General features: G+C 40.0%; 42 protein-coding genes and 1 other RNA gene (1 of these 43 running past the window's edge). 35 read left to right on the top strand and 8 right to left on the bottom strand.

All coding sequences use genetic code 11. From position 1 onward, the window contains the following. The 6 genes from FTT99_RS12075 to FTT99_RS12050 form a co-directional block, all read left to right on the top strand. Nucleotides 1–262, top strand: the 3' portion of a protein-coding gene (locus tag FTT99_RS12075) for a phosphomannomutase/phosphoglucomutase (RefSeq protein ID WP_180129866.1). 1,163 nt of this gene lie to the left of the window's left edge; only the last 262 of its 1,425 coding nucleotides appear in the window; its start codon lies beyond the left edge, outside the window; its stop codon occupies nucleotides 260–262. A 10-nt stretch (nucleotides 263–272) separates the two neighbouring features. After that, nucleotides 273–1,181, top strand: a complete 909-nt coding sequence (gene argB / locus FTT99_RS12070) for an acetylglutamate kinase (RefSeq protein ID WP_078190033.1) — start codon at nucleotides 273–275, stop codon at nucleotides 1,179–1,181. Between the two features lie 209 nt (nucleotides 1,182–1,390). Further along, nucleotides 1,391–2,239 carry a class II glutamine amidotransferase gene (locus tag FTT99_RS12065; protein ID WP_111885279.1) on the top strand — a complete coding sequence of 283 codons (849 nt, stop codon included), beginning with the start codon at nucleotides 1,391–1,393 and terminating at the stop codon, nucleotides 2,237–2,239. A gap of 263 nt (nucleotides 2,240–2,502) precedes the next feature. Beyond that, the gene (locus FTT99_RS12060) at nucleotides 2,503–2,958 is read left to right on the top strand and encodes a bacteriohemerythrin (protein ID WP_078190032.1); all 456 of its coding nucleotides are present in this window, start codon (nucleotides 2,503–2,505) and stop codon (nucleotides 2,956–2,958) included. Nucleotides 2,959–3,100: 142 nt separating this feature from the next. After that, complete coding sequence (locus FTT99_RS12055) at nucleotides 3,101–4,183, top strand: hypothetical protein (protein WP_180129863.1); 1,083 nt, start codon at nucleotides 3,101–3,103, stop codon at nucleotides 4,181–4,183. Then, a complete protein-coding gene (locus FTT99_RS12050) occupies nucleotides 4,183–4,509 on the top strand; it encodes an RnfH family protein (protein ID WP_180077386.1) in 327 nt (108 codons plus the stop codon). Before FTT99_RS12055 ends, FTT99_RS12050 begins: the two co-directional genes overlap by 1 nt. Nucleotides 4,510–4,552: 43 nt before the next feature. Here FTT99_RS12050 and FTT99_RS12045 read toward each other — a convergent pair whose 3' ends face one another. Then, on the bottom strand, nucleotides 4,553–4,951 hold the full coding sequence (locus tag FTT99_RS12045; RefSeq protein WP_078193102.1) for an outer membrane protein assembly factor BamE: 399 nt from the start codon (nucleotides 4,949–4,951) through the stop codon (nucleotides 4,553–4,555). A gap of 112 nt (nucleotides 4,952–5,063) precedes the next feature. On the opposite strand from FTT99_RS12045, the gene fur reads away from it, so the two are divergent. Continuing rightward, nucleotides 5,064–5,501: a ferric iron uptake transcriptional regulator gene (gene fur / locus FTT99_RS12040; protein WP_078193101.1), complete on the top strand. Its 438-nt coding sequence runs from the start codon at nucleotides 5,064–5,066 to the stop codon at nucleotides 5,499–5,501. Nucleotides 5,502–5,579: 78 nt separating this feature from the next. On the opposite strand, the gene FTT99_RS12035 is transcribed toward fur, so the two are convergent. Beyond that, nucleotides 5,580–6,701, bottom strand: coding sequence for a PilT/PilU family type 4a pilus ATPase (locus FTT99_RS12035; protein ID WP_168379063.1), 1,122 nt, complete (start codon nucleotides 6,699–6,701; stop codon nucleotides 5,580–5,582). A gap of 27 nt (nucleotides 6,702–6,728) precedes the next feature. Next, a complete protein-coding gene (locus FTT99_RS12030; protein WP_078190026.1) occupies nucleotides 6,729–7,766 on the bottom strand; it encodes a type IV pilus twitching motility protein PilT in 1,038 nt (345 codons plus the stop codon). A 125-nt stretch (nucleotides 7,767–7,891) separates the two neighbouring features. Between FTT99_RS12030 and FTT99_RS12025 the strand changes: the two genes are divergently transcribed. Then, a complete protein-coding gene (locus FTT99_RS12025) occupies nucleotides 7,892–8,578 on the top strand; it encodes a YggS family pyridoxal phosphate-dependent enzyme (RefSeq protein WP_180024013.1) in 687 nt (228 codons plus the stop codon). A gap of 193 nt (nucleotides 8,579–8,771) precedes the next feature. Continuing rightward, complete coding sequence (locus FTT99_RS12020; protein ID WP_078193098.1) at nucleotides 8,772–9,572, top strand: thioesterase family protein; 801 nt, start codon at nucleotides 8,772–8,774, stop codon at nucleotides 9,570–9,572. A 48-nt stretch (nucleotides 9,573–9,620) separates the two neighbouring features. Here the strand turns inward: FTT99_RS12020 and FTT99_RS12015 are convergent, their stop codons facing one another. Continuing rightward, nucleotides 9,621–13,217, bottom strand: a complete 3,597-nt coding sequence (locus tag FTT99_RS12015; RefSeq protein ID WP_180161549.1) for an AAA family ATPase — start codon at nucleotides 13,215–13,217, stop codon at nucleotides 9,621–9,623. 9 nt (nucleotides 13,218–13,226) lie between these two features. Next, the gene (locus tag FTT99_RS12010) at nucleotides 13,227–14,480 is read right to left on the bottom strand and encodes an exonuclease SbcCD subunit D (RefSeq protein ID WP_180129859.1); all 1,254 of its coding nucleotides are present in this window, start codon (nucleotides 14,478–14,480) and stop codon (nucleotides 13,227–13,229) included. Nucleotides 14,481–15,157: 677 nt separating this feature from the next. Between FTT99_RS12010 and FTT99_RS12005 the strand changes: the two genes are divergently transcribed. The 3 genes from FTT99_RS12005 (at nucleotide 15,158) to FTT99_RS11995 (ending at nucleotide 17,958) form a co-directional block, all read left to right on the top strand. Next, nucleotides 15,158–16,102 (top strand): GGDEF domain-containing protein, encoded by a 945-nt coding sequence (locus FTT99_RS12005; RefSeq protein ID WP_111885262.1) that lies wholly within the window; start codon nucleotides 15,158–15,160, stop codon nucleotides 16,100–16,102. Nucleotides 16,103–16,502: 400 nt separating this feature from the next. Beyond that, nucleotides 16,503–16,952 (top strand): ABZJ_00895 family protein, encoded by a 450-nt coding sequence (locus FTT99_RS12000; protein WP_180161547.1) that lies wholly within the window; start codon nucleotides 16,503–16,505, stop codon nucleotides 16,950–16,952. Nucleotides 16,953–17,022: 70 nt separating this feature from the next. Beyond that, nucleotides 17,023–17,958 carry a TIGR01777 family oxidoreductase gene (locus FTT99_RS11995; RefSeq protein ID WP_180161545.1) on the top strand — a complete coding sequence of 312 codons (936 nt, stop codon included), beginning with the start codon at nucleotides 17,023–17,025 and terminating at the stop codon, nucleotides 17,956–17,958. A 21-nt stretch (nucleotides 17,959–17,979) separates the two neighbouring features. On the opposite strand, the gene thiO is transcribed toward FTT99_RS11995, so the two are convergent. Both thiO and hemB read right to left on the bottom strand, forming a co-directional pair. Then, nucleotides 17,980–19,104: a glycine oxidase ThiO gene (thiO, locus tag FTT99_RS11990; protein WP_180161543.1), complete on the bottom strand. Its 1,125-nt coding sequence runs from the start codon at nucleotides 19,102–19,104 to the stop codon at nucleotides 17,980–17,982. Between the two features lie 138 nt (nucleotides 19,105–19,242). After that, nucleotides 19,243–20,256, bottom strand: coding sequence for a porphobilinogen synthase (gene hemB, locus FTT99_RS11985; protein WP_180161541.1), 1,014 nt, complete (start codon nucleotides 20,254–20,256; stop codon nucleotides 19,243–19,245). Between the two features lie 107 nt (nucleotides 20,257–20,363). Between hemB and FTT99_RS11980 the strand changes: the two genes are divergently transcribed. The 3 genes from FTT99_RS11980 (at nucleotide 20,364) to FTT99_RS11970 (ending at nucleotide 23,808) form a co-directional block, all read left to right on the top strand. After that, nucleotides 20,364–20,861 carry a thioesterase family protein gene (locus FTT99_RS11980; protein WP_180108025.1) on the top strand — a complete coding sequence of 166 codons (498 nt, stop codon included), beginning with the start codon at nucleotides 20,364–20,366 and terminating at the stop codon, nucleotides 20,859–20,861. Between the two features lie 262 nt (nucleotides 20,862–21,123). After that, the gene (locus FTT99_RS11975; protein ID WP_180161538.1) at nucleotides 21,124–22,275 is read left to right on the top strand and encodes an efflux RND transporter periplasmic adaptor subunit; all 1,152 of its coding nucleotides are present in this window, start codon (nucleotides 21,124–21,126) and stop codon (nucleotides 22,273–22,275) included. 6 nt (nucleotides 22,276–22,281) lie between these two features. Then, on the top strand, nucleotides 22,282–23,808 hold the full coding sequence (locus FTT99_RS11970; RefSeq protein ID WP_180161536.1) for a DHA2 family efflux MFS transporter permease subunit: 1,527 nt from the start codon (nucleotides 22,282–22,284) through the stop codon (nucleotides 23,806–23,808). A gap of 72 nt (nucleotides 23,809–23,880) precedes the next feature. Here FTT99_RS11970 and glpK read toward each other — a convergent pair whose 3' ends face one another. After that, entirely contained in the window at nucleotides 23,881–25,365 is a 1,485-nt protein-coding gene (glpK, locus tag FTT99_RS11965) for a glycerol kinase GlpK (protein WP_180161534.1), read from the bottom strand. A 128-nt stretch (nucleotides 25,366–25,493) separates the two neighbouring features. Here glpK and ssrA point away from each other — a divergent pair. From ssrA to FTT99_RS11865, 20 genes are all read left to right on the top strand, one after another. Continuing rightward, nucleotides 25,494–25,853, top strand: a transfer-messenger RNA (tmRNA) gene (gene ssrA / locus FTT99_RS11960). Nucleotides 25,854–26,036: 183 nt separating this feature from the next. Beyond that, nucleotides 26,037–27,182, top strand: a complete 1,146-nt coding sequence (locus FTT99_RS11955) for a tyrosine-type recombinase/integrase (RefSeq protein WP_180160289.1) — start codon at nucleotides 26,037–26,039, stop codon at nucleotides 27,180–27,182. Between the two features lie 405 nt (nucleotides 27,183–27,587). Continuing rightward, a complete protein-coding gene (locus tag FTT99_RS11950; RefSeq protein WP_180160290.1) occupies nucleotides 27,588–30,353 on the top strand; it encodes a hypothetical protein in 2,766 nt (921 codons plus the stop codon). 305 nt (nucleotides 30,354–30,658) lie between these two features. Then, nucleotides 30,659–31,513, top strand: a complete 855-nt coding sequence (locus FTT99_RS11945; protein ID WP_180160291.1) for an inovirus-type Gp2 protein — start codon at nucleotides 30,659–30,661, stop codon at nucleotides 31,511–31,513. Nucleotides 31,514–31,636: 123 nt separating this feature from the next. Beyond that, nucleotides 31,637–31,915 (top strand): hypothetical protein, encoded by a 279-nt coding sequence (locus FTT99_RS11940; protein ID WP_180161532.1) that lies wholly within the window; start codon nucleotides 31,637–31,639, stop codon nucleotides 31,913–31,915. Nucleotides 31,916–31,937: 22 nt separating this feature from the next. Continuing rightward, on the top strand, nucleotides 31,938–32,972 hold the full coding sequence (locus tag FTT99_RS11935; RefSeq protein WP_180161530.1) for a DUF932 domain-containing protein: 1,035 nt from the start codon (nucleotides 31,938–31,940) through the stop codon (nucleotides 32,970–32,972). A gap of 150 nt (nucleotides 32,973–33,122) precedes the next feature. After that, nucleotides 33,123–34,178, top strand: a complete 1,056-nt coding sequence (locus tag FTT99_RS11930) for a YqaJ viral recombinase family protein (RefSeq protein WP_373684804.1) — start codon at nucleotides 33,123–33,125, stop codon at nucleotides 34,176–34,178. Between the two features lie 206 nt (nucleotides 34,179–34,384). After that, nucleotides 34,385–35,269, top strand: a complete 885-nt coding sequence (locus FTT99_RS11925; RefSeq protein ID WP_180161526.1) for a hydrolase or metal-binding protein — start codon at nucleotides 34,385–34,387, stop codon at nucleotides 35,267–35,269. 76 nt (nucleotides 35,270–35,345) lie between these two features. Then, nucleotides 35,346–35,576 carry an AlpA family transcriptional regulator gene (locus tag FTT99_RS11920; protein ID WP_180108942.1) on the top strand — a complete coding sequence of 77 codons (231 nt, stop codon included), beginning with the start codon at nucleotides 35,346–35,348 and terminating at the stop codon, nucleotides 35,574–35,576. A gap of 73 nt (nucleotides 35,577–35,649) precedes the next feature. Continuing rightward, a complete protein-coding gene (locus FTT99_RS11915) occupies nucleotides 35,650–36,234 on the top strand; it encodes a bifunctional 2-polyprenyl-6-hydroxyphenol methylase/3-demethylubiquinol 3-O-methyltransferase UbiG (protein WP_180026578.1) in 585 nt (194 codons plus the stop codon). Beyond that, nucleotides 36,227–37,234 carry an HNH endonuclease domain-containing protein gene (locus FTT99_RS11910; protein ID WP_180026579.1) on the top strand — a complete coding sequence of 336 codons (1,008 nt, stop codon included), beginning with the start codon at nucleotides 36,227–36,229 and terminating at the stop codon, nucleotides 37,232–37,234. The genes FTT99_RS11915 and FTT99_RS11910 overlap by 8 nt, the downstream gene beginning before the upstream one ends. 133 nt (nucleotides 37,235–37,367) lie before the next feature. Then, nucleotides 37,368–40,859 (top strand): type I restriction-modification system endonuclease, encoded by a 3,492-nt coding sequence (hsdR, locus tag FTT99_RS11905; protein ID WP_180161524.1) that lies wholly within the window; start codon nucleotides 37,368–37,370, stop codon nucleotides 40,857–40,859. A 53-nt stretch (nucleotides 40,860–40,912) separates the two neighbouring features. Next, nucleotides 40,913–42,478 carry a type I restriction-modification system subunit M gene (locus tag FTT99_RS11900; RefSeq protein ID WP_180161522.1) on the top strand — a complete coding sequence of 522 codons (1,566 nt, stop codon included), beginning with the start codon at nucleotides 40,913–40,915 and terminating at the stop codon, nucleotides 42,476–42,478. Then, a complete protein-coding gene (locus FTT99_RS11895) occupies nucleotides 42,475–44,016 on the top strand; it encodes a restriction endonuclease subunit S (RefSeq protein WP_180161520.1) in 1,542 nt (513 codons plus the stop codon). The genes FTT99_RS11900 and FTT99_RS11895 overlap by 4 nt, the downstream gene beginning before the upstream one ends. A 64-nt stretch (nucleotides 44,017–44,080) precedes the next feature. Next, nucleotides 44,081–46,828, top strand: a complete 2,748-nt coding sequence (locus FTT99_RS11890; protein WP_306670277.1) for an McrB family protein — start codon at nucleotides 44,081–44,083, stop codon at nucleotides 46,826–46,828. A 12-nt stretch (nucleotides 46,829–46,840) separates the two neighbouring features. Then, complete coding sequence (locus FTT99_RS11885) at nucleotides 46,841–48,133, top strand: McrC family protein (protein WP_180026583.1); 1,293 nt, start codon at nucleotides 46,841–46,843, stop codon at nucleotides 48,131–48,133. A gap of 100 nt (nucleotides 48,134–48,233) precedes the next feature. After that, nucleotides 48,234–48,440 (top strand): hypothetical protein, encoded by a 207-nt coding sequence (locus FTT99_RS11880; RefSeq protein ID WP_257224012.1) that lies wholly within the window; start codon nucleotides 48,234–48,236, stop codon nucleotides 48,438–48,440. Nucleotides 48,441–48,777: 337 nt separating this feature from the next. Further along, nucleotides 48,778–51,951 carry a type VI secretion system Vgr family protein gene (locus FTT99_RS11875; RefSeq protein ID WP_180161517.1) on the top strand — a complete coding sequence of 1,058 codons (3,174 nt, stop codon included), beginning with the start codon at nucleotides 48,778–48,780 and terminating at the stop codon, nucleotides 51,949–51,951. Nucleotides 51,952–51,966: 15 nt separating this feature from the next. Then, a complete protein-coding gene (locus FTT99_RS11870; protein WP_180161515.1) occupies nucleotides 51,967–56,823 on the top strand; it encodes an RHS repeat-associated core domain-containing protein in 4,857 nt (1,618 codons plus the stop codon). A gap of 12 nt (nucleotides 56,824–56,835) precedes the next feature. Continuing rightward, nucleotides 56,836–57,504: an Imm43 family immunity protein gene (locus FTT99_RS11865; protein WP_180161513.1), complete on the top strand. Its 669-nt coding sequence runs from the start codon at nucleotides 56,836–56,838 to the stop codon at nucleotides 57,502–57,504. Nucleotides 57,505–57,671 lie beyond the last annotated feature (167 nt).

The raw sequence follows: 57,671 nt of genomic DNA, 5'->3' as shown, positions 1-57,671 counted from the left end.
TCAGCATGATCCAGCGGAAGTTTTAAAGCTGGTTGAAGCCAATTCTGCGCGAATTCCGGCACAAATCAGTAAAATTGATGGAATACGCCTTGATTTTGATGATGGATTTGGCATCATTCGAGCATCGAATACAGGTGAGTATTTCACTTTACGCTTTGATGCCAATTCATCAGCACGCTTAAAAGAAATACGAGATCTGTTTGTTTCTATGTTAGTTGAGCACTATCCAGACATTGCTCATGACATTCCAGATGCTCAATAAGGAGAGGCAAATGCCACATCAACATACTGGCATCGACAAAGCACAAATCCTGACGGAAGCTTTGCCGTATATTCAACGTTTTGCGGGTAAGACGCTGGTAGTGAAGTATGGTGGTAATGCCATGACCGATCCTGAGCTTGAGAGTTCATTTGCACGTGATATCGTATTGCTGAAAACGGTTGGTCTAAATCCGATTGTGGTACATGGCGGTGGTCCACAAGTGGATTCATTCCTCAAACAATTAGGCCGTGAGTCTGATCGTATCGACGGTATGCGCGTGACTGATCCTGCAACGATGGAAGTTGTCGAGATGGTCTTGGGCGGCAGCGTGAACAAATCGATTGTGAACTTAATCAATAAACACGGTGGCCGTGCAATTGGTTTAACGGGTAAAGATGGTAATTTGATCCGTGCGCAAAAATTATTGATGGAAAAAACTGCCGAAGATGGTTCAGTAAAACAGATTGATTTAGGTCTAGTTGGCGAAGTGGTTGGTGTGAAAACTGACGTACTTGAAATGTTTACCCAAAGCGATTTTATTCCTGTGATTGCACCATTAGGTGTAGACGAAGACGGCAACACCTATAACATCAATGCTGACTTAGTTGCAGGTAAAGTGGCTGAAGCATTGGGTGCGGAAAAGCTAATTCTTTTGACCAATATCACGGGTGTTTTAGACGAAAATAAAAATCTGCTGACTGGGTTAACCACCCAAGAAGTCGATCGTTTGATTGAAACTGGCGTGATCTATGGCGGCATGATTCCGAAAGTTGGCTGTGCATTAGATGCAGTCAAAGGCGGCGTAATCAGCGCGCATATCGTTGATGGTCGTGTACCTCATGCAACATTACTTGAAATCTTTACAGATCATGGTGTGGGGACTTTAATCACCAATCGAACCAATGTGAAAAAAGCTTAAGATACTTAGCATTTTTTGATATAAAAAAGCCTCTTTTGAGGCTTTTTTATTATTTATCAGTTGGCTAAGTGACATTTGAAAAGATCAAATAATGTATTTGCCCTGTTGGATTATAAAAACTCTTACAATGGCGCCGATTTTAGATTTACAACAACTAAAACTGTCATGCACAATAGAGAAATCATAGATTTACTGCTGAAATGATCGATATGTGCCAGCTGCTCGGAATGAATTGTGCGACTCCTACCGATATTACTTTTTCGTTTCGGGGATTTTCGCAGCGAGCAGGAATTACCTCAGATCATTGTGATGGCTTTGGTATCGCTTTTTTTGAAGATAAAGCATGTCGTTTATTTGTCGACAATCAATCTGCTGTAGAGTCTCCGATTGCTGAGCTGATCCGAAACTACCCGATTAAATCTCGCAATGTGATTGCACACATTCGTAAAGCGACGCAAGGCAAAATTAATCTTGAAAACTCACATCCATTTAGTCGTGAATTGTGGGGCAGACAGTGGATTTTTGCGCATAATGGCGACCTGCATGGCTTTCAGCCTGAGCTCACAGGGCGCTTCAGCCCCGTCGGCAATACCGACAGTGAATTGGCCTTTTGCTATTTGCTCGAGCAAATGGTGAAACGTTTTGGTTATACCGAACCTACACTCGATCAGGTGTTTGATCTGTTATTAGAAATTTCTCCGAAAATTGCAGAACATGGCACCTTTAATTTTTGTTTGTCGAATGGGCAGGCGCTATTTAGTTATGCGATTACCAAGCTGCATTGGTTGGTTCGAGAGTTCCCATTTCAACCTGCACAGTTGATTGATATTGATGTTGAAGTCGATTTTAGTGAAGTCACCACGCCTGAAGACCGTGTTGCCGTGATTACCACTGAACCCCTAACGCAAAACGAAGTTTGGACAGCATTTGAGCCGGGTGAAATGATTTTATTTCAACATGGTCGTCCGATACGTGCTGCAAAGACGGTTGTTGAACGTTTAGAACGTGAGCGGCTGGACCCATCTTTAAAACGTGTCACACGTGCAGATCAGTATTAATTTTGAATGAAAGATATTCATTATAAAAATGAATATCTTACATTTTATTGAATTAAGGGTGTTTTCTAAGATATTGAATTGATTAAAAAATATCTTAGCTTTATACTCGGGATTAAATAAATTAACATAATAAAAACAATTGATTACAATATAAATGGCAGTATTTCAATTAAAACCAACCTTTTTACTTCATTTTTATTTAAGTTCTTTAATTATATGATGAAATTTACGTGATAAGTCCTTCATATTTATAGGTGGTCGTAATGAAAATGAAATGGGTTCCAGAATACAATACTGGTATCGATGTGATTGACGATCAACACAAACGGATTCTTGACTACATCAATGAAATTGATGGCATTGACGCAAATACAGATCGTGATCGTGTAAAACAAATTCTGGAAAACATTATTGATTACACGCAATCACATTTTACCTTCGAAGAATCTTTACAAGAAGAAGCGGGTTATAAATATCGTGTGCCACATAAACGCGTACATGATTTATTTATTAAAAAAATTGAATCTTACCGCGACCGTTTTGAAATGGGGCATGCGATTGAAAATGAATTACATGAAGTGCTTTCAAAATGGCTGATTAACCATATTCAGCACGATGATGCTGATTATGTCGGTGCGGTTAAAGAAAATATGATGGGTATCATCAAAGAAAAAGAAAAGAAAAAAGGCAAAAATTGGTTTGCACGTTTCTTTTCATAACCTCAAAAAATGAAATAAAAACAATTAAACTCTAATAATATTATTTGCGCAGCAAATCACCTTTAAGGTGATTTGCTTTTTGTTTTTGATTTTCAAGGCACAGCAAGGCAAAATAGCGCTAGAATTTTCAAAGGAATTTGTCATGCAGGACAATGCGATGTCGAAATGGTTATCGCCACTGATGGCGTTCTGTTTATCTTTTATCATTATTGCAACTTTAGCACCGGTAACAGGTATTCAAATTGAACGTCAGCTAGATTTCTGGCTGTTGTGGCTAGGTACAATGCTTATTTTAGCTTTACCGCTATGTTATTTGGAAATTGCTTTAGCAAAACGTTCAAAAATTACAGCAGTTCAAGCACTGTCTTCGCTAACACGTGATGCGGATGCTTCACCCAAATGGCGTATAGTCGGTTGGCTTGCCGTAGTATTTATTCCATTTTTAGCAGGTGCCATGCTTTCAGCCGCGTCGCAATATGTGGCAATTTTTACAGCTAATGGTTTTGCCTATAGCATTATTTTGGCTGTCTTTGCGGTCATTGCATTTGCATTGTCGTTTGTACCACGCCAATTTTTAGTGATTTTGACCGCTATTGGTGTGATTGCTGCAGTAGTCTTAGCGAATGTTATGGGAACGGCATTGCCAGAGTGGAAAATGACTGCGCTCGAATTTAGTGAGTGGGGCAATGCAACTGTTTTGGCGCTCGTAGCAAGTGGTTTGGGGATGGGCTTGTACTGGCAGTCAAGTTTGCCAGCCGTGAAGCAACAAGAGATTGCAAGCAAAACGGTATTTCCAATTTGGATCGCTCAACTTTTGGCAGTGGTTGCTTTTGCCTTTTTCGCAGCAAAAGCACAAGTACCTGCTTTAGCACTGGTTGTGGGTTTAGTCGCAGCTTCAGCATTGCTGATTCAAATGGCACGTGAACAATTACAACAACGCCAATTGGCCGTAGTGGTGCAATGGGCGATTTTATTGGTTGCGGTTTTTGTATGGGCACTGAGCAGTGTTGTTCCAGTATTTAATATTGCCTTGTTGATTTGGGGCTTAATTATTTGTCTGATTTATGCGATTTTCGCAGGTTGGATTATGAAGATTAGTCATCTACGTAAGTCAATGAACTTCAGTCATGAAACCTTTTATAATATTTGGCGTATTGCCGTACGTATCGTAGTGCCCTTGTCAATAATATTGGCATTGGTGGCTGTGATTGGGCAGTTATTCTAATGACAGCTCAGTTACAAGTATGGGTCGCTTATGCGAGCGTGGAACAGCAGATATTAATTCCGCTGAGCTTTAATCCCGGTATGACGGTTGAAGATGCTATTGTGCAAAGTGGCATTCGAAAACAAGTGGATTTACCAGAAGTATTAACACTAGGAATCTTCGGGGCGCGTGTAAGCGATTCATCTCAGTTACTTGAAGCAGGTGATCGCGTCGAAATCTATCGTGCATTAACCATTAATCCGAAAGATATTCGTCGTAATCGCGCCAAGAAAAATCCCGTCGGCCGTTATTGTCGAGGCAATCGTTTCAAGCAATTGTACTTATAAAAAAAACCCCTAAATTTAGGGGTTTATTTTTATCTTAAAGCGACTATAGTGGTGGCGCAGTTAAAATCGCTTCTTTAGAACCTGGTAAGCCCGGTTGAGACTCTGGAATGGTTTCTAAGCCTTCAATTTTTTGAACGATACCGTTTTGGTCAAAGAAGATTTTTAAGTGTTGACCATGTGCAGCAGGAATCTTGGCTTTTTTAGCATATGTTCCTGGGGTATACTTATAAATGTAGTCCCAACGTAACGGATTCATTGGATCGGCAACAGTTGGACTACCTAGCAAAAAGCGAACTTGTTGGTGGCTCATTCCCACTTGAATTTTAGCCGCTTGTGCTTGAGTTAAAGGTGTACCTTGTGGAATATCAACTTTATAAACGCCCAAGGTTGAACAGCCTACGAGCAATGAAGTGACGAATAACGTCAGCATGATTTTTTGCATTTTGCTAAACTATCCCAAATTAATTATGATGCATTTGATCCAAGGATAGATCATACTGCATCTACACTTTGTTGCATATTCCAACTTTAATTTTGTTGAGAGACCTTTTTTCATGCCTATTTCAAATCAAGATTTACGTAAAGCTGGACTTAAAGTTACACTTCCACGAATTAAAATATTGGAATTGCTTGAAAATTCAAGACAACATCACTTAAGCGCAGAAGATATTTATAAGACTTTACTTGAACAAGGTGAAGATGTGGGTTTAGCAACTGTGTATCGCGTGTTAACACAGTTTGAAGCTGCAGGTATTATTCAACGCCATCATTTTGAAAACAATCATTCTGTTTTTGAGATTATGCAAGAAGATCACCATGACCATATTGTGTGTCAAAACTGCAATAAAGTGGTGGAATTTACTAATGATGTGATTGAGCATGAGCAACATCAAGTGGCAGAAAAATTTGGTTTCCAACTTACAGGTCACTCATTAAATCTTTATGGCTATTGTGATGCGCCTGAATGCCAAGAAGCATATCGTAAAAAATAATCCAATGCGGATGAGAATGAATAAAAAACAGACTTCATATGAAGTCTGTTTTTTATTTCCGAAAGCGTTTAAGCAAAATTAATGTTGACCATCAAAGGTAATATTTGAATTTGCACGCAGTAAATGCTCACCGCCTTCTTCAGACAATTTAATTTGTAGACGCAGGTCGTTCGGTGAATCGGCATGTTTGAGCGCATCTTTGTAGCTAATTTGCTTGGCTTTATAAAGGTCATATAAAGCTTGGTCAAAGGTTTGCATACCCAGTTCACGAGAACGCTTCATCAGGTCTTTAATTTCGTGCACTTCACCCTTACGGATTAAATCTGAAATTAAAGGTGAGTTGATCAAAATCTCAATGGCAGCACGACGTGAATTACCATCAATGGTTGGAATCAATTGCTGCGCAACCATTGCTTTTAAATTCAAAGACAAGTCCATGAACAGCTGACTATGACGATCCGCTTCAAAGAAGTGAATGATACGGTCGATGGCCTGGTTGGCGTTGTTGGCATGCAGAGTAGCAAAAACCAAGTGACCCGTTTCAGCAAAGGCAATTGCATAGTCCATGGTTTCACGTGAACGAATCTCACCAATCAGAATCACGTCAGGTGCCTGACGTAGCGTATTCTTTAAGGCAACTTCGAAAGAGTCGGTATCAATACCCACTTCACGTTGGGTAATGATACAGCCTCGGTGTTGGTGTACAAATTCAATCGGGTCTTCAATCGTAATGATATGACCTTTGCTATTTTCATTACGATAGCCAATCAAAGATGCCAAAGAGGTTGATTTACCTGTACCCGTTGCACCTACGAAAATGATAATACCACGCTTGGTCATCGCTAATTCTTTTAAAATCGGCGGTAATTTCAACTCATCCATCGTTGGAATAACGGTTTCGATACGACGAAGCACCATGCCTGGCTGGTCACGTTGTTGAAAGGCGCTGACACGAAAACGAGCAGATTTACTGGTATTGCTAATGGCAAAGTTACATTCGCGCGTATCGGCAAATTCCTTACGCTGTTTGTCAGACATAATCGAATGTAAGATTTGACCGACAGTCGGGCCCGGTAACTTAGTCGAGCCAATTGGCAAAATTTGCCCATTGATCTTAATCGAGGGTTCAACATCGGCTGTAATAAACAAATCCGATGCTTTTTTCTCCACCATATAATCAAGTAAGCCGTTAAAATCCATAACGATCGCCCCAGAAAAATAAAAAAATTACAAGAAAGATTCGGGTTGTTTCGCTGCAGTCCGTGCAGTTTGCGTACTAATAATGCCTTTTGCGACAAGGTTTTTTAAGCTTTGATCGAGTGTGGTCATACCGTAGTTGGCACCGGTTTGAATCGCAGAATACATTTGTGCGACTTTGTTTTCACGAATCAAGTTACGGATCGCAGGAATACCAATCATAATTTCATGGGCAGCCACACGACCACCGCCATTTTTCTTGAGTAGGGTTTGTGAAATTACGGCTTGAAGTGATTCGGATAACATTGCACGAACCATATCTTTTTCTTCAGCAGGGAATACGTCAATCACACGGTCAATGGTTTTTGCGGCAGAGGTTGTATGTAGTGTACCGAAGACCAAGTGACCGGTTTCAGCAGCTGTCAGCGCCAAACGAATGGTTTCAAGGTCACGCATCTCACCGACTAAGATAATATCCGGGTCTTCACGCAGTGCGGAACGAAGTGCTTCGTTAAAGCCGTGCGTATCACGGTGTACTTCACGTTGGTTGACCAAGCATTTTTTTGATTCGTGTACAAATTCGATCGGGTCTTCGACCGTTAAAATATGGTCATAACGGTTGTCGTTAATGTAATCGACCATCGCAGCAAGCGTGGTAGATTTACCCGAACCCGTTGGACCAGTCACCAATACGATGCCACGTGGATATTCACAAATATCTTTGAAGATTTGGCCCATACCAAGATCTTCAATGGTTAGTACTTTTGAAGGAATGGTACGGAATACGGCACCAGCACCACGGTTTTGGTTAAATGCGTTCACACGGAAACGAGCCACGCCAGGTACTTCAAATGAAAAGTCAGTTTCTAATTTTTCTTCGTAATCACGACGCTGTTTATCGTTCATGATGTCGTAAACCAATTTGTGCACTTCTTTGTGTTCAAGAGCAGGAAGGTTGATACGACGAACTTCACCATCCACACGAATCATTGGTGGCATACCAGAAGATAAATGTAAATCCGAAGCGTTATTTTTGGCAGCAAAGGCCAATAGTTCTGTAATGTCCATAAAATCCCCGAGATAAAAATTAAATCTTAATTATTTTGATAGAATAATAAGGCTTTCCCACAGCTTAACCAACACTTAGTTGCAGGGCAATGCAAAAAAAGATGAATGAAATGAGAACCCCGTCAATGAATAAACTTCAAGAAGCACGAAATCAAGTCTTGCAGCAAATTGAGCAGGCTTGCCAACTTGCGGGTCGACCACAGCAGTCGGTTGAATTGTTGGCTGTATCTAAGACGCATCCTGCTGAAATGCTAAGAGAAATGTATACAACGGGGCAACGCTCATTTGGTGAAAATTATCTGCAAGAAGCGCTTGAAAAAATAGAGGCTTTGGCAGATTTAGAGATTGAATGGCATTTTATAGGTCATGTACAGCGTAATAAAACCAAACATTTGGCTTCAAACTTTGCTTGGGTGCATGGGGTAGACCGTTTGATTATTGCGGAGCGTTTATCAAGCCAGCGAGAAGCGACTCAAGCGCCTTTGAATATTTGCCTACAAGTCAATATTGACGCGCAAGATACGAAGGATGGCTGTCAGCCGAATGAAGTAGCAGATTTGGTCGCACAGATTTCTACGCTACCGAATTTACGCTTACGTGGACTGATGGTGATTCCTGCTCCAAACAATCCGCAAGCGTTTGCTGATGCCAAAGTGCTCTTTGAGCATGTCAAAGCACAGCATGCGAAACCTGAAGATTGGGATACATTAAGTATGGGGATGTCAGGCGATATGACTGATGCGATTGCTGCGGGTTCAACGATGGTTCGCGTGGGGACAGCATTGTTTGGCGCACGTGATTATTCAAAATAGGACAGAAGATTCAGCCTGCTTTCAAAAACTAGGCTTATAAAGTGTAAGCACAGCAGATAAATTTTCACAATAGATGAAACCTATGGGTTCAAAGTGAGCCTTTTAATTTGAACTTTCCATTAAAGTTGAGTACAAAATAATCAGGATGTTTTTGATATTGAAGTAATTCACACTTGGACAAATAGGGAAGTTCATGACGGCATATTATCAGTTGATTCAACGCGACGTAGATGCGCAAGGCTGTGTCACGGCACATTACCATTCGACCAATTTAGCACAAGGTGCATGGAATGCACATGAGCAACACATGGCACCAGCTACAGGCATTATTTGTGCTGAATTAGACCGTTTTTCACCACGTCATGATATGCGTATCGGGCGCATTAGCCTCGATATTTTGGGCTTAATTCCTGCTGGCGAGTTTGAAATAATCACGCAAGTGATTCGTCCGGGAAAAACCATTGAACTGATTGAATCTGAAATGCGGGCTCAGGGCAAAACCTGCATTGTGGCACGCACTTGGCGCATGATGACGCAAAATAGCCAGTCCGTGAAAGGTTTGGAGGATGCTGATGTGACTGGGCCAGAAACTGCGCCGATTTGGGACGGTATCCGTCAGTGGCCGGGGGGATATATTCAGTCGATTGAAGCAAGAAGCCATGGGCGCCGTGCAGGTCAAGGCATTGTGTGGCTGAGAACACAGCATGACATGGTTGAAGGTGAGCCGACTGCTGATTTTGTCCGTTTAATGGGCATGGTTGATACCGCCAATGGTATTGTTCCGCGTCAGGATTGGCCATTTGGCTGGGGCTTTCCAAATCTGGATCTACAAATCCATTTGCACCGTTTACCACAGGGACAGTGGTTAGGTCTGGAAACCGTGCAGCAGTATGGAGCGGATGGTGTTGGTTTGAGTAGTTCTGTATTGCATGATGTCCATGGCCCATTTGGGCGTAGTGAACAGATTTTAACGCTACGTCCACTCGGGACGTAATGATCTAGAGAATCAAAAATTATAAAGCCTGCTTTAAGCAGGCTTTTTTTAAGATACGATTTGGATGGTGCTTGCACCTGCTCCGACAGGATTGACTTGAATTTGCACAGGGATTCGTTCGTGCATTTCTTGAATGTGAGAAATTAGCACGACTTTACGCCCTTGGTTTTGTAGCTGATCCAGAGCATTCATTACCATGTGCAGACTTGAAGCGTCTAGCGTACCAAATCCTTCGTCAATAAATAGGCTTTCAATTTTTGTTGTACCTGATGCCATGCTCGCAATGGCTAAGGATAAAGCGAGCGCGGTTAAGAAAGACTCACCGCCTGAAAGCGAAGAGACCGAGCGGGTTTCACCATCCATATCATGATCGACAATGGCTAGGCTTAATGAGTTTTCAAGGCGCTTTAAGGTATAGCGCTGTGAAAGCATCGCCAATTGCTGATTGGCATATTCAATTAAAATATCGAGGTTATATTGCTGTGCCAAATCACGGAATTTCTTGCCCGTTGCATCGCCCATTAAGCTCGAAATCTTATTCCAACGATGTTCCTCAGATTGGATCTGTTGAATCTGATCGCTAAATTGCTGCTGTTTTGCTACATTGCGTTGATGTACTTCGAGTTTGAGTTTCACTTCATCACGCTGTTCCATCACTTGGGTTATTTGTTCAACCAAACTTTGTAATTGTGAGAGTAGTGCTTCAAATTCGATTTCAGGCTGCAGCATTAAGTGCTGCTGTAGTTGCTCATCCAATGTTTTCTTAGCAGACTGAGCATCGCTATATGCACGTTCAGCCGAGCTAATTTGCTGTTTCAGTTGCAGCTCTTGCTCATGTGTAATTTCACTGAGCTGCTGTAACAAGGCGTCACTAAAATCAATATGCAGCGCTAACCACTGTTGAATACTCAACGCGGCTGCATTTTGTTGAGTTTGCAACTGTAGTTGCTGTGCCTGATATTTTTGCAGTGTTGCTTGTGCCGTATCAAAGGCTTGGCGTCGCTGCTCAAATTGTTGACGTACCGTATTAAACTGAGTCTGCAGCTGTTGTCGGTTTTGCTCAAACTGTAATAACCATTCATGCGGTTTTTCAACAGTTACTTGAGTCATGGTAAAAATAGCTTGGATTGCAAGATCGCTATTTTGTTTACCTTCTTCTAACAGTGTCGAAATGCGTTTTTCAGTTGCAGCAATATTCTCTAGACTGAATTTACTGCGCTGTTTTGCCTGTTCCAGCTGATGTGTTATTTGATTCAGCTGAGCATTTAGTTCATTACGTTGTTTTAAGGTGTTAAGACGTTGCTGTAATTGAATATAAATTTCTTCAGCAGCGGTGCGGGTTGACTGCTGCCATGCGTATTTTTCAGTGTCATCCAATAAAGACAAAATAGGTTGAATATTTTGTTCCGCATGCTGTATTTCTGTCAGCTGCTTTGTCGTGTGCTGAATGTATTGAGTCAAAGTATGGCTGTTTTGCTGCGCCTGTTCATGGGTTTTTAAATCAGCTTCTGTTTGCTGCAAAGATTGCTGTGTTTGTGCAATATGATGCGTTATAGCCGTTTCAAGCAAGCTCAAATCTGAGTGCAAATCGTATGGAATATTCAGTGCATTAAGTGATTGCTCAAGCTGGGTTTGGGCATTGCTCTGTTGCGTGCTGATTGCGGTGAGTTGCTGTGCATTGGCTTCAAAGGCAGTGGACTGCTGTGTGCATTTTTTTTGCAGTTGCTGCCACAGATCAAACGTTATTTTTTCCTGCGCTAGTGCTTGCTGTTCCTGCTGTACTTGCAGTTTCAATAGTTCATGGGAAAGCACATCTTGGTTATATGTATAAGGGTGCTCGGTGCTGCCGCAGACCAAACATGCTTCACCTGCAACCAGATTTGCTCTGAGCTGTTCAATATTTTCTGCATGCAGTAATCGCTGCTGCTGCAGTACAGTTTGCAAATTCTCTCGAGCTGCTTTTTGTGCATGAAATTCAGTTTCAGCCATGCTGCATTGCTGCTGATTCTGTGTGAGATCACTTTGCAGTTGGTGCTGGTCTTGCAATTTTTGCTGATGTTCAACATGAATGGCGTGGTAATGCTGCCAATGACTCTTGGTGATATCTAATTGATTGATGCGATTTAATAAGTCTTCACGCGCTGTACGCAAGCCCGTAATTTTCGAGTTAAGTGCTTGGTCTTGCCCAAATTGCTGAATGAGCTGGTCAAGTTGCTGTTGTTTTTGTGCCACTTGTTGCGTGGCTTGAGCGACATCACCATATTGCTGCTCAAATTGCACATAACTTTGAATAAAACGCTGTAAAGGGCTGAGATGTGCAGACAGTGCTTCATCCAAAATTTGAAAATGTGCTGTTTGCGAGAGTAGGGTATTTTGCTGCGCTATATTTTGTTCTAACTGCTGCTGTACTTGTAACAATTGCTGTTCGGCTTGAAGCAGCGGGGCATGCTGATCTTGCAGTTTTTTGAGTTCATCTTTTACAGCAATTAGCTGATCGCCTAGCACTCGGCGGTCGGCAATTCGCGCACGTACTAAATCAATTTGATCTTGATGATCAACTTCAAATTGGTGCTGCTGTTTTTGCTGTAGATCAAGTTGTTTAAATTGAGTTTTTTCATGATTAAACTTAATTTCAATTGCGCTGAACTGCTGCTGTGCTTGAGCCAATTGAGGCTGCAGCGTTGCTATTTCAGTACTTAAATTCTTGCGTTGAATGATGCTTGGACGGATTGAGGCGAATTTTTCCAGTTGCTGCAATTGCTGCTTCTGCGGCTGCAGTGCATCGAGTTGCTGCTGTTGAACAGCCAAATATTGCTCACGTTGCTGAATATCCGCAATCAGTTTATCTTTGTGTTGAAACCATTGCTGCTGTTTGAGCAATTGCTGCTTTTCACTTTCGAATTTTTGGTAAGACTCTGTATGACTTTGAAAATTCGCCGTGTATAAGGCAAGATCTTCATCCGATAAAATTTCAATATCACCGAGTCGAACTTCCAAAGCCTTACGCTGATTGGCAATTTGCTTGGTTTTTTCAAAGGCCAATTGACCAATTTTCCCGAAAATACTGGAATTGGTTAGATACTCCAATAGCTCGCCACGTTCATTATCACGCGCTTTTAAAAAAGCGGTCACTTCTGACTGAGCCAGTAAAACGGCACGGGTGAACTGTTCAAAACTGAGTTGAGTAATGCGTAAAATTTGGCTCTCAACCGCTTTGGTTTTATCCGCAACAACAGTGCCATCTGTTAAGCATTTCAGTGAGCGCTGTACGCTTTGCAATTTACCGTTTGGGTTTTCACGGGCACGTTTAATTTCCCAACGTGCAGAATAGACTTTTTGGTCTTGAGCAATAAAACTGAGCTCGGCAAAGCCTTGGCCTGTACCACGGCGCAAGACTGTTTGCGGTGAGTTGGTCGGCAGCTCTGAACCATCTACATCGATGAGTTTGCCATCGCTGTCTTTTAAGCGCGGCACACGGTTAAACAGCGCCAAACACATGGTATCTAAAATAGTCGATTTACCAGCACCTGTTTTACCAATAATTGCCACTAAGCCTGCACTTGCTAAGGGTTCAGATTCAAAATCAATAAAATGCTCACCCGCTAAAGATGCCAAGTTTTTAATGCGTATAGATAAAATTTTCATGGCAATTCCTTAAGTGTTCGCATCATCTTCAAGTGATTTTTGTGCTTCATCGACCAAACTTAAAAAATCTTTCATTACGGTGTCATCAGCACCGTAGCCCTGTTTTTCCCAAAGGTTTTGGAATAATTTTTCAGGCGTAGGCGGATCAAGGTTGATTGCGGCTTGCTGCGGATTATTTTGATCTGAATTTAAATAACGGCGGCTGATGCGCACCAAACGATAACGGTTTGGCGCTAGCGCTTCTTCAAATTGCTGTCGTAAATTCGGTGCAGGCGGAGTGTCGGTATGATATTCAATTTCGACATATTCACGCTGATCAATATCTTCAATTTCACCGCTCGGCAAAGCGGATAATTGTGCCAAAACTTCTGGAATTGTGCCTTTGATGCGATGCAATTGCACGCTGCGCGGAATCGCTAAGGACTCTATTTGAAAGCGTGATTCATCGCTTTGAGTCGGGTCAATACTGATATCAAGCACTTGATGCTTATAATTGATTTCACTAAATGACAGGGGAATCGGTGAGCCGCTATAACGGATATGAGTTTGTCCAACTTTTTGCGGTTTATGCAAATGCCCAAGAGCCACATAATCAATTACATCATCAAACAACGCTGTTGATAAAGCTTCTTCATTACCGACCACAATCGGGCGTTCAGAATCAGACGTTTCACCGCCTTGCATGTGGGCATGGGACATTAAAATTAAGGCTTGATCTGGAGTTTTACGTGCATTGGCTTCAGCAATTAATTGTTGATGTACATAGGCAATGGCATTTTGACTATTGGTGGTTTGATCATTGAAACCGGTGATCTCGGCAGCACGTAGAAAAGGTAAAGTCAGGCACCATGCCACTACATTTTTGTGTTCATCATAAATAGGTACCAGCAGTCGGTCTAAATCGAGCTGACCTTCGGTATTTTTATGGACCACGCCTACAGCTTTGGCATGGTATTTTTCTAATAAAGGCTCAACTTGTTCAATACGGTAGCCTGAGTCATGGTTGCCTGCGATCATCAGGGTTTGCATGTGCGGAGCCCGCTCATGTGCATCTGCTAGAAACTGATACAACTGTTTTTGCGCTCTGGAAGCGGGGTTGATCACATCAAAAACATCGCCTGCAATGAGCAGGGCATGTGGCTGTTTTTGTGCTATTTGTTCAAGCAGCCAATTGAGAAACTGTTCATGTTCGTAGTCACGTGAGTGGTTATAGAAAAATTGTCCTAAATGCCAATCAGAAGTATGAAAAAAACGAACAGTCATGCAAGCACCAAAAAATCAAAAAATTGATTGGGCTATAAAGTATCACAGATGGTTATGTTTACGAGGGAGATTAATCATTCATCAGTCCAACTAAGTCGTTATCGACAGTTACAAAGTATCCAATCTAAACTATGCCATAACTGCATTAATGTGCATGTGCATCTATTTGCAGGAGGCAAAAAGTATTATGGGCTGGATTTATGAAATAGCCTTACCAGTATTATCCAAATATCACAAATTTTTCTATAGCAATTTGGCCATCTTGTACCAGAATTTTCTTAGTGATTTGGTTGAAATCTTTAACTTCAAAACTACGAGTAAATGTATTGGTAATGCAATGCATCGGTGGAGTCTGTACAGAGCATTCTAAGAGGTCACCATGAAGTCTGGGGTTACTGATTAGGGAATCCTGTAACTCGTGTAAATGACCAACCAAAAACGGCAGAATAATAGACAACTTAACGCTTGGTATCAGAACTTTGAATTTCAAAATAGTAGGCTGGTTCATTGTTGTTATATTTTCTTTGATGGATTACACGTTTCAAATAGTAGAGATCTGAAACTAGGTTAAAAAATACCAAGAACTAGGAATATAAAATGTTGTTCTAATCCTGTATATAGGTGAATTATTGTACAGCAGGTATATTGCCTGCATTTGGGGTAGCAGGAGATGCAACATGCCAAATAATCCTTTTGATGAAGAAAAACTTGCAAATAATATGGTGTATAAGACTTTATTAGAGTCTACATTAGCCATTCCTTGGTGTATTGATTGGGACAGTAAAACATTTAGTTATATTGGACCGCAAATTGAAAAGTTACTCGGTTGGAAACAAAGTAGTTGGAAAACGGTAGATGATTGGGCATCACGTATGCACGAGGAAGACCGTAATTATGTACTGAATTATTGTGTTTCACAGTCGATGGCTGGTATAGATCATGAAGCAGATTATCGTGCACTTAAAGAAGATGGTTCATATCTTTGGATACGTGATGTTGTGCATGTCGTGCGTAAACCAAATGGTGATGTAGATTGTCTTGTCGGCTTTATGTTTGATATTTCCGAGCGGAAAAAACAAGAGGAACAACTACAAAAATTGCAACGTCAGCTCGAAGAATATTCATATAAAGATGGCTTAACTGGTATTGCAAATCGACGTTTGTTTGATGACTTTTACCAGCGTGAATGGTTAAACGCAATCCGCACGCAAAAGCCGCTGAGTTTAATTTTGATCGATTTAGATTATTTTAAACAATACAATGACTTGAATGGTCATGTGATTGGGGATACATGTCTGCGTCAAATTGCTAAAAGTTTGGAATCTTGTTGTACACGACCTCGTGATTTAGTGGCGCGTTTTGGTGGCGAGGAATTTGCTTGGATTTTACCAGAGACCAATGAAGCCGCAGCAGCAGTGATGGCCGATAGAATTATGGATGCCGTGCGTGCTGCACGATTACCGCATAAAGCCTCTGCAGTGTCGGAACTCGTCACACTCAGCATGGGGGTAAAAACCATTATTCCTTCAGATCTGGATAATCCAATGCAATTTCTGGATCAAGTTGATAAAAACCTCTATGTAGCGAAAAGACAGGGGCGTAATCGCTACTGTGCTGCATAACATAGATTTGCAGTTGTGACTTATTTTAAAGTTGCATAAAATTTTCAGTCAGTCGATATTTTATCGGCTGATTTTTTATGGGTGTAGAATATAAGAATAAAATTCGATGCTAAATGCATGAGGCACAAAATAAAAGACCGACGATTCGAGTGATGATGAAATCGTCGGTCAAAAAATCGATTTCAAATTTAAGTCATGGCTGCTGTTCATACTTAAATTCAAAATGAAACTTATTGCTTTTAAAAAGGTCACCGAAACATTGTGGATGCCGTCCAAATCATCGGTTGCTACAGACCTTGTACCCTATATAACGTAGCAGTTTACAGATTGGTTGACATGAAAATGAAAAAAAATGCATTTTTTTTTATACTAGGTGTCAACTTCTTCTTGGGTTAGGGTCATGGTGTCTTTAACACGTTATTTTTTATTGTTTTTTTTCATTTGTTTAATCATGACCTGTTTTTGCGGTGTGATCGCAGCATTATTGCCACAGGGTGTAGGTGGTATTTTAACGGTCGTCCCCTACCTGATTGCCATGATCGTGGTGTTATTTCGGTTTTTAAATAAAAATCAGAGAGCACCGACACAGGCAGAGCGTAAAAAATTTACCTTAGGTTTTAGCCTGATTTTTTGGTTATATAATTTAGCTTTTGTACTTTTGGGTATCGCAATTTTTTCAAGAAAAGATCCTGAAATTTGGCAAAATTTAATGCTCTATGTTCAACATCCTCAGTTTATGAGTTTAATGGTGATCATGTTGTTACTGATGGCTATCCCTTTGTATTTAATCACCTATTGGTTTTATGGTCCGCAAGCACAGCGGATGGCTGCTCAAAAGTTTGGTGCATAAAGCTTGATCGTTTGGTGATCTTGTTCTATAGATAATAGTATTATTTCATATAGATAGATAAGAACAAATTATGCATCAGCCCACAGTACTGATGACAGGTGGCAGCGGTTTTATTGGCACACATCTCATCAAGGCACTTTTAGCTGCGGATTATAAAGTGATTGGGCTCAGTCGTAAGGCTGGGCGTATTTCTAAATCACCTCATTTAACTTGGGGACAGCAGCTCGATCAAATTCCTCATGACAGAATTGATTATGTGATTAATCTTGCAGGTGAAAGTATCGGCAAAGGTCGCTGGACAGAAACGCGTAAACAGCAATTATTAGAAAGTCGAGTCAAAACCACAGAAGCGCTGTATCAATATTTACGAAAACGTAAAATTTTTCCGAAATGCATTATTTCAGGTTCAGCTGTTGGCTATTATGGTATTGATATTGAAGAACAATGGACAAAAGTGTGCGATGAAAATGCTGCACCACAAGCCATTTTTATGTCAGAGCTATGCCAAAGTTGGGAGCAAGTCACACGCCAATTTCCTGAACAAAATACCATTATCACACGACTAGGTGTGGTCTTGGCTGAAGGTGGCGGGATCTTACCGCAAATGCTGCGACCGATTCAGCTTAATTTGGTCAACAAAATAGGTTCCGGTCGGCAGCCTTTTGTGTGGATACATATACAAGATGTGATCCGAAGTATGCTGTTTTTAATGAAACAAGCAGAGAAAAAATATGGGTTGCTTGAACCTACGCCAATTGATCCTCATATTTTTAATTTAGTTGCGCCGGAAAAAACGACGCAGGCTCAGTTTGCGCAGATTGCAGCACGTCAATTAGCCAAAAAGCCGTGGCTCAATGTGCCTGCAACTGTCTTTAAAATTTTATTGGGTGAGCAATCGCAATTAATTTTAAATGGTCAATTGGTTCAGCCAGTTGCTTTATTACAGCAAGGCTTTGAGTTTAAATTTCCGACGTTAAAAGAAGCCTTGCAGGATTTATTGGCTTAGTTGAATTTGACGGATCGACCATTATTCGACGCTTAACAATGCATCTTGAAACAGGCGACTCGGACTATAGTGGTCTGCATTGAATGAAGGCGTTTCCCCAGTCATCAGTTCAGCCAATAACTGAGCTGAAGCAGGTCCCATGCATAAACCATTTCTAAAATGCCCAAAATTTGCCCATAGATTGTCGAAATTTGGCATCTGCCCAATATACGGAATCCCTTCAGGGGAAGATGGACGCAGGCCAGCCCAAGACTTCACAATCGGAAAGTTGGCAAGCTCTGGCACCATGTCAAAGCACGATTCTTGAATATGCTGCAAGGTTGCATCTGTGGTCTGAGTATCAAAACCACATTGGCGCATACTTGAGCCGCAAACCACATGACCATCTTGGCGTGGAATCAAGTACATGACTTTATTCATGCACATGGTGGGCAACCAGTTCTGCGGGGTTTTAAAAAGAAGCATTTGTCCTTGAACAGGTTGTACTGGAATCTCGATTTCTAAATGTTTGCTCCATTTCGCTGACCAAGCACCTGTTGCCAGTACATATTGATCTGCGAAGTGTTGTTGACCATCAGCAGTCCGAATCGAGACTAATCGCTGTTGCTGTGTATTTAAATCAGTAACAGGGCAATGCTCATGAATGATCACATTGGGATGCTGCTGTAAATAAGCCGTTAATGACTGCAAAAGTCGCGGATTACGGATGTTGGCTAATTGTGAAAAATAAATGCCATGTGCAAAGCGTGCTGAAATGTGAGGATTAATCTGCTCAATTTGCTCGGATTGTAAATATTCCGCCTGTTGCATGGGATCTTGGTGCAAACAGGCATAATCTAAGCCGATTTCAAAATCATCTTCATCAAAAATCAACATGCCAGTTTCATGAATTTCAAAATCAATTCCAGTCATAGGTTTTAATTTTTCATTCCATTTTTGGTAGCTCTGCTTGCCATAACGTGCGAGCGCATTGACTTCATTGGGATATCGCCAAGGATACATCGGGGAGAGGATGCCACCACCAGCCCATGATGCGGCAGAACCTGTGCGTTGTTGGTCGAAAATCGTCACCGTACAACCGCGTTCAACGAGTTCCAATGCGCTGAGTAAACCACTAATACCCGCCCCAATAATGGCAATATTCATGTTCTTTTAACCGATGAATGTATGAGTTTGATCTTAACTTCAGCAACGCCGAAGTTTTTCTTCCAAGACTGTTTTTTAAATTTTACAGATATAAAAAAAGCCTTCCTGAACGTTACCATTTCAGGAAGGCTTTGCAGGTTATTTCATGTCTTTTAACATGAGTGCTGCATCTTCAGCAAAGTAAGTCCAGATCCCATCTGCACCTGCACGGCGGCAGCTCATAAGCGATTCGATAATCACGTTTTCAGACAGCCAACCATTTTGAATGGCACCTGCCAACATGGCGTATTCACCACTCACTTGATAGACAAATGTTGGAACACCGAAATTATCTTTGACTTCGCGGACGATATCTAAATACGGCATACCCGGTTTTACAATCACCATGTCGGCGCCTTCTTGGATATCCAGTGCGATTTCATGTAAAGCTTCTGCACGGTTACCGATATCCATTTGATAGTTATATTTATTGCCACCTTTGAGGTTGCTTGAAGAACCTACCGCATCACGGAATGGCCCATAAAAGCTAGACGCATATTTTGCAGAATAAGCCATGATGTTGGTATAGATATGGCCATTGGCTTCAAGGGCTTGGCGAATTGCACCGATACGACCATCCATCATGTCACTTGGTGCAACCACATCTGTACCCGCTTCGGCATGGCTGAGCGCTTGTTTAATTAAGCATTCAACGGTTTCATCATTCAGTACATAGCCGGTATCATCAATGATACCGTCTTGACCATGTGTGGTGTATGGGTCGAGCGCACCATCAGTGATGAGAACCATTTCTGGTAGTTCTTTTTTTAATAAGCGGATGGTGCTTTGGACTAAGCCATCTTCATGCCAAGCTGCTTCAGCCGTTAAGCTTTTATCTTCCTGTGGTGTAACTGGGAACAAAGCTAATTTTGAAACACCCAATTCGAGTAAACGTTCTGCCTTTCTTAGTAACAAGTCAGCAGATAGACGCTGTACGTTTGGCATGCTTGGAATGTCTTGAGTTTGTTGCTGGCCTGGCAACACAAATACTGGATAAATGAGATGATCAGTCGTCAGTTGAGTTTCACGCACCATGGCACGAAGCTGGTCATTTTTACGAATGCGACGCATGCGGGTAGCAGGAAAAGCTGGACGATTGAACGTATAGGTCATAACAATCTCATTGATCAGTATTAAACTTTGACTATTGTAGACGCATAATGAGGGTTTGGCGCACCCCGTATTATTTTTTTATTCAATGACAGCGATTCGAGTAGGCTATGACAGATGTAAATAAGAGTTGGACCGGTAATATTGACCTAAACTCGAAGAATGAAATCGATACTTTATTAAATAACATTGCTCAAGCATTTAACAGTTCCCCATTTTTTTTACACAATGCCATGAAAATGACGGTGATCGATGGTCAGATCGAAGCACGTGTGGACATGGCCAGTAATCTAATAGGAAATGTCGCATTCCAAATTTTACATGGTGGTGTTGCGGCAACTTTACTCGACAGTATCGGCGGTATTTCAGCGATGGCTGAATTGTATAAAAAGGCCACAGCTGAAGATCTAGCAGAAACGAGTAAAAAGGTATCTCGCTTAGCGACCGTCGATATGCGTGTGGATTATTTGGCGCCAGGACGTGGACAGTATTTCGTTGCACGAGCTGAAACCTTACGTTTAGGTCGTAAGGGCTGCACCATGCGTATGACCATGGTCAATGATGAAGGTAAAGCGATTGCAACAGCGATTGCATCGTATGCTTATTAAGCCATTTTTAAGTTAACACATTCAAAATGATGAAAAAATAAAGTCCAGCATTGGCAGCAGGGCATGATTTTATCCTGTTGCCGACGAAAAAAAGACTGACGAGTTACATTTTCTATTCTCAGGATATGATTTTTTAGCTTTAAAATGCCGGAAAATTGAAGAAGATAGACTTTCTCACGACACCATTATCTGACAGCAAAGTTGACATGCTTTGCAAAGCTCATGATGCCATGACCAAGTCTGCTAGATTTAGGACAAATCTATGACAGATACCGTTAGTAACCTGCCAGAAACCCCATCTACAGAGCAGCCCACCGATCAGGAATTAAAAGCACGCAGAAAAAAAGGCCTTGGTATAGTGGCTGTATTGATCGTGATTGCTTTGGTGATGTATTTGATTTGGTCAATATTTCTAAATCATTCCGTCAGTACCGATAATGCCTATGTCGGTGCAGAAACAGCGTCGATTACCTCGATGGTCACGGGGCAAGTGGCAGAGGTTTTGGTGAGTGATACGCAGCAAGTGAAAAAAGGCGATGTACTTGTTCGTATTGATGCTCGTGATGCTGAAATTGCCTTAGCTCAAGCTCAGGCTGAATTACTTAAAGCAAAACGCCAATACAAACAAACAGCGGCGAATAGTAGCTCTTTAAACTCACAAATCTTTGTCAGTGATGATGCGATTCATAGTGCAAGCGCACAAGTGGCCAAAGCACAAGCCGATCTGAATAAAACACAAGATGAATTACAACGTCGTCAACAATTGGCTGCTTCGGGTGCGATTTCTAAAGAAGAATTAAGCACAGCGCAAAGTGCTGTGAATACCGCTAAAGCCAGTTTTGATGTGGCTCAAGCAGGACTCGCACAAGCCAAATCTAGTCAAAAAGCGGCACAAAGTAATAAAGCGGCGAATGATGCATTAATTCAAGACAGCAATGAAAATTCAACCCCAGATGTTTTAATTGCACAAGCACGTCTACAACAAGCTCAGTTGGACTTAGAACGTACACAAATCAAAGCACCCTTTGATGGTGTAGTGGCACGTCGTAATATTCAAGTTGGGCAACGCATTGCACCGGGAACGTCATTAATGATGGTGGTGCCAGTTTCTCAGTTATATGTCGATGCCAACTTTAAAGAAAGCCAATTGGCAGGGGTGCAAGCGGGTCAAAAAGTTGAACTGACGTCTGATCTATATGGTGACAAAGTTAAATTTAATGGCACAGTGACCGGTTTTTCTGGTGGCACAGGTTCAGCATTTGCCTTGATTCCAGCACAAAATGCCACAGGAAACTGGATTAAAGTGGTTCAGCGTTTACCTGTAAGGATCCGTTTAGATCCAAAAGAGTTGGCAGAACACCCACTACGTGTGGGGCTGTCTATGGAAGCGACGATTGACCTGAAATCGAAGTAATTGCCTATGAATCAGCAAATGCAAATGACTGACCTAAAAGGTGGTCGTCTGATTCTCGCTGCCTTGGTTTTGGCATTGGCGAACTTTATGGTTGTGCTCGACATGACCATTGCCAATGTATCAGTGCCGCATATTACCGGTAGCCTTGCAGTATCGGCATCCCAAGGGACATGGGTCATTACCTCCTATGCTGTGGCAGAAGCGATTTGTGTGCCATTAACCGGTTGGCTCGCTGGGCGCTTTGGTTCTGTACGGGTTTTTGTGATCAGCCTGTTTGGCTTTACGGTATTTTCGATACTGTGTGGTTTGTCGACCAGTTTAGAAATATTGGTGTTTTGCCGAATTGGGCAAGGTTTGTTTGGTGGTCCGATTATGCCACTGAGCCAAACGTTGTTAATGCGCATTTTCCCTCCTGAAAAGCAATCCCAAGCCATGGGGATGTGGGCAATGACCACTGTAGTTGGCCCTATTTTAGGTCCAATTTTGGGTGGTACGATCAGTGATAATTTATCTTGGCATTGGATTTTCTTTATCAATATTCCTGTCGGAATCGGTTGTGCTATCGCAGCGATGCGCTTACTGAAAACGGCTGAAACTCCAACACAGAAATTGAAAATTGACCGCGGTGGTTTACTGCTGTTGGTGTTGTGGATCGGTGCCTTGCAATTGATGTTGGACTTAGGCCATGAGCGAGATTGGTTTAATAATCCATTTATCGTGGTGCTGGCACTGACGGCATTTGTTGGGCTGATCGTTTTCACGATTTGGGAGCTGACTGAGCGGCATCCAGTGGTGAATATACTGCTGTTTAAGTACCGAAGTTTTACCATTTCGGTCTTGGCTTTGGCGTTTGGTTTTGGTGCCTTCTTTGGCAGTATTGTCCTGATTCCGCAGTGGTTACAGATCAACTTGGGCTATACCGCAACGTGGGCCGGTTATCTTACTGCAACTATGGGCGTCGGTAGTTTGACCATGTCGCCAATTGTTGCAAAGCTTGCAACCAAATACGATCAACGTGCTTTGGCGAGTTTTGGTTTAAGTATCTTGGGCGGAGTCACCCTTATGCGCGCCTTTTGGACCACGGATGCAGACTTTATGGCCTTGGCTTTACCGCAAATATTACAAGGTTTTGCCGTGCCATTTTTCTTTATTCCTTTGTCCAATATGGCTTTAGCATCTGTACTGCCACAAGACATGGCATCAGCAGCGGGTTTAATGAACTTCTTACGGACCATGGCAGGGGCTATTGGAGCGTCGATTGCAGTAACCATTTGGGATGATCACACCAAAGTTGCACGCAGTGAAATGGTCAGTAATTTACATGTTACTGAGGTACAAAATACCTTGGTGAATCATGGAATGAGTTCAGAAGCCGCATTGGGTTACATCTCCAGTTTGGTGGATAAAGAAGCCTTAACGCTTTCAGCCAATCATGTGTTTTTAGTACTGGCCGGTGTCTTCATATTCGCTGCACTCATCATTTGGCTCTGCCCACGGCCTAAAGCAGGTGTGGGTGGTGGTCATGCACATTAAATATTATCAAGTATAAAAAAACCGCTCGAATGAGCGGTTTTTTTTATTGCGCACGGTGTAGATTGAAAAAAATTAAAGGTCCGAGCGCGCCCGTTTGAGTGCAGATTGCCACTGGGCCAAATGAAATTCACGTTGATCGGCATTCATTTTTGGTTCAAAAGCACGTTCTAATTGCCATGATTCGGCAATTTCATCAAGATTTGAAAACACACCCGCTTTGAGTCCGGCCATTGCGGCAGCGCCCCATGCTGTTGATTCTAAAAGTTTAGGACGCAGTACAGGCACATTTAAAATATCGGCCTGAAATTGCATCAGCATATCATTGCTACTGGCACCTCCATCGACCCGGAGTTCTTTAAGTGGACTAGACAGGTCTGACTGCATGGCGGTCAATACATCCGACACTTGAAAGGCAATGGCCTCTAAGGCGGCACGAGCTATGTGTGATTTATTGGTACCTCGTGACATTCCACAGAGGAGGGCGCGGGCATCACTATCCCAATGCGGAGCGCCTAGCCCAGTAAAGGCAGGAACCAAAACAACGCCATCGGTATGCTCCACTTGGCACGCGAGTTTTTCAACATCACTGCTTTTTTGAATAATCCCTAAACCGTCTCTTAGCCATTGCACGATAGCGCCAGCCATAAATACACTGCCTTCAAGTGCATAATGGGTTTGACCTTGAGCTTGCCATGCAAGGGTCGAGAGTAATTTATTATGGCTATATTGAACTTCAGTGCCGGTGTTAAAGAGCATGAAACAGCCGGTACCATAGGTATTTTTTGCTGTTCCTGCGTCAAAGCATGACTGTCCAAATAGCGCAGATTGCTGGTCACCTAAGATGCCGGTAATGGGAATGTTTGCGCCAAGTAAACCTGTAGCGGTATCTGCAATATATTCATCTGAACTGATGATTTTAGGAAGGACCGACAGGGGAATATCGAATAATTCTAAGAGTTCTTCATCCCAAGCTTGTTGCTGTAAGTTCATCAGCATGGTTCGTGAGGCATTGCTGGCTTCAATCACATGCTCTGCACCTTGTGTCAGGTTCCACACCAACCAACTGTCAATCGTACCGAAAGCCACATGACCTTGCTCTGCGAGTTCACGTAGACCTTGAGTGTGTTCTAATAACCAAACCAATTTGCCAGCACTAAAATAGGGATCGATACGTAAACCGGTCTTTTTGTGAATGAGGTCATTGAGGTTTTGTTGGGTCAGTCGTCCACACCATTCTATGGCACGGCGGTCTTGCCAGACAATTGCAGGAGCAAGCGGTTGACCTGTGCGTTTATCCCAAACCACAGTGGTTTCACGCTGATTGGTCAGTCCAATGGCTTTAATATCTTTTGCGAGGATACGAGCAGAAGCGAGTGCTTGTTGCACGACGGCAATTTGTGTACTCCAAATTTCTTGAGCATCTTGCTCCACCCAACCCGAATGCGGGGTTTGAATATGGGTTTCCCGTTGAGCTGTAGCTTGAACTTGTCCATGTTCGTTAAAAATGATCGCACGACTTGAAGTCGTTCCTTGATCGAGTGCCAATAAAAAGCTCATATATTTTTCTTTTGCGGTCTTGAAAAATAAAATATTAACGCAATTATGTAATTAAGCGCAGATCAATGTGTAATTGTTTCGAAATTGCATCGCAATTTTTTGAAGTTATGCTATGATGACGCTACTTTGGGGATGTTTCTGGCTTCGACGCTGGTGATGAAACTCATAGATGCATGTCGAGAGCGCATTTTCTCTCGTAAATCAAATTTGCATATTTTAGTCGCAAACGACGAAACTTACGCTCTAGCTGCCTAAGGGCAGCTTGTCCGCATCCCTGAATACTTGTGGTTAGGGGTCCCGACTGAAGCGAACGCACACAAGTCCGTATAAGATCAAGCCTTGGGGTCTTATACTAAATCTTAAAGGATCGCGATTTGTACCCTGTTCGTCGGGTCACAAAGAGCTAAATCAATAGACGATATCTAAGCATGTAGTATTCTCGAGCGTAGTGCTGGCGGACGCGGGTTCAACTCCCGCCATCTCCACCAAAATTCAATTCAGAGATGTTCGACTGAATGTAAAAAAGCCCTTAAATTCAATGTTTAAGGGCTTTTTTATTGGCTGTATTGTCCGATCCTGTCCTAAGCTGTGTGACCCAATTTTTGCCTTCTGCGGGTAATAATTGGGAAAATTTACCCAATAATTTTACTATTGATAAAGGGTAAATACACATGAAACTCACAGATACAGAATGCAGAAAAGCACAGCCACAAGATAAGCGTTACCGTCTGTCAGATGAGAATGGTCTTTCACTTCTTGTGACTCCTGCAGGACAAAAATATTGGAATGTACGTTATACCGTTCATGGTGAACGTAAGTCAGAGTCGCTTGGTCCATATCCTGACATGAGTTTAAAGAAAGCAAGGGAGCTTGCACTTGAACTCAAATACAAACATTCCAAGTCTGTCTTATACGAAGACATTAAGCCGTTTTTTAAAGAAGTGGCTGAGGACTGGTTTGAGAATCAAAGAGAAACTTGGTCATCTAAACATATTAGTAATGTACGAGCTTCTTTAGATGAGCTCTACGGTACGCTTGCCAATAAACGAATCAATCAGATTCAAGCACCAGATATCTTGCAGATCATCAAAAAGATTGAGGCAAGAGGATCTACTGAAGTTGCTAAACGCACGTTATCCCGTTGTGGCATGGTGATGAAGTATGCCATTGCACATGGCTATCGATATGACAATCCTGCAAGTGATTTAGTTTATGCACTTAAGAATAAAAAAGTGAAGAATTTGGCTTCACTACCTGAAAGTGAAATGCCTGAATTTCTTAGACGTATTAAAGCTTATCCTGCCGATGCGCAAACGCATCATGCAATTATTTTGATCATGCTTACAGGCGTTCGAGTCAGTGAATTACTACAGGCAAGTTGGGATGAGTTTGACCTAGAAGAACGTAAATGGGACATCCCCTCTGAGCGTATGAAGAACGGTTTACCCCATCGTGTACCATTAACAGACATGATGATTGATGAGCTCCAAGCACTACGTTTGACACATAACCAAGACTTGCTATTTCCACATCGTTTAAATAACAAAGAGCCTATGCGTAGTGAATCAATTTTGGCAGTGATTAAGCGTTCTGGTTATGCAGGTCGAATGACAACACATGGCTTTAGATCGCTATTCAGTACTGTGTTAAATGAATCAAATTTATTCAATCCTGATGCAATTGAGCGTCAGCTTGCCCATGTGCCACAGAATAGAATTCGTTCTGCGTATAACCGAGCACAGTATTGGGATGAGCGTGTAAAGCTCATGGAGTGGTATGGGGAGCAGGCAAGAAGTTGGATGGATGAAGTGGGTTAATTTTCATTTCATTTTTCCAATTAATTTTATAGACGTGCCTAGCACGTCTTTTTTTATGCTGAAAATTTGAGAGTTTCCTATTGTAAGTGACTATACAACTACTATTTCAACCAAGGTTTAAAGAGTAAAAAAAGCCTATTTAGGCTACTGATGCTGTTTACTAAAAATGGGCATTCAACAACATTGGATGATGTATTGAAGGAATTTAGAGTGAGAGATAGAGTTATAAAAAATAGTATCTAATATTAAATAAATTGGTATTTAATAAATTTTTTTTTAAGGGATAGAAATAAATAGTAAATTTCTTTAAGGCCTTATTTTATTGTATTTTGTGCATTATATTAACAAAATCTAATAATTTAAGATAAATTTAGTACTTAAGTGGCTATAGGTGGGGCAAAAATAATGAATAAGCAATGGATGGGGCAGACTGAGGCTTTCTATAAGGAATGCTTCACTTATTTGAAAGCTAAGTTTTCTAATAAAAGGCCGAAAGCCGTGGGGAGTGAAATTTATACCGAGCGGCCTATTTATAATGAGACCATTGTTGCGTTAGAACAGATTCATAACGTGCTTACAAAAATTGAAAATGGCTCTGCATATACACGTGAAGATTACGAGGATTCTGTAATAAAAAAAGATGTCGATAGAACTAAAGATATCATCGATTTCTTTAAGGTGCTTGGGCTCACTTCATCTGATGAAATGGCTAGTGCATTTGATAATTTTCATAAGTATTACTATTGGGATTCAAAAATTTATCGTTATAAAAAATTTCTGCATAGTTCGGAAGAAATGAAAGATTGGGACCGTACTGAGCTAAAAATGTGGAGTTTGGAAAAATTTGATGCCACAAAGTTTTTTGATTTTCTAGATCGTTATAAAAACTTCGTTGATTCATCTCTAGTCTTAAGTGATGAAGAAGGACAAAAGTCTGACTTGATTAACGAAAGAATTGTAGAACAAAATGCAGATTATGAAAGACTGCTTTCCAGCTACAACAATTTGTTAGATCAAAAAGTAAAATTTGGGGTGAGTGTATTTGATGTTTATTTACCTAGTAGTTTGAATGATCTAAGTGATCCTGATGTACGGTTTTTTTCGTCTAAGTTTGTAGCTGAATTTGCTCGTTATATGGATAGAGAGTTTAGTGGGGATGATGGCGTCTTATTAGTTATTAACCATGCGCATGTGGTGAGCTACAACACATTTGCTTTATCATATTTGGTTATTTATAAGAAAAAAAATTATGATTCCCCAGAAAAACTGGTGGAACATTATTTAAAAAGAACATACACGTTTGCAGGTACACGAAAGGCTGAACATATAAAAGTGATTGATCGAGGGCAAATGATCAAGAAGATCTATCCTTTAGATCATTTCATTGGAGAATTAAAAGGCGAAAAACAAAAAATTGAGTTTCGAGAAAAATTCCTGAGATATTTTTTATCGAGTGTTTTTTTGTTGGATGTTGATAAAGGAACTTTTCTTGAAGAGTATGAAAGTTATTATTCTATTTTCTTTAATCATTTCAGATATTTTAAAGAAAAAATTTATATTGAACCAAAGTCTCAAAAAGTTCACAGATCTTTGTTTCAGCAGCTGGTTGAGAATAAAGTATTCTTGAGCGATCTGTTAGATGATGGAAATACGGATAATTTAGACAAATATTTTTATTTAAGGGATTTGACTCCTCAAGCCATAGAGCGAATAGAAGTAATTGAGTTTTTGTATCGTCAGCAAGCATCGATTCTGGAATGCGATGAGTACTTATTGGAAGATTTGATTCGAATTGAAAAATTTTTAACTCAACTGATGTTTTTAAGACGTGTGAATGCTTTTGAGACAGAAATGATACAGAAAGGCTTTAATGCAAAGCCTTCCTTTTTGAAACTGACAGTTTTATTTCGACAATTCATTTTAATTTTAGAGATGAGTTGTTTCAAAAATGCAAACCACATGCTAGGGAATTATTCTTCTAGTAAGAGTTTTCAATCTAGGAACTTACGCTCGGAAGCGGTGCGGTTCTTAAAAGAAATTAACAATGACTTTCCGCAGCTAGTCAGAATCGATTCCATTCAAACGATTAAAAATAAGCTACATAATTATCAAAACAGCACCCTTCGGGTTGTAGCAAAAGATGAAAAAGTGGCATTTAAGAAAGCTAAAAAGCATCAGGTATCAATAAAAAACTATCTTGAGCAAGTCCTTCAAAAAGGTGTAATTGTTTTGAGGTTTATATTTACGTGTGGAGCGGTAAGGCAATTAGATAAAGCTAAAACATTTAATGCAATGTTCCAAGACTACATTGATAATTTGAAACGCCGCCACACAGCTGGGATACGCTTAGTTGATCATGTCGGAATCTATGTTCCCTATAGTCATGCCCCTTATATCGATGCAACGCTTTTTTTTGAGTACGATGAAAAAAAAGAAATTGAGCCGAATACTCTAAAAAAAGAAGTGGCTGAATATTGGGTTGAGTACGTCTTTAGAAAGAGTGAACAAATTCAAACCTATGTTCAGAAGCAGAAAAAACCCAACAATATGACTAATGCATTTGAATGTTTTAGGGGGGAGCAATTGTCAGCGAGATCGGTAAATGTGTTGCGAATGGAAGGTCCATTAAATGAAGAGTATGTAGAAGTTTTCCCAAATCAAAGAAAAAACAAACAATTATTAATGGAGAGTATCTCTAAATTTTATGCCTATGGTCCTTTAATTTTAGCTGACGATGAAGATCGTAAGTTGTTACCAAGGAAAGATTGTTTAATTGTGGGGCGAAAACGAAAAAGTCAGGAAGCCAAAGATAAAAAAGAGGGGGGCTCTAAGCCTACCGCAGGCGAAGCTGCGGGTCATAAGAGTGATATTCAAATATCAACTTTGTACAATGTTGAAACAAGTGCATTTGAAACTCCAAAATCGAATGAACAATACTGTACGGAAGATGAGTCCGTTGATACTTCTGGTAGTTATGAGAATTCAAGCAATATGCTTGCCTTAGAGCAAGATAAAAAACTTTTGGAGCCGATACCTAGTGTGGCCCCAGAAATTAAAGCAGAACAAGCTGATATATCAAAACCAGATGTAGGGAATAAGTTCATAAGAAAAGCTGTAATCGTGCGATCTAAAGCCAGAGTTAGAGCTATCGCTAAGCCGATAGTTAAATAGACTGAGTACTTTGTGCGTAACTTCCGCTTTAATCTTTTCTATAAAAATAGGATAAATTGTAGAATTTCGACAGTTTGCTATAGAAGCAGCGTTTTTAATTTTATGAGATGTCGAGTGAGTGTGTTTTGAGTTTATTGGGCTAGGATATATATTTAATATTATTTATTAAATACTTAAACATTCTTAATCAACCTTCATCACTCCAAATGATGAAGGTTATTTATTGAGATCCATATTTCAGTCCGTGTGTAAAAAATACTGAGCAGTGATTCCTATGTCTTTCACCAAACATAGGAAATACTTTCGTGAACGAAGCACAAACCTTACTTGATATTGAAAACTTCATGCTTAAGGTATCTAGAAGAAAATACCGCTGGAATGATTTCCAGTCTGACTTTGATGCACTTAAAAGCAAGGCAAGAGCTGTCCATAACTCAGACTGTAAATACAGCCCTTTAGTAGAAGCCTATTTCAATCTGCTCCCTGAAAATATTTCTTGTGAGGATCAGGAGATTTTTGAAAGTAAGAGCGTATTTCAATGCTTTCAGCGTGAGTTGGCTGAAAAGCAGGAAATCTTCTTGGATGGATTCATTGATCAGATTCGAGATAACCAAAGAAGTTTAAAAAAATATTTTAATGAGCTGTTAGATCGACATCGTAAGCTACTCTTGGTAAGAGTTGATCTGTCATACAAGGTTTTGTCACAACCGAGTATATGTAAGTTCAATCGTGATATTGAGAAGTTGGTTAGTCGCATTCAAGATAAGGATACTATTTTTAAGGATCAGGTCGGGTATGTTTATCGTCTAGAGCAGGGTGGAAAAAGCAGAGGGTATCATTGTCATCTGTTGCTGATATATAACGGTTCTTTGCGTAATCGAGATTCTTACTTAGGACAGTGCATTGGTGAATTGTGGAAAGATAAAATTACAGGAGGGTGTGGACAGTTTTATAACTGCAATCAAGCTGAGCATAAAAAGTATTATTGGGGTTTGAATCAGTTAGGTATTGGAATGATTGAAAGGCGTAACTCTAAAGAGGTAGGGAACGCGTTAAAAGCAATAGGTTATTTAGCTGATCCTGATAAAGATGATCAATACTTAAGAGCTCCTTTGAAGGGCATGCGGAAGTTTAGTAAAGGTGGCTCAGGGCGCAGATAACGGGATTCCAAAAAATCATAGATATACATCATTAACATGAACGAAGAATGTTTATTTCCCCCTGACATTCAAATCAGAGGCCTGCCATGCGGTAAGCCTTTTTTCATTTTTGAGGTATATCTTATGAGTTTAACTTGTCCTTACTGCCTATCCGATCAAATCATCCAAGTGGTGAATCAACAAGTGAATGGAACTGAAGCATCGGGTCTTGCAGCATCTGCTTCATTAGCGACCATTGGTGCATCCATTTCAAAGAGCCTACCTTTGCCTGTGTCACCGTTACTTGGTGGACTAGCAGGTGCAGTCATTGGTGGTCTGTTTAGTAGTGTATTTGAAGAGCCCAAAAAGCCGATCACTATGACTTACTACCACTGTAATCATTGTCAGCAGAACTTTCGCTGAGCCAGCATAGGAGATCGAATCAATGGCCCATCAAATTGAACAAATCGCCTATGTAGGTGAAACGCCTTGGCATGGCTTAGGTAATCAGCTGAGTCCCAATCAACCTCTGGAAGTTTGGGCGCAGCAGGCAGGAATGGATTGGCGTATTGAAACATCTGATGTCAGTTATATGGCTCAGAATGAGCGTGGTCAAAGCATTATCATGCCATTTGAAGAACAGCGTGTGCTGTATCGCTCAGATACCCATGCACCGTTATCTGTGGTTAGTCAGCGTTATCAGGAAGTTCAACCAAAAGAGATTTTGGAGTTCTATCGTGATCTAACAGAACAATCAGGCTTCGAGCTTGAAACAGCAGGTGTCTTGAAGGGCGGTAAGAAGTTCTGGGCATTGGCGCGTACAGGTCAAAGTACAGCGTTGAAAGGCAAGGATGTAAGTAATGGCTATATCTTGCTTGCGTCGGCCTGTGATGGAACTTTGGCAACGACAGCGCAATTTACCAGTATCCGTGTTGTGTGCAATAACACGCTTGCAATTGCTCTGAAAGGCGCAACTGCAAGTTCAGGTGTGGTCAAAGTACCGCACAGCACCAAGTTCGATGCAGAGAAAGTGAAACAACAATTGGGTATTTCAGTGCGTTCATGGGATGATCACATGTATGAAATGAAACAGCTTTCACAGCGTAAAGTGAGTCAGCAGGAAGCCAAAGCTTACTTTGATGCAGTATTCAACAATAGCACCATGACTATTGCAGATCCTGAGGAAAACATTATTCAGTTCTACCGTCAGGTTGCAAGTAATGCGCAAACACAGAATAAAACTGAACCGAATGGAAGAGCCATGTCTAAAACTTTAGAAATGTTTAATGGTCAGGGACGTGGCGCAATGCTGTCTTCAGCAAAGGACACGGCTTATGGTTTGCTATGCTCGATCACAGAGTTTGCAGATCATGAAAGACGTGCCATGAGTACAGATCACCGTTTAGATTCAGCGTGGTTCGGTGCAGGTGCAGGTCTGAAACAAAGAGGCTTAGAGCAAGCTTTGGCATTGCTTGCCTGAGATACATTTAGCCTAAGCTATATCTAATCCAATATTTGCCATCTCATATTCACCATACCCAGCATGAAGCTGGGTATGGTTTTTTTATGCCGTTCAATATTTACAGAAATCTATATTTATAAGGATGTCGCAATGAATCAAATGATCCCAATGACACACCAGAACGCTCCACAACCAACAATAAATCCCTTAAACACAGCTAAGCGTTCCAATACAGCCAAACGTTTGGTTAGTACCAAAGATATGGCCTATCAGGATTGGCTTGAAGTCCGCAAACAAGGTATTGGCAGCAGTGATGCTGCAACAGCATGCGGTTTAAACCCCTACATGTCGATGCTCGAACTGTGGCTGATCAAAACAGGCCGTCAGACGCAGTCGATTGAAGATGAAAGCTCGGGTCTTGCACCACTGTATTGGGGCAAGCAACTGGAACCCTTAGTCGCAGAGTATTACAGCATGCACACCAATTCCAAGGTCCGCCGTGTGAATGCTGTTCTACAGCATCCTGATCCTGACAAGCACTTTATGTTGGCAAACTTGGATTACTCCGTTGTTGGCAATGAGGAAGTACAAATTCTTGAATGTAAAACTGCAGGGGAGCATGGAGCCAAATTATGGCGAGATGGTGTACCGCTATATGTATTGTGTCAGGTGCAGTATCAATTGGCTGTGACAGGAAAGCATGCAGCGCATGTCTGTGTATTGCTCTGTGGACACGAAACCAAAATCTTTAAGGTCACAAGATCTGAATCAGTGATTGAGCACATCATCAATGCTGAACGCTATTTCTGGGAATGTGTGGAAAAGGATACACCGCCATCGGTCGATGCCAGTGAATCTGCAGCCAAAGCCATTCAGCAGTTATATCCAGTTCATGTGCCACTGACAGTTGAAGATCTATCTCAGAATGAAACCGCCAATCTCATGTTTGATAAATTGATCAAACTAAAAGAAGAGATTCAGCATAAGCAGGAACGATTTGATGAGCTCAAGCATCAGATCCAGATGATGATGAAGGATGCTGAGCGTGCAGTATTCAGCCGTGGTTCAGTGGTGTGGAAGAAAGCCAAAGATAGTGTTGGTTTGAATACACAAGCTGTCTTGAAGCATCAACCCGATTTGATTGAGCTTTACCCATTGCATAGAGCTGGAAGCAGGCGCTTCAACATTTATTTAGATTCGTCGCTTTCAGATAGGCCAGCATAAAAAATCGGCAAAGCAGCCCCTTCGCCCCATTCTCAAAAAGAACAGGGCATTGGACAGCTTTGCCAGATCAAAAGACCGATGCACAACATATTCCCCCGTGGCCATTGGTGTGTCTTGTTTTTATTCATTTTAAATTAGTCGGCTAAAGGGCGGGTGCTCTATAGATTTGGCCGTTTTGTATAAAAATGCAGAAAGAGGAAAACAGCATGATTAAAGGTTTAGCAATCACGCCGCCAATGCTTGGACGAATCAGCATTGGACGGGTAGTGGAAAAGAACGGAAAACGTCTGCCTGAAAAAGATGACCAATTCACCATAACCTCCCAAATTCAAAACAAAGAAGGATGGATTAAGCATCCGCTTGATGAGCAGCTGCGCGCCAATGCGCCAAATCAAAAGCTGCGGACGATTCCTGTCCGTATGATCTTCAATGATCCTGATCTGAACTTAAGAGCAGAGTACACCATGTTTGACCGGCAAACGGGCCGACCTGTGTGTATGGGAAATGGTGAAACCTGTCAAAGGCGGACACAGCAAGGGGTAGAGAAATTACCATGTCCCTCGCCAGATCTATGTCCATTGGCTCAGGGCGGCAACTGCAAACCTTATGGACGATTGCATGTGAACTTAGATGAGTCGGATGAATTTGGCACCTTCATTTTCAGGACAGCGGGCTTCAATAGTATCCGCACCTTGGCCGCTCGGCTGAGTTATTACCATGCGGCATCGAATGGCTTGCTTTCATGTCTGCCATTGCAGTTGACGCTAAGAGGTAAAAGTACAACTCAGAGTTATCGACAGCCGGTGTATTACGTGGATTTAACTTTGAAGGATGGTATTAGCTTGAATGAAGCGATTGTCATGGCAAAGCAAATTGATGAGCAAAGTAAACAGGCGGGGTTCTATCAGGAGGCTTTGGACCATATCGCCAGACAAGGCTTTGCCAATGCGCAATTTGAGATGGATGGAGAGGAGGGATTGGAGGTGGTTGAAGAGTTTTATTCGGATGAACAACAGCAGCCGAAAAGTAATGAAACCAATGCATTTGATATACAGCAGGTGTTAAAGGGAGCAGTGACTGCATTGAATTAAGTCGGCAGGTAAAAACACACAGATGTGCCGTATCTCATGAGCGAGGAGCTCGTCAACATGAGATGAGGAAATAAACATGAATGCATTTACAGGTCAGACATTTCAGATGCAGCAGCTGATTAGCATTAAGCAGGTTGTGGAGTTCGTTGGTGTGGGCCGTTCTACTATCTATGAAATGATGGATGAAAACTCCCCCTATTATGATCCAACCTTTCCAAAGAAAGTTAAAATTACTCAAAATCGTATCGGCTGGTCAGCTTATGAGATCCATCAATGGATTGAACGTAAGTTGGCGAGTCGAGAATAAGGGATGCTCTTAGCTCCCTTATTTTTTTGTTTTCTTGTAGACTGAAAAATGTCTTTTAGCCTAAGTGTCCGTAATGAAAACAATAGACTACTATAATAAGCATGCAGAAGAATTTATAGCTTTAACGTTTGACGTGGATATGGAAAGCCTATATCAGCCATTTTTAGCTGAGTTGCCTGAAGGTGCTCGGATTCTTGACGTTGGCTGTGGTTCAGGACGAGATACTCTGGCTTTTAAAGATAAAGGCTATCAAGTTGAAGCAATAGATTATTCTGCCGAGCTGGTTAAAAAGGCCAAGGAGCTGACCGGCATTGAAGTACGTCAACAAAGTTTTTATGAATTAAATGAGAGTGAGAAGTACGATGGTATTTGGGCTTGTGCTTCTCTTTTACACTGTGACAGAGATTTTTTGCCTGAAGTGATGGGGCACATATTCAAAGCACTAAAGCCAAATGGTGTGTGTTACATGTCTTTTAAATATGGCAAGACAGACCGTGAGAAAGACGGGCGTAGCTTTACTGATCTAAATGAGCAGCAAGCGCAGGAACTACTTAAGCAGATCGATCAAGCTTTACTGTTACAACAATGGATTACGATAGATAAACGTCCAGATCGTGATGAAGAATGGTTGAATGTACTATGGAAAAAACATGCCTGATTTTATTCCTACGGCGCAAGCGCAATTGAAATTTCTTAAAAATATCCAGCTAATTTTACAATCTGGCAGTTTTAGCAGTACTTATAAATTTGCGTTACTGATTAGTCTTAGTCGATTGGCGATTGAGAAAGGTGAGGATACAGGTGAAAGCTTAGTCCTTGAATATACAGATATTGCTGAAAAGTTTATCGAGTTGTATTGGAAGCAGGCTGTACCGTATGTGTTTAATGATGAAGGTCAGCTGATCCTAAATCAAAACAATGGCAAGCAAGCAGCCATATTGAATCGCATTATTGCCTTAAGGCAAAGCTACTCATCTCTTGGATTATTAAGACGAGATTCATTGGTGTGGCTGAAGTTAGTTAAAGATGTGGCTCGCACTGTGAGAGAAATGCCTGTCCGTTATCTGCAAAACATCAATGGTCAAAATTTTGAGTTTATATTTCAGCTTAATCAGTGCGGAAAGAAACTCATTCTTTTACCCCAAGTGATGTATTGCTTACGCCAATTTAGCGAGATTATTGAAGAGCTTTGTCAGAAACGGTGGATTGATTACATCCGAAAGAACAGCAGTAATGCACAAATTTTGAATCAATTACCGAACCTTGAACAATTCATGTTTGAACCGAGCCGAAACCAGTTGAATGCAGTTGCGAATGTGTTGGTCGAGCTACAGGACTGTAAATGCTTCTACTGTAATAAGCCAATGAAAAAAGGTAATTATGCAGTTGATCATTTCATTCCTTGGTCAATGTATCCATCGGACACGGGGCATAATTTTGTCTTGGCGGATTCAAGCTGTAATTCTAAGAAAAGTAATTTGTTGGCTTCAGATGAGTTTTTGCGTAAGTGGAAAGAACGGAATGAAGAACAGGATTTGATTATTGTGGATCGAATTTCTGTATTGGGATTTCTAACAGATATAGAACGGTCGCATAAGGTTGCGGAGTGGGCATATGCTCAGGGACGTGAAAATGGATATTCCTTCTGGCCTTTCTGAGCAAGAGTAGCAACTTAAGTCTTAAATTGATTTAAAATTAAACAATAGTTGGCAATTTTAATGAATCAAAACATAAGATTAGGATAGTATTCATTCTAATTAATAATAAATTAGCTTTTGATAAAGAGGGTATATGCAACAGGGAAATTTAGAGCAATCTTTTAGCCAGTTTCTTTTTTTAAAAGAAATTAGCCCGTTACTATTTGATGTGTTGACCCTTGCAGAGCAATATTATTATGCCGATCCAAATGCAACTTTGGTGAAGGTGCGCCAGTTTGGCGAAAACTTAATGCGTCAATTGGCGATTAATTCACAACTTGTGATTGAACCCAACTGGAATAATTTTGAAATTATTAATCAAGTTTCAGAAAAGTTAAAGTTGGATCAAGATGTTCGTTCAGCTTTCCATCGCATACGCAAGTTAGGCAATACAGGGGCACATGAAGTCACTGCATGCCATAAAGATGCCTTAGACGCTTTAATGCTAAGTTATGAGGTTGCTAAGTGGTTATATAGAACGCTCAAGAAAGTTGAAAAAGATTTTCCTAAATATCAAGCACCACAGGATCCATCACTACATGTTGAGGCGTTAAAAGCAGAAGTCTTTGCTTTAAATGAACAGCTAAAAACAACCAAAAATAATGCTTCAATTTATCAGGAATACAAAGCAAAAGTTGAGGAGCTTACAAAAGCAAATCAGCAATTATTGTCTTTAACTCAAACTGAGCAACAACGTTCAGCTTCTATCATTGCTGATTTAGAGCAGCAAGTGAAAGTATTACAGGCTAAATTTGATCAAAATCCAACAGTGATTGGAGTGTCGGGTCAACCTGCATTGGTACAAGCAGCAAAAATTGCGAGCCAATCTTTCGACCTTACTGAAGCACAAACTCGTAAATTGATTGATCAGCAGCTTCAAGATGCTGGTTGGATCGCGGATACTGAAAATTATAGATATAGCAAAGGTACACGCCCACTGCTTGGGCGAAATATGGCGATTGCTGAATATCCTCTAGAGTTAAATGGAAAAAAAGGTCAGGCAGATTATGTGTTGTTTCAAGGTCTGACTCCTGTGGCTGTAGTTGAAGCAAAACGTCGCAATATCAATCCATATGGTGCAATTGAACAAGCAGAGTTTTATGCACAAGCCTTTGATACACAGGATTTGAAGGAGTTAGATCAAAAAGCAGAGCATTTTGGACCATGGATGATAAATGGCCTAAGCTACCATATTCCATTTGTTTATTCGTGCAATGGGCGCGCAACCAATAAACGATTATTTGAACAGACTGGAATTTGGTTTAGAGACGTTAGGCGTGGCCGTAATTTACGACGTGCTTTACAAGGTTTTCATCGTGCGGAAACGTTAATTCACTGGATGCGTTTCCCAGAAGAGCAAGCTGATGAAAATCTCAAAAATACTGCAATTTTACCGTTTAATGATCGACCTTATCAGTGCGATGCAATCAAAGCGGTTGAAAATAATATTGCAAAAGGCATTCGTAAGCATCTTGTCGCAATGGCAACTGGGACAGGCAAAACACGTTTAGCCACGGGCTTGATGTACCGCTTAATCACATCTGGGCGTTTCAAAAGTATTCTGTTTTTAGTGGATCGTAATTCACTTGCGGAGCAAGCCACAGAGGCTTTTACAACTGAAGTGATTCATGGAAGTATCACCCTGTTTTCAAGTTTTAGCGATACAAAAAATTCCGCTGAATTAAACTTGCATGATTCAGTGACTATTCAGGTTGCGACTGTACAGAGCCTTGTTCATCGAATTTTTAATGCAGATGAATATGTACCGATAGATGCTTTTGATTGCATTATTGTGGACGAAGCACATCGTGGCTATACCTTAGACCGTGAAATGACTGAAGGTGAAGAAGCTGTATGGGATCAAGAAAAATATTTGTCGACATATCGTCGAGTACTTGATTATTTCGATGCACATTTAGTGGCTTTAACTGCAACACCAGCATTGCACACTGTCGATATCTTTAAAGAACCTATTTTTAATTATACCTATACACAAGCAGTTGCAGATGGTTATTTAGTCAACTACGATACGCCGATTGTATATAAAACAGCATTGGGCACATTGGGTCTAAATTATACGAAAGGATCCTCAGTCCAAATTTATAAAACAGTCACGAAGAAAGAAGAGTTGTATACCTTGCCGGATGACTTGTCTTTTGATGTGGCGGATTTCAATAGAAGTTTATTGCTAGATAGCTTTAATGAAGTGATTTGTCAGCAGATAGTAAAAGATATTAATCCATTTAGTGTTGAGAAGACTTTAATTTTCTGTGTGACTGATACACATGCAGATAAAGTAAAAAAATTGCTCGATCAATATTATGCGGAAAAATACGAGAAGTATGATGAAAAAATGGTGCGTAAGATTACAGGGAAAACACCTGCGGTCAAGGAAGTGCTTGAATCTTACAAAAAACAGGATTTCCCAAATATTGCAATTACCGTTGATTTATTAACAACAGGGATTGATGTACCTAATATCTGCAATTTAATCTTTTTACGTAAAGTCCGTTCGCGCGTATTGTTTGAGCAGATGTTAGGGCGAGGAACACGTCGAGCTGACAAGATTGGTAAGACGCATTTCCGTGTTTATGATGCAGTAGATGTATTTAAAGACCTAGATAATGTAAATAGCATGAAAATGATATCGGTGAACCCGAATATTACATTGGCAGAGTTATTTAAAGAATTTGAAGATGACACTACACGTAAAGCTGCATCAACAGTCATTGCTGATACTTTAAATCAGCGTAGCCAAGCAGATGTGATGTTAGATCAAATTTGTCAGAAGGCTATGCGTGTTTTGGTTAAAGCTGAAAAATATAAAAATGATCCGCGCCTAACGAATCTCAAAGACAGCTTGGAACAAGTTCAGCAGTTATGGAAGTGGGAATCTAAGGATTTACCAAAAGAGCTGCACAAAATGGGTATAGAAAAGGCAGCGACATGGTTAAAAGAACATGGCAAAACTTTAAATGGGATTTTAGAGAATGTTCGTGAAGAGTTTAGATTAGCAGAAATGCAGATCATCTCTTTTGAGAAAGATAGCATGATCTATGCAGGTGAAGACCCTAACTTCCAACCTTTAGAAGATTATTTGCAGCAATTCCAAAATTTTGTGAATCAATCTGTCAATAATAATGCTGCAATGAAAGCTGTAGTGACACGCCCATCTGATTTAACTCGTGATGAATTAAAGCAAGTCGAAGCAACGCTTACACAAGCTGGATTTACCCGTGCTAAATTAAGTAAAGAGCTTGGTAATAATGAGACAAATCATTCATATGCAGCGCAGATTATTGCCTTGATCCGCCGTTCAGCGATTGGCGAAGACCTTATGCCGTTTGAGCAACGTGTGGAAGTTGGTTTGAGAAAGATACTTAAACTCAAAGCATGGAATCCTGAACAGGAGAAATGGCTACGTCGCTTGGCTCAATTTATTGCTACTGAGTTAGTGGTTGATAAAGACAGTATACGTGAGCGTTTCTCATCACAAGGCGGGATCGAGATGCTGAATAAGGTATTGGATGATGATGCTGAAAAAATATCCAAACACATTGTGGATAGTTTCTGGAAAGCCTCTTAAACCCTACAATGCCTGAAGCCTAAATTTAACTTTTTATAGAAGCAGTAGTAAGCATGACGCAAAATGATATTGTTCAAAAACTTTGGAACCTATGTGATGTCTTAAAAGACGATGGCATCAATTACAGTGATTATGTTTCAGAGCTAGTTATGTTGCTATTTGTCAAAATGGTGGATGAACTTGATCATCAAGATTCAACGCTGGCAAACATTTATCCAGATGAATATCGTTGGGCGGAACTGCGTAAGCGTGTGAATCAGGCAAATGATTTACTCGTGTTTTATAAAGAGATGTTACTTGAGCTTTCACAAAGTCAGCACGAGTTGATTGCATCTATTTATAACAACGCACAGACGCGTTTACGTGAGCCACGACATTTGGCTCAGCTCATTAAAGAGTTTGATAAGTTAGATTGGTTTAGCATCAAAGCTGATGGTTTGGGTGATTTGTACGAAGGTTTATTAGAAAAAAATGCCACTGAAACCAAGTCAGGTGCAGGACAGTATTTTACGCCGCGTCCTCTAATTAATTCGATTGTTCGCTGTATGCAGCCGAAAGCGGGTGAGGTGATTCAAGATCCAGCTTGTGGTACAGCAGGTTTCTTGATTGCTGCTGATGCATTTATTAAGTCTGAAACAGATGATTTGTTTGATTTAAATTTAGATCAAAAGAAATTTCAAGAAACTCGTGCTTTTGTTGGTGTAGAACTGGTGCCGAATACGCGCCGTTTGGCACAGATGAACTGCTTACTGCATGATATAGGCGGAGAACAGGGTGCAATTAAATTAGGTAACTCATTAGGTTCTACTGGCTTTGATTTACCTGTTTCAGATGTAATTTTAGCCAATCCTCCATTTGGTACATCGAAAGGTGGTGAAGCAAGTATTACACGTCAAGATTTGCCTTTTGATACGTCAAACAAGCAATTGGCATTTCTACAACATATTTATTTAAACTTAAAACTAGGTGGTCGTGCAGCAGTTGTATTACCAGATAACGTACTGTTTGAAGCAGGACAAGGTACCGCGATTCGTCAAGACCTGATGAATAAATGCAATGTGCATACGATTTTGCGTTTGCCGACAGGTATTTTTTACGCAGCTGGTGTAAAAACCAATGTACTGTTCTTTACTAAAGGGACAGAAGCAGACCCGATGCAAAAGCAGGGCTGTACTCAAGATGTGTGGGTTTATGACTTACGGACCAACATGCCAAGTTTTGGTAAACGTACGCCATTTACCGAAAGCCATTTAAAAGGCTTTGAAGCGGTTTACGGCGCAAATGCGAAAGGTCTTTCACCACGTACAGAGGGTGAATGGTCACTGACAGAAGAAAGCCAAGAGCAAACTTTAGAGAACAGCCGTTGGCGTAAGTTTAGCCGTGAATGGATTAAAGAGCAGAAGGGTGATTCTTTAGATATTTCATGGTTAAAAGACAATGACGCCGTGGATGCTGCGAATTTGCCTGAACCGCATGTGTTGGCAAGTGAAGCGATGTCTGAACTGACTCAGGCGTTAGTGGAGCTTGATGCATTAATGAAAGCATTAGGTCAAACTGATGAAGCCAATACGCAAAAGCAATTGCTTGCAGATGCTTTAGGTACTGAGGAACAGGCATGAGTTTAGATAATTTGCCTATTGAGTGGTTGTCCCTACAATTAAAAGATATTGGAAATATTTTTACAGGAAAGACGCCTTCATCTAAAGATGCCACTAATTTTGAAGGAGATATTCCATTTATTAAGCCGGGTGACCTCGCTAATGGGGGGTATATTTTTCATACATCAACTCATATTAGCCCACAAGCATTAGAGGCTTTACCTAATCTACCTGTAAACTCAATTATGGTGACATGTATTGGTAACATGGGTAAGGTTGGTATAACTACAAAGGTATCTGCGACTAACCAGCAGATTAATTCAATTGTGCCCTTTAAAGAATTTATTAATTATAAATATACTTATTATTATTGTTTAACTTTAAAGAATTGGCTTGATAGAGAGTCTTCAGCAACAACGATTGCCATTGTAAATAAGGGGCGGTTTTCTGAAGCGCCGATTCCATTGCCACCATTAGCCGAACAACAAGAAATCGTTCGTCAGCTTGATGTGATGCTTGCGCAAGTGGAGCAGATTAAAGCCCATTTAGATGCCATTCCTACCATTCTTAAAAAATTCCGTCAGTCGGTTTTGGCGGATGCGGTGAGTGGGAAGTTAACGGAGGAGTGGCGAAATTCTAATGATAAAACTTCGGATCTGAATTTTGAAAGTTACATTACAGATTATCGCATTCAAAAATACTTAGAATGGGAGAAAGAAAGTCTGCTTAGGAAAGGTAAAAAAATTCCTTCAGATGAGATTCTTCTAAAGAAATACAAGCCTACACTTTTAGAAGAAATTACACAGGAAAGTTTGCCTAATGGTTGGTCACGCCAACTTTTAGATGGGCTTATTTATATTTCAGCTCGAATTGGATGGAAGGGTTTAAAAGCCGAAGAATATACTCAGGAAGGTCCACTATTTTTATCTGTCCACGGTTTAAATTATGGAAAAGTAGTTCGTTTAGATCAAGCTTTTCATATTAGCCAAGAACGATATGATGAGAGTCCTGAAATTGCTTTAAAAAATGATGATATTTTACTTTGTAAAGATGGTGCTGGAATTGGGAAGGTTGGCATTGTAAAAGGGCTAGATGAGCCTGCCTCCATTAATTCATCTTTACTATTGATTCGTTCTGGTGAAATTTTTGTCCCTGAGTTTTTGTATTATGTTTTTAAAGGTCCTTACATTCAGAAACTCGTACAGGAACGTTTAACTGGTACAGCTATTCCACATTTATTCCAACGAGATATTAAAGAGTTTTTATTAGACCTTCCTCCATTAGATGAGCAAAAGTTAATCGTTGAAACAGTTGAAGCATATTTTGATTGGGTTGGAAAAATTGAACAAACAGTCCAATCAGCCCAAAAACGAGTAAATTTACTGACTCAATCTATTTTAGCCAAAGCCTTTAGTGGTGAACTGACTGCCGAATGGCGTGAACAACATCAAGAACTGATTACAGGCTTAAATAGTGCGGAAAGTTTGCTTGCTAAAATTCAGGCAGAGCGAGAAGCAAATAAACCTATGAAAAAAACACGGGTGAAGAAAGACGTTTAAAACTGAAATGCACTCATGGGGATGGGTGCATTTTTTTGTCGTATGTACGAAATAGAGAAAAAACATGGAACTTGAACTGTTAAAAAAAAGATTTGATACACCAAAGTTAAATAAATATTTAGAACAATTAGATGAAAGCACTGAAGGAAACTTTTGGGCTTCTATAGTCGCGATTAAGGAAATTTTTCCAAATGCAGATATTTACCATACAGGAGCATCTAAATTTGGTTATTTAGGTGTTGGCATCAAGCCTGAAAGTAACGTTAGAGTTAAAGAATTTACCTTGGTTTGTGCACTTAATGAAAATTATGATGATGAAGGGCATTTCTATATTAAATATGGTGTTATTAAAAATCTATACATGTTCATAAAAAAACAGGATACACAAATTTCTCAAGAATTTGAGCCTGTGAAAGATCAGATTGAAGATTTCAAAGATTGGTTAACACAGATAAAAAAATATGCAATAAAATTTAACTTTAATCTGAATGGGCAAGCATTGTTACCATCGGACTACGATGAAGATTTTCAGTTCACGACAGAAGAAGCCCATCAATATTTAAATAAACGTTATCAAGTTATTGAGGTAGAAAAAGATAATAAAAAAATTGTAGGCTTTAGAAACGTTCAAGGTAGAGAGTGTGCGTTAAATCTTGAGGTACAAAATCCATCAATTTTTATTGGCATAAATCCTGAAGATAATAACCAATTTGCTTTTGATTTTTTGAAAAAGAAAAATGGTGAAATTGCAAAATACTTAGAACATGAAGGAAGGCATTCAGGACTAGAAAACAATGCGCCAAGCTTATATACAGGGCATAAAGCTTTTTATATTGGCCTCAATACCTTTAAAGATTTAGAGAAGTTTTGTGATTGGTACGAACAAAGTGATGATCAGTCCTCGGCGCTTGAACATAAAGTTAAAACATTTTTAATGAGTTGGCCTGCTGAGCGATTAGCACAGCTTAGTATCGAGGATTACCATCAAGCAAAAAATATAAATTCTTTTATTGCACAGATTGATAGTTTTGACCCTACTCAAGGTGAGCCTACTTTTGCTAATTATTTTGATATGTGGGAGCCTGTTAATTTAGGTAAGGATGAGAAATATCATAATGAGAAACCATATTCATGGCATAAACGATTAGGGAATAATGCCGAGTTAGCATTTGAAACACTCAAACAAGAAATACTCGATATTGTAGATGCTTCACAACACCGTGATTTAAATGCTATTGATCAAATTTCTTTCCCTAAGGGACTGAAATGGATGATTGCTTTCTTATATCAGGATTTCAGCAACCCTTTGATTATTCCTATTGTGACTGAAACGAATATCAAGCGTATTGGATATGCAGAATACGCAAAGAAACCATTACCAGAGTTTTTACCAATCTTGTTGGCAGGCCAAGGTACACAAGCATTTTTCCCATATGTGGAAAAACTTTTTGCAATGGTCAGAAAGGGTTATTTGGATAATAAACAAAAGAAACAACAAACTACAGAATCAGTGGAAGAAGTCATGACTCAACAACCTTTAAACCGTATTTTATTTGGTGCTGCAGGTACAGGGAAAACTTTCCACAGCATTAACCATGCATTATCCATTATTGAAAATAAGCCGCTTGAGGTTTTAGAACAAGAAGGTCGCACGGCGCTAAAAGCACGTTTTGATCAATATAAAGAGCAAGGTCAAATTAAGTTTGTTACTTTTCATCAAAGCTTTAGTTATGAAGATTTTGTGGAAGGGATACGTGCTGAAACAAATGAAGAAGGGCAGTTAAGTTATGATGTAAAAGCTGGAGTATTTAAAGAGATTTGTGATAATGCATTTAATCAAAATTTACCTCATTCAAATGTTGAAGAGGTGATGCATGATTTTTGCAAACAAGTAGCCGAACAGCCATTAAAGTTAAAAACAAAAACAGGCTTAACGTATGAAATCACATATGAAGGTGGAAAAACCCTTAAATGTTTTTTATTGGAATCGGTAAATAAAGGTACTTATAGCTTAAGCTTAGATACAATTAGAAAACTATTACATGGTATTGAACTAAGAAATTATGGGATGCCTAGTTACATCAAACCAATTGTAAGTTTGCTTTCTAACAAAATTCAATTTTCAGATGACAAAAGCCAGGATATAGGTCAGAAACCTTATGTCTTGATTATTGATGAAATTAACCGTGGCAACATTTCACGTATCTTTGGCGAGTTAATCACGTTAATTGAAGACTCAAAACGCCAAGGTGCTGAAGAACAATTATCTGTAACGTTGCCATATTCAAAAGAAGAATTTTCTGTCCCAAGTAATGTCTACATCATTGGCACAATGAACTCATCAGACCGTTCTTTAACAGGCTTGGATGTTGCGTTGCGCCGTCGCTTTACCTTTATTGAAATGCCACCAAAACCAGAGCTATTGAATGACATTGTGGTGGAAGGGCTAAATATTGGTGAGCTATTAAGGGTCATCAATCAACGTATTGAAGTACTGTTAGATCGTGATCATTGTGTTGGTCATGCTAACTTTATGAGCTTAAAGAAAGATCGTACTCTTAAGCATTTAGCTGCCATTTTTAAACAAAAAATCATTCCTCAACTGCAAGAATACTTTTTTGATGATTGGGCGAAAATCAATATGGTTTTAAATGCTAATGGAATGTTCATGCCTAAAACTGTGGTACGTTCGGAGTTATTTCCAGACATTAAAACCGAATCCGAAGACTTATTTGAAGAGCGGAAAACTTGGACAATTTTAGAGAGCGCTTTTGATTCTATTGAAACCTTTACCAAAATTATTCGTCATTGATCGGGGATATATATGCCTGATTTTACCGTCCGAGAATACGCCTTTATTAGCGAAGTTTATAAAGGTTGTCCTGATTCTAGTTTAAACCATGCTTATATTCCCGAAAAAGCATTTATGTATCTGTGTGAATTCTCTGCTTCATTTTCTAAGCACGGTGCAAAAGTATTTGAATTAGCAGGACATAGAAAGCTTAAGCTAGATCAATATGTTGGGGTGATAGAAACCCCATGCGGTACACGGATTGAAATTCTTCCGAAGCATGTAGAGCTCAACGGCGAAAGTGATCAGGAGGTTATTGGTCAAGAGCGTAAGCTCCTGCAAAAAATGCTCAGTGTTTCGTTGCATTTACCTTATAGAGAGGCAGGGAGTGCCAATTTAAACCGTTTCAAACAGCCTTTGCATGAATGGATCATGACACAGTTCCTTGCATCATTTGAACGTTTAGTGCAACGGGGTTTACGTTTTGATTATAACCGTGTACAAGAGGAACAAAAGTTTTTACGTGGGCAATTACAGCATGTGAAATACATGCGCCAACCACCGACAAAGAAACATATCTTTCCGATTGAGCATGATGTGTATGAGGTGAATCGACCTGAAAATCGTCTGATTCGTACAGCCTTAGAAATGGTGTGTAAAAAGACCAAAGATGCCAATAACTGGAAGCTTGCTCAAGAGCTACGTTTGATGACCAGCGAAATGCCGCGAAGCCTAAACATTCAGCAGGACTTTAGGCAATGGCAGTCAGGGCGGCTACTCGCTTTGTATGCTGAGATTAAACCTTGGACGGAGTTAATTTTGGGTGAATACATGCCTGTATCTACTCAAGGGGAATGGCGTGGCATGAGTTTACTCTTCCCGATGGAGAAGCTATTTGAGAACTTTGTAGCTTATCATTTGCGCCGTAACTTACCTGAATATACGGTGAAGACACAACATGCGACGGAGCATATTTGTCAGCATCAACAGCGCAATATTTTTAAGCTTAAGCCTGATATTTTTATTGAGTGTCCAGATGCCAAGCCAATTGTGATGGATACTAAATGGAAGTTGATTGATCAAAATGATCGAGCTGGGCGTTATGGTTTGAAAGATAGTGATATTCAGCAAATGTTTGCCTATAGCCATTATTACCTCAAACATGACAGTGATGTTGTACTTGTCTATCCATATCGGAAGGACAAATTTACGCACTCCTTAGATGACTTTGAGTTTAGGCTAACCACTAGTGCAAAACTACGTGTCGTTCCTTTTAATGTAGATGATCCCAAAAGCTTCAAAATTAATAAGTCTTTTATCATGTGAGGTTAGTCCCATATTTGGGACTAAAATCTACTTTTTAGCTAGATCGGTCCCAATTTACGGATTTATCGTTTGGCATAAAGTGGATCATGCTGATTTTGAGATGTATCGTGATAGAGAGCGTAATCACTTAACACGTCTAACTCAGTTTAGAGGGATTTATCCGATTTGTTCAGCAGATGCTGTACTTAGAACTGACCAATCCGATCATAATTTGCAGTTAGTTGGACATAGTGTAGAAAGTCCTTTTGCGTATGTGTATAGCTTTGATCGGGTCTTGATGACAGGTCTGTTATTGAGTCAAGTTTAAAGGAAATTAGGGTAACTTTGGGTAAAAATTTAGATCTTCATTTTTTTAATCACTAGATTTCATTAGAGATTTTGGATGAGTTAAATTGCCACCACCTCCAAATTGGAGTGGATCAATGCTTTTGGAATAAGATATTTGTCCTTCATTATTATTTTTAGAACTTTAATGAGATTATTCGGTGTCCCCCTTAATGAAATAAAAGTGTTAAAGATAATTTAGACTAAGGCCTGCAATAAAAATAGACACAAAGTGTCGCTTAAATATAAATCAATATAGACTAAACAAGACCGAATTTAGTAAAATTGGCCACAGATTAAACCTACAAAAACTAAATAGAATGCCCAATAATATTTATGCTGAATTAGAGCAACTTGGACTTACCGCACAAAAACGTGCAATACACGTACAGTTGAGTAACGGCACGCTCAACGACCAAGTCTTCCTTCAGCGTATTGAAGGCACGCATGAATTAAATAAGGGTATTCATTTACAACTCATCTGCCTTTCGACCTCAGCGAATATACCTTTAAAGCAGTTCATTGGTGCACAAACAGCAATTGATATTGTCAACGACAAATCCGAACTCAATCGTATTTCTGGTATTGTGACCAAAGCCGATATTGGTGCAAGTGATGGATCGCTCACGATTTATCGCTTAACCGTAGAGGACCCAACAGCACTCTGGAAACACCGTCGAAACTCACGCGTGTTCATGAATAAATCTGTGGTTGACGTAGTGCAAACCATCTTCTCTGAGTGGCAACAAAAAAGTCCATTATTTGCTTCAAGTCTGACATTGGATAAAAGTGGACTCACTAAAGACTACGATATTCGTCCATTCATCATGCAGATGAATGAACGGGATATAGACTTTGTTCAACGGCTTCTCGCATCTGAAGGTATTAACTGGTTAATTGATGAAGCACAACTGAAAGTCTCCAGTTCAAGTGAACAAATTCAACCCCAAAAACTCCGTTTGATTGATGATAATGCCCAGTACAAAGCTTTGGATCGACGTAATATTCGCTTCCATAGAAGCTCGGCAGTAGAACAAACTGATTCGATCACCAATTTTATTGGACGGCGTAGTATTCAACCGACTGCGGTTCACATCCAACGCTGGCAAGCTGATGCACTCGAAACCGAAGAAGGCGCAGGCTCAATACAAAGCAAACACAGCCATAGTGAAAACCAAGACAATGCAAGCCTTGGCTTAGAACAGGCATGGCACTTTTCCCCTGCATGGATACAAGACCTCAAAGGTGAAGATGGTGCAACCAAATCAGGCAATAGTCAGATTGAAAAGTTTAATGAAAACCTGAGCAACTACTACGATTCACAAGCCAAACAATTTACTGCAACCTCAACCGTGCGTGATGCACAGGTAGGTTACTGGTTTGAATTCAATGAACACCCAGAAATTGATGAACATGATGGCGCGGATAAAGAATTCCTAATTACTGCTAAGTCCTTTTATAATCAGAATAATCTTCCCAAAGACTTAACCGATCAAGTCACAGCCTTGCTTAAACAAAGTAATTGGCAACAAGTTGATATTCAAACCAATAACCAAGATGAACGTCAAGCTAACAACCTCGTATTGCAACGACGTAATATTGCCACCGTTCCTGAGTATAATCCTCTCACCCAAAGACCAACAGTACATCCCATGCGTGCCAAAGTGGTGGGTTTAAGTGGAGAAGAAATTCATGTCGATGAATGGGGACGCATCAAAGTTCGATTCCTATTCACCCGAAATGAAGATAATACTCATGATGGTGGTGCAGGCTCAAACGACAATGACACCGATTCCGCTTGGGTCGATGTACTGACGCCATGGGCAGGTGAAGGCTATGGAGCAAGATTCCTACCTCGTGTGAATGAGATTGTTGTCATCGACTTCTTTGATGGCAATATTGACCGCCCTTTTGTCATCGGACGTATTCACGAAGCACAACGTAGTCCAACCAAATTCGATAGCAAAGGCAAACTACCTGATACCAAAAAACTGGCAGGTATTCGTTCTAAAGAAGTCAAAGGTGAAGGCTTTGGGCAACTACGCTTTGATGACACTACAGGACAAATCAGCACCCAACTGCAAAGCAGTCACGGTGCAACACAACTTAATTTAGGTAAGTTGAGTCATCCTAAAGACAAAGCTGAAAGCGAAGATCGTGGTGAAGGTTTTGAACTGCGTACGGATCAATGGGGTGCAGTCCGTGCAGGGCAAGGTTTACTTGTAAGTACCTATAAACAAGACCAAGCCAAAGGTGAACATCTTGATGCTGAAATTGCCAAGAAACAACTGGAAGGCAGTCAGACCAACAGCAAGGCTTTAAGTGACATTGCCAAAAACCAAAAAACCGATGAAATCGAATCAGTTGAACAACTGAAAGAATTTGCTGAACAGCTTGAACAAAAGATCGCGAAATTTAAAAAAGCGGTACTTTTACTCAGTTCACCTGATGGTATTGCATTGAGCACACCTGAAGATATTCATCTCTCTGCGGATGCACAGATCAACCAGATTGCAGGCGATAGTATCAACTTCAGTACGCAAAAGAACTGGATAGCACAAGCACAAAATAAGCTCAGCTTATTTGCTGCGCAAGGTGGGATCAAAGCTGTAGCTGCACAAAGTAAAGTTGAAATACAAGCGCAGTCGGATGCTTTGAATGTATTGGCTAAAATGGGAATTACCATTTCTTCGACAGATGACAAAGTGGTGATTAGCAGTCCGAAAGAAGTTCAGATCACAGGTGGATCTTCTCAAATCACTTTAAATGGTTCAGGGATATTTCAGAAAACAGGTGGGAAGTTTGAAGTTAAGGCTGGGCAGCATGTATTCCAAGGTGGGGCGAGTGTTAGTGCTAAATCTAGTTTACCTCCACCGCCGAAACGTGCTCAGGGTATCTTAGAATTGATTCATGACTATACACATGGCGAGTTCGTCAAAGCTGGTGAATACACAGTTACAGATACTTTAGGTAAAGTGGTTAAGGGTAAACTTGATGACAAAGGTTTTGCCCGTGTATCTGGATTGGCTGCTGGTGCAGTTAAAATTAACTTTGAAGATGATAAACGTGATCCTTGGGATGTAGCGAGTGATTTTAAACGTGAAGTTGAGTGGCCAAATAAAAATGATCCTGATTTAGCAGAAACAGCTTCAATTTTAGAAAGTGTAAGTAGAAAAGCACAATCTGCTTTAGGTGATTTTGCTAAGCAACTCAAAGATCCTAAAAGTTTGATGAAAAATATTGAATTAGCTAAAAAAATTAAATCAGATGGTGCAAAAACGCTGCTTCCGATGATCAATAGCCAAGCTCAAGGGCTAGTTTCAGAAACAATTTCAAGTTTATTGCCGATTACGCAATCAAAAGGTGGTTTGATGGCAAATATGGGGGGAGGCTTTATCGCTTCACAAACTAGTGGGTCAAACCTGACGAGTATAAGTGGTATTGCTCAAAATAACTTACCTCAGTATTTAAAAAGCCCTTTTGATAAAAATTGATAGAGAATAAATAGAATGGCTCAAGCTAAAACAGAAGTCGTAAAACCACTTAATGAAGTTGCAATTGCAGATATTAATAATTCTAAGCAAAAAATTGATAAGTGGTTAAAAGATCATACCCATCAACTTGTGGGATTAGACCTTGTTAGTAATGTATTGGGTACAGTTCCAATTATTGGCAATGTCATGGCTGCAATTGATGTGGTGACTGACATTCTTCATATTTATGATAAGGGCTATCAAAAGGCGGATGTCTTTGATTGGACAACCGTGGGTATTGATTTAATTGGTGTTGCTCCTGTTCCTGGTACAACAGCTATTCGTACTTCAGCTCGACCAGCTTTATTCTTAGTCCGCCAAGAAGTTAAAAGAGTTGGCAAATCTGCACTAACTGAAGCTGTTATCACAGTCATTGGTAAACATCTTAATGATCAAGTTGCAGGAAATATTGAGAAGTTTTGTAAAACAGGATTGACACAACTTAATACAATTTTAGGGAAATGTGGGGATACCATACAAGGAGCTACCACTGAAATTAATGGTGGTATTACTCGCGTTGTAACACAAGGTAAAGTATTTACCAACGCAGGTTCTAATCTAACGCGAGCACAGCAACAGGCGGTAGGTATTGCAAAAGGTTTGCAAAGCGGAGACCTGACTCGTGCAGGAAAAAACCTTGTATATATGACAGAAAATTGGGGTAAAGCATTATTTAAATCCAATGTAAATAATAATGCAAAAGTAGTTTCAATGTTGGTTCCCCAAAATTTAAAACAACCTGTTTTAAATGTAGGTGCAACAATTGGTAAAGTTGGTGTTACCGCCAATCAAAAAATCAGAAAACTTGGGAATAAAGCAGAACCGCAAACGATAGGTTGGTTATTTGAAGTCCTAAGAGTAGGTGCTGGACGTTTCAGAAAGAATAATAAGTCAGCCCAAGTCAAAGCAACACAGACCACACAAGCAAAGAATGATAAAAATAACGCTAAATTAGAAAAATCAAGAAATGAACATCAGGCAACAAATAATGCCAATCAATGTAAGAACTGTAATGGCAGTACGGCAAAATCTATCACCTTTGCAATGGGTACAGAATTTTTAACACATGCCGATGCTCAGATTCATTCTTTAATTCCTGAAATGTTGATGCGTTCTTACGTTTCTAACTTATATCAATACGATGATTCAATTTTTGGCGCACGTTGGACTACACCATTTAGCAGTAAAATTGTGCCTTGTACCCAATATAATGAAAAGAACCCTAAAGAGAATACGGTTTTAAAGGGATGGGAATACATTGGTGTAGATGGACGTCCAATCAAGTTGAAAGAATTAAAGGTTGGGCAAAGTTTTTATGATGAGGTAGAGACATTCACTTATACAGTTGTCTCTGACGAAATTCGGGCAATTACTTTTGGTTCAAATGAATCACGTTATTATCAAAAATATAATAATGAATATCGACTTACATCAATAGAGCGACAAAATGGATTTAGTGTCGGATTACGCTATGACCATGTATTTGACGATCAAAGTTATTTGTCAGACATCATTTTTAAACAAGACCAAAAAGTTTTAGCACATCTAGCATTACAATTAAATCAATATGGCTTGGTAGAAGCGGTATGGTTAGTCGAAGATGGACAACTTAAACGACAACTCTCCGCCTATGTTTATAATGATCAACGCGATTTGATTCAAGCAACCAATGAATTTGGCGCATCATACCAATATACTTATCAGCATCATCTTCTAACTCGTTATACCGATTTAACCCAACGTGGTATGAATCTGAAATGGGATGGGAAATTACCAAGCTCAAAAGCGATTGAAGAATGGGCAGATGATTATAGTTCAGCTCGAAAACTGGAGTGGGACGAAAATGTACGTGTCACCTCAGTAACGGATGTTGAGGGAAATGTTACTGAACATTATTACGGTATCACTGGTTATACCTACCGTATTATTTATCCTGATAATTTACAAGAATGGTTCTTTAGGGATGATGCTAAAAACATTACCTCTCATGTAGCCACAGATGGAAGTGAAACAACATACTCGTATGATGAACGCGGTAATGTTTTAACGACAACCCAAGCTGATGGCGCTACCAGTTATTTTGAATACGATGACAAAGACAACCTCATTGGTATGGTCGATGCTGAACAAGGTCGTTGGTTTAAAGAGTACGACGGTTCAGGAAATTTAATAAAAGAAATTGATCCGCTGAAACATGAAACTGCTTATGCCTATAATGGGATGGGTTTAGTGACATCAATCACCGATGCCAAAGGTGGCTCTAAAGCCCTGAAATACGATGATCAAGGGAATTTGCTTAGCTATACTGACTGTTCAGGCAAAGAAACAAAATGGCAATATGATGAACGTGGGCGTGTTAAATCCGTAGAAAATGCGCTAAAACAAAAAGTCGAATATTTCTATACAGAATTTAGTGCTGAGAAGCGTGAGTCAATCATCAAAGGCTTACCTTTAAATGCCTTTGGTCAGCTTGAAAAAATCAAACATGCTGATGGGACTGAAGAACATTTTGTCCATGATGCTGAAGGACGTTTATTAGTCCATATTGATCCAAAGCAACAGCAGACACGCTATGAATACGATGCAGCAGGTTTAATAACCAAACGCATCGATGCATTAAACCATACGCTAAAATATCAATGGGATCGTTTAGGACGCCTAAAACGATTGACGAATGAAAATGGTGCAAGTTACGAATTTGTTTACGATGCTGGCGGTCGTTTGATTAAGGAAATTGATTTCGATGGCAAAGAAACAATTTATCATTATGATGAGTTAAATGGTCGACTCACCACAAGTATCGAGGTTGCGTCAGCTTATGGACAAGATTTAAAAGACCGTGCAGCACCGAAAGACCGCATACAGCAATTCATCTTTGACAGTATGGGACGTTTGGAACAACGTACCGCAGGCTATGGGCACTATGGCTTAGAACTAGAAGAGAAACAGACTGAAGAATTTGCTTACGATTACATGGGACGTATTCTGCATGCCAAGAATGCAGAAAGTAACCTACAATGGTTCTACGATGCTGCGGGTAATGTGATCAAAGAACACCAACAGGATTATAAGAGCAACACAACAGCGGTATGGAAACACAGCTACGATGAAATCAATGATCGAATCAAAACTATTCGACCAGATGGACAAAACATTGATTGGCTCACCTACGGTACAGGTCATGTACAAAGCCTGATTGTCAATGGACAGGATTTAGTCAGCTTTGAACGAGATGATTTACATCGAGAAATCACAAGACACTACGCCAATGGCACCAGCCAAGAACAACAGTTTGACCTTGTAGGACGCTTACACAGCCAAATCATGCTCAATGAACATGACAATGGCTACCAAAGCCAGTACAAAGAAAAAAATAACCAACAGAACAATGCGCTGCAACAGACCAGTCAATTGATTCAACGACTGTATCAATACGATAAAACAGGTGAATTGACTGCGATCAAGGATACACGACGTGGTAACATTGCCTACAAATACGATCCTGTAGGACGTTTACTTGAAGCAAGCAGTAAACTCGGTAAAGAGACCTTTAACTTTGACCCTGCTAGTAACATCATAGATCGTTACAATGATGATAAAGCGCAAAATCATGACCAAAGCCACCAACAACAAACAGAAGAAAAAGGCTTTGGCTACAACAGTCTAGTCAATAACGTGGTGAAAGAATATCTCGACCAACAATACCAATATGATGCATACGGGCAACTCATTCGACAAAAATCTACGCAAGGTGATTTAAACCTTGAGTGGGATGTGTATGGACGCATGATCAAAAGCCGTAACAGCCAATACACCGCAGAATATCGTTATGACGCTTTAGGTCGTCGTATCCAAAAACGTAGTAAACATCACCATACAGGTGATGAACATAACATCATCTATGGATGGGATGGTGACACACTGGCTTATGAGTCAACGGAACAAGCCACTAAACACTATATCTACGAAAAAGACAGCTTTGTGCCGATGCTACAAGCGGTCTATCAAAGCCCTATAGAATTACACCAAACGCCTGATTGGTCAGACAAGCCGTATAGTGTACATCGTGACCCACTCTGGAAGACCACCAAGCAAAGCAAAGGCTTTGATGATGTATGGTTCTACCACTGTGACCATTTAGGCACACCACAAGAAATGACAGACCATACTGGTTCGATCATTTGGAAAGCAGAATATAGGGCTTGGGGTGAGTGTAAGGTTGAAAAAATTAAATCGAATTTCTTTGAAAATTCAGAAATTATTTCAAACAACATCCGTTTCCAAGGTCAGTATTTCGATGAAGAAACAGGATTACATTACAACCGTCATAGGTATTATTCACCTTATGTGGGAAGGTTTGTAAGTAAAGATCCAATTAGTTTATTAGGTGGAAATAATGCATATATGTATGTTAAAAATCCGACGGGGTGGATTGATAGATTAGGGCTTTGTAGCACTACATTAAATAGAAACCTAGGAGGAGTCACAGGTGATCATTTACAAGCACATCATATAATTCCTGAGGAAATTTGGGCAAAACGTAAGGACTTTCTTGATGATATCGGTATTGGTGGGAATAGGGATAAGGCTGAAAATGGAGTATTAATGCCAGATAGTGAAGCAAAGGCAAAACAAATGAAACGTAAATTGTATCATTGCGGGTCCCACCCGATATATTCTACATTAATAAATCAAAAACTGATTAGGATTGAAAATCAATTTAATGATGGAAAAATAACTGCAGCACAAGCACGAGAAAAGGTTGCAAACGTACAAACTAGTATGAGAGTTGTTTTATCAGCACCTGGAAGTAACCCAATTAGATTAAGTTAGGATTGAATAAATATGAATTATTTCGTTTTAAGTGCTAAACAAAGTGAAAATTGCCCAATTTCTCTTGTTGAGGATGCAATTTTATATTCGGATAAAGAACAGGCTAATTCAAGTATAGAGCCAGGTTCTTTACCTTGGTATAGTTATAAAACTAGCGGAGATTGTGAATTACCTAAAAATGGAATTTTAGTTCTGAAAAGTAAAAAAACTAAAATGTCATTTCGAAACATTAATAAAAATATTTATGTTGTTGATGAACATTTTAAAAAAATTTTACAAAATTATATAAATGCTGACTTTTTAAATGTGAATGTAGTGAGTGAAAAATTAGAAGCAATTGATGAAAAAGGATATTTTATTTTTAGATTTAATAATTTAGTAAATTACATTGACGTAATTGATTTAAATAAATCTAAATATGAGTTTAGTGAAGGTGCTTTGATTTTAGAAAAAGTTCAAATATTAGAAAGTATAAATGAGAATATTTTTAAAATTAAAGATATTGATCCAGCACAAGATACCTTTTTCATAAGTGAAATTGTTAAAAATGGTATAGAAAAAATCGAGTTTAATGATATAAAAATTCATATTGTTTCTACAGCAAAGTGGAGAGATTCAGATGATTTTACTGTCATGTTTTTAGAAGAAAATGAAGTGAATGAATATGTGTGGCCGATCTAATGATATTGTAAACTGTAATTTTAGAAACAGATATGAATATTAGATCTCTTTCATAAATCAAAAAACGATCTTCTTTTTGGTTAATATTTGCACTCCGGATTTCTTAGCATTCGTGCATAATCTGCGGATGAAATACATCGATTCAAACAAGCTTTCTGATCCTCAGT

The sequence above is a fragment of the Acinetobacter sp. YH12040 genome (genome assembly GCF_013420005.1).
GTDB classification, from domain to species: Bacteria; Pseudomonadota; Gammaproteobacteria; order Pseudomonadales; family Moraxellaceae; genus Acinetobacter; species Acinetobacter amyesii.
The sequence above is the reverse complement of the archived record's forward strand: the minus strand, read 5'-3'. Positions and strand labels throughout refer to the sequence as shown.

What these genes read in the sequence shown, in the direction of transcription:
- FTT99_RS12000 (WP_180161547.1), top strand. Translation starts at nt 16,503, where the DNA reads ATGGTGTCTTTAACACGTTATTTTTTATTGTTTTTTTTCATTTGTTTA.
- FTT99_RS11930 (WP_373684804.1), top strand. Translation starts at nt 33,123, where the DNA reads ATGACACACCAGAACGCTCCACAACCAACAATAAATCCCTTAAACACA.
- FTT99_RS12055 (WP_180129863.1), top strand. Translation starts at nt 3,101, where the DNA reads ATGCAGGACAATGCGATGTCGAAATGGTTATCGCCACTGATGGCGTTC.
- FTT99_RS11880 (WP_257224012.1), top strand. Translation starts at nt 48,234, where the DNA reads ATGTATCGTGATAGAGAGCGTAATCACTTAACACGTCTAACTCAGTTT.
- FTT99_RS12035 (WP_168379063.1), bottom strand. Translation starts at nt 6,701, where the DNA reads ATGGATTTTAACGGCTTACTTGATTATATGGTGGAGAAAAAAGCATCG.
- FTT99_RS12050 (WP_180077386.1), top strand. Translation starts at nt 4,183, where the DNA reads ATGACAGCTCAGTTACAAGTATGGGTCGCTTATGCGAGCGTGGAACAG.
- FTT99_RS12010 (WP_180129859.1), bottom strand. Translation starts at nt 14,480, where the DNA reads ATGACTGTTCGTTTTTTTCATACTTCTGATTGGCATTTAGGACAATTT.
- FTT99_RS11975 (WP_180161538.1), top strand. Translation starts at nt 21,124, where the DNA reads ATGACAGATACCGTTAGTAACCTGCCAGAAACCCCATCTACAGAGCAG.
- FTT99_RS11940 (WP_180161532.1), top strand. Translation starts at nt 31,637, where the DNA reads ATGAGTTTAACTTGTCCTTACTGCCTATCCGATCAAATCATCCAAGTG.
- FTT99_RS11865 (WP_180161513.1), top strand. Translation starts at nt 56,836, where the DNA reads ATGAATTATTTCGTTTTAAGTGCTAAACAAAGTGAAAATTGCCCAATT.
- FTT99_RS12020 (WP_078193098.1), top strand. Translation starts at nt 8,772, where the DNA reads ATGACGGCATATTATCAGTTGATTCAACGCGACGTAGATGCGCAAGGC.
- FTT99_RS11885 (WP_180026583.1), top strand. Translation starts at nt 46,841, where the DNA reads ATGCCTGATTTTACCGTCCGAGAATACGCCTTTATTAGCGAAGTTTAT.
- FTT99_RS11915 (WP_180026578.1), top strand. Translation starts at nt 35,650, where the DNA reads ATGAAAACAATAGACTACTATAATAAGCATGCAGAAGAATTTATAGCT.
- FTT99_RS11920 (WP_180108942.1), top strand. Translation starts at nt 35,346, where the DNA reads ATGAATGCATTTACAGGTCAGACATTTCAGATGCAGCAGCTGATTAGC.
- FTT99_RS11925 (WP_180161526.1), top strand. Translation starts at nt 34,385, where the DNA reads ATGATTAAAGGTTTAGCAATCACGCCGCCAATGCTTGGACGAATCAGC.
- FTT99_RS11910 (WP_180026579.1), top strand. Translation starts at nt 36,227, where the DNA reads ATGCCTGATTTTATTCCTACGGCGCAAGCGCAATTGAAATTTCTTAAA.
- hsdR (WP_180161524.1), top strand. Translation starts at nt 37,368, where the DNA reads ATGCAACAGGGAAATTTAGAGCAATCTTTTAGCCAGTTTCTTTTTTTA.
- argB (WP_078190033.1), top strand. Translation starts at nt 273, where the DNA reads ATGCCACATCAACATACTGGCATCGACAAAGCACAAATCCTGACGGAA.
- FTT99_RS11950 (WP_180160290.1), top strand. Translation starts at nt 27,588, where the DNA reads ATGAATAAGCAATGGATGGGGCAGACTGAGGCTTTCTATAAGGAATGC.
- FTT99_RS11895 (WP_180161520.1), top strand. Translation starts at nt 42,475, where the DNA reads ATGAGTTTAGATAATTTGCCTATTGAGTGGTTGTCCCTACAATTAAAA.
- FTT99_RS12045 (WP_078193102.1), bottom strand. Translation starts at nt 4,951, where the DNA reads ATGCAAAAAATCATGCTGACGTTATTCGTCACTTCATTGCTCGTAGGC.
- FTT99_RS11935 (WP_180161530.1), top strand. Translation starts at nt 31,938, where the DNA reads ATGGCCCATCAAATTGAACAAATCGCCTATGTAGGTGAAACGCCTTGG.
- FTT99_RS11875 (WP_180161517.1), top strand. Translation starts at nt 48,778, where the DNA reads ATGCCCAATAATATTTATGCTGAATTAGAGCAACTTGGACTTACCGCA.
- FTT99_RS12025 (WP_180024013.1), top strand. Translation starts at nt 7,892, where the DNA reads ATGAATAAACTTCAAGAAGCACGAAATCAAGTCTTGCAGCAAATTGAG.
- glpK (WP_180161534.1), bottom strand. Translation starts at nt 25,365, where the DNA reads ATGAGCTTTTTATTGGCACTCGATCAAGGAACGACTTCAAGTCGTGCG.
- FTT99_RS11995 (WP_180161545.1), top strand. Translation starts at nt 17,023, where the DNA reads ATGCATCAGCCCACAGTACTGATGACAGGTGGCAGCGGTTTTATTGGC.
- FTT99_RS11900 (WP_180161522.1), top strand. Translation starts at nt 40,913, where the DNA reads ATGACGCAAAATGATATTGTTCAAAAACTTTGGAACCTATGTGATGTC.
- FTT99_RS11890 (WP_306670277.1), top strand. Translation starts at nt 44,081, where the DNA reads ATGGAACTTGAACTGTTAAAAAAAAGATTTGATACACCAAAGTTAAAT.
- FTT99_RS12015 (WP_180161549.1), bottom strand. Translation starts at nt 13,217, where the DNA reads ATGAAAATTTTATCTATACGCATTAAAAACTTGGCATCTTTAGCGGGT.
- FTT99_RS11955 (WP_180160289.1), top strand. Translation starts at nt 26,037, where the DNA reads ATGAAACTCACAGATACAGAATGCAGAAAAGCACAGCCACAAGATAAG.
- FTT99_RS12065 (WP_111885279.1), top strand. Translation starts at nt 1,391, where the DNA reads ATGTGCCAGCTGCTCGGAATGAATTGTGCGACTCCTACCGATATTACT.
- fur (WP_078193101.1), top strand. Translation starts at nt 5,064, where the DNA reads ATGCCTATTTCAAATCAAGATTTACGTAAAGCTGGACTTAAAGTTACA.
- FTT99_RS12030 (WP_078190026.1), bottom strand. Translation starts at nt 7,766, where the DNA reads ATGGACATTACAGAACTATTGGCCTTTGCTGCCAAAAATAACGCTTCG.
- FTT99_RS11970 (WP_180161536.1), top strand. Translation starts at nt 22,282, where the DNA reads ATGAATCAGCAAATGCAAATGACTGACCTAAAAGGTGGTCGTCTGATT.
- FTT99_RS11870 (WP_180161515.1), top strand. Translation starts at nt 51,967, where the DNA reads ATGGCTCAAGCTAAAACAGAAGTCGTAAAACCACTTAATGAAGTTGCA.
- FTT99_RS12060 (WP_078190032.1), top strand. Translation starts at nt 2,503, where the DNA reads ATGAAAATGAAATGGGTTCCAGAATACAATACTGGTATCGATGTGATT.
- hemB (WP_180161541.1), bottom strand. Translation starts at nt 20,256, where the DNA reads ATGACCTATACGTTCAATCGTCCAGCTTTTCCTGCTACCCGCATGCGT.
- FTT99_RS11980 (WP_180108025.1), top strand. Translation starts at nt 20,364, where the DNA reads ATGACAGATGTAAATAAGAGTTGGACCGGTAATATTGACCTAAACTCG.
- thiO (WP_180161543.1), bottom strand. Translation starts at nt 19,104, where the DNA reads ATGAATATTGCCATTATTGGGGCGGGTATTAGTGGTTTACTCAGCGCA.
- FTT99_RS12005 (WP_111885262.1), top strand. Translation starts at nt 15,158, where the DNA reads ATGCCAAATAATCCTTTTGATGAAGAAAAACTTGCAAATAATATGGTG.